This window comes from Flavobacteriaceae bacterium (assembly GCA_014075215.1).
Classification (GTDB): domain Bacteria; phylum Bacteroidota; class Bacteroidia; order Flavobacteriales; family Flavobacteriaceae; genus Polaribacter.
Window position 1 is genome coordinate 865070 of sequence record CP046177.1, and the last position, 57671, is coordinate 922740.

A 57671-nucleotide genomic window follows, 5' to 3' on the forward strand; every position below is an offset into this window, starting at 1 on the left:
AAAAAGTGGTCAAGTTGTGCATCCATTTGCAAATGAAAAATTAGGTATTCGAAAAGGAAAAGTTCATAAAAACGTTTCTTTATTTTATAAAGAGGATAAAGAAAATAACAAGATTTATTTGATTACTTTTTTTAATAATCGAATGAATCCTGAAGCATTAAGAAAATTATTAAAGTAAAAAGTGATATGAGGATATCGCTTTTTTGCTTAGGAAGTACAATCAAATTTATATTTTGAAACTAACTTGGGATGTCTAAAATTACATATTGAATCTGTACCAAATTTAAGGTTGGCATACTCAAAAAAAGAGATAAAGCCCTCAAAAAAGGTGGGGTGGTACTATCCTTTTGGACTTCTCCAAAAAGGATACAACAATGTAGATGTAGTAAGCTCCCGGCACACACTATTAAAACCACGACAAAAAGGTTCCAACATTGGAACTTTCCAATAATGACAAGGGTTTTAAGGAAATGACATAAGTTGAAAATTTATAAAGACATAGGAATATTTAATAGTGGATATTTCTATGTTCTTTCATGACTATAAAGTGAATTTTATATAATCGTAACCAGAGTTATCTAGGAAATGAGTTTATTTGAAGTATTTTAAGAATTACACCCTATAGGAATTACACAAGCATTAAATTCTTGATTGGTTCGTACTCTATTTTTTCTAGCATCCTGTATTTTTTCTCTGAAGAAATGTTTGTTGGGAATTTTGCCAAGGATGACTTCCATAGGAGCTAATCCATATAATTCTGTGGGAAATCTATGGTAATTATAATATTCAACAAAACGTTCTAAATCTTTAAGATGTGATTTTTCATTAAGAGAATATTTTCCATGTAGAAATTCAGTTTTATAAATACTGTGTGTACTCTCAGACATAGAATTCGAAAAAGGAAAGTCTTTGGTTTGTGCTGTTATTTTGGTAACTACTGGAGGTGCTTTTATGCTATCTATCCACGTTAAGAATTCTCCTTTATTCTCACTTCCACCATCAGATAAAATATTAATGGGTTTTACAGCATTGTATAAACCGTACTTTTCAAAAGTCTCTTGAAAAAGTTTTTTAATAAACTCGCTTCCAGCTTTTCCATTAGTAGATGCTTTGTGTAATATCGCTTTAGAAAAATTGTCTTTTACAAAAGCTACTTTTTGTATTCCGTCTTCTACTGTATTCACGTTAGTAATATCCACATGTAACCAGCACAAACCAAAGACTTTCCTTTTTCGAATTCTATGTCTGAGAGTACACACAGTATTTATAAAACTGAATTTCTACATGGAAAATATTCTCTTAATGAAAAATCACATCTTAAAGATTTAGAACGTTTTGTTGAATATTATAATTACCATAGATTTCCCACAGAATTATATGGATTAGCTCCTATGGAAGTCATCCTTGGCAAAATTCCCAACAAACATTTCTTCAGAGAAAAAATACAGGATGCTAGAAAAAATAGAGTACGAACCAATCAAGAATTTAATGCTTGTGTAATTCCTATAGGGTGTAATTCTTAAAATACTTCAAATAAACTCATTTCCTAGATAACTCTGGTTACGATTATATAAAATTCACTTTATAGTCATGAAAGAACATAGAAATATCCACTATTAAATATTCCTATGTCTTTATAAATTTTCAACTTATGTCATTTCCTTAAAACCCTTGTCATTATTGGAAAGTTCCAATGTTGGAACCTTTTTGTCGTGGTTTTAATAGTGTGTGCCTAGTAACGTTTCCAGTCTTGTTTTTGATAGTTGTGGAACAGTAATATTTGATTGGGTTTTAGGCTTAATTTTCTTCCTCTATTCTTGGTGTTTCCCTTAATATTTACTGTTCCATTTTCAAGGTTTATATCGCTTGTTTTTAGTTGTGAGATTTCCAGAACGGTCAGAGCTTGGTAGATTAAAAGGCTGATTATTATCTTATATCTTTGCTGATGTTCCCCATTTTTACTTTGCCAGTTGTCGTACAGCTCTTGTAGTATTTCTTTTGGGTAAAGGCTTTCTACTTGGATTTGTCTATTGATTTGGTCTTTTCGCTTTCCGGTGGCGACTAAATACCGGTAATATATTTTGATGGCAAACAGGTTGTTACGAAGTGATTTGGGATGTAAATTTTGTTCTCTTAATAATCCGATGTAATCCAAAACGTCCGTGTAACTTGCTTTTTCTGCTCGTTCTCCAACCGCCAATAAATACCGATTGATGATATTTTTATAACTGTTTACAGATGTTTGGCTGTATTCGTTTTGTAGATATTCCTCTAACTTCATCACATTAAATTGTCTAACTGTTTTCTGCTGATATGGGTATAAATTTGGGTGGTTTCTAATTGGCTGTGTCCTAAAAATAATCTCACTTGCTCTACTGGTATTCCTTGTTCTAAAAGATGTGTTGCGATTGAGTGCCTTAAATTGTGTATGGTTATTTCCTTATCTTTTATCTCTTGGTTTTCGGTTCTTTCTACCAATATTTTTAAATGCTTGTTGTACGTTCCTTTCTGCATTCTTCCACCTCTTGAGTGCAACATAAAAGCACTTTCCTTTGGATTGTAATCTCGTCCTTTGGTTAGGCTTTCCCTTTCATTGTAATAGTAATCCGCCAAGTCTTTAACTACTCCGTTTGATAGTGGTACAACTCTTCTTTTATTGCCTTTTCCTTTTGGGATGATGATTATTTTTTCTCGTAGTCTGATGTCCTCAATATTGCAGTTTACAAGCTCTCCAACTCGCAGACCACATCCGTATGCTAAACTTAAAATTGCTCGTTCCTGGGCGGTTTCTGATGCTTTGTAAAGTTGTTTGATTTCTTCCTGGTCTAATACGGTTCTTTCTTCTCTTGCTTTTGGGTATGGGAACTGCAAGGATTGGTTTTTACTTTGCCCTCATTCTGCAACATTATAAAAAGGTCTCGGATAATTCGCATATGGCTATGCGTTGTTTTTTGGCTTAATATTCCGCCTGTTGTCTTGTTGGGTCTTTCGCTGATGTACTGATAGTAATTTGTAATTTCTAAAGCTGTGATTTTGGTAATATTCAATAATCCTTTTTGCTCTAACCAGTTTAAGAACTCACATAAATAATTGTATCTTGATTTGCATCCTTTGGCATTGTAGCCCAATCTTAAAAGGTATCTGTAAAAGCTTTCTGCCAGTTTTTGGTAATCTTCGTTTATGACTATGATGTTTTTCGGTCTGCCCATACACACTTACTTTTTGGAACAAGGAACAATCCACCTAAAACACACCTTTACTTATTGATTAATAGTTATTTGTATTGTTCCATTATTGTTTCCTATTGTTCCCTTTTCCTTTATAGTTCATTTATTTGGTTGGTTAAATCATCCTTTATATTGGCTCTGATTTTTGCGTAATTATCCCAATAATCTACTTTGTAACTTACTCTCCTTAAATTATTTGAGTATTTACTCGTGATATATTCCATTGCTCTTAACCGTCCAATATTTCTACTGCATTGGGCTTTACTGATGTTTAGCTCCTGCCGTATTTCTCTTTGGGTAAAGTCTTGGTTTTGTTCTTTTAAATAGCTTTTTAATCGCTCAAAAAATTGCCTTAAACTTCCGTCCAGCTCGTCCACTTTTAAAACGATACTTTCAAAAAGGATATCACAAGCCGTTTGTAAATCTGCTTTTTCCGTTATTAACCTGCCTTGTTTGTCTCGCTTTCTTTGGTACTGGTTGAGTAATGTTATTTGCCGTACAAAACTTTGGTAGAGTTCGTTTAATCGTCTTATTTTATGTGCCGTTTCGGGTAGTTTTATTTTGGTGGCATACGGATTGACTACATCATACGGCTGTAATAATCGGATGCAATTTTGGGTAAATGCAACTATCTTTTTAGCTTCTTCTTTATCTATAATTCCCGATGCTTTTTGGTTTTGGTACTGGATTACTTTTAAGGTCTGTTCTCGGCTTTCATCTACTGCGATTAAAAAACTCCTGCTGATATTATCCTCATAGGTTTCGCCTTTGGTGGTACACGATAGCTAAGCTATTGGACCTCTTACAATACGTTCGCCTCCTGTAATGCTTCCGTTTTTATCTTTTAAACTGGTGGATGTCCTTAGTATTTCATTGCTCTGTAATTCCCTTACTGCCAGTTGTGCATCTTCTTTTAAGCCGTCTAAATCTTCAAAACATACGAGCTTGTTTACAAAAAAATATTCGTCTTGATTGTAAAAACTGTTGTCCGTTACTCTGGTGTATTTCTTTACATCTTCCGTTGGCATTAAATCGCTGATGATTTTGAGTAGTCGTGTCTTTCCACTTCCCGAACTGCCTTGTATTAAAGCGTGTAAGGTGTCAGGCATTTTGTAACTTGATACAATCACGAACAATAATATTCGGTTGTTTTCTTCTCCAACGATACCGCATTTCCCGATGAGCTTATTGAACTTTTGGATTAGGTTTTCAGATTTTAGGAACTCGATACATTTTGTTGCCGAAGCTGTGGGAACTTCTATTTTATTACTGCTATGGCTTTGCTTTTGGTGGATTTTCTTTTCTCGGTAAAACTCCAGTAATTCGGTAAGCTGTGATAAATCCTTTTCGATTAAGTCCTTTCTAAGCCCTAATTTTTCAGCTACTGTTTTGCAGGTTTTTTCCACTTGATTAAACTCGTACAAGTCTAGTTTTAAAGTTATTCGGTTCATTTCATTTCGATTTGTAGGGTTATCTTTAAGCTGTCCATTTGATTGATGTTAAAGCCTTTTATTTGGTACTTGGCTTCATTGCCTTGGTATTTCAAGTTGTAAGGGTTGTTGGTATCAAGCCCTGTTTGCTTTGGCTGTTTTCCTTGGCTTTCTTGAACCAGTCTTTTTACTGCTTGGTTTTGTTCTTCTTCAGTAGGGATAAATAATTTAGGTGTAGGATATTGCTCTTTTTTCTTTTCAATTGATTTTTCATTTGAAAATAAAAAATCGTATTCCTTTCGAGTGTTTACCAAGTGATTTAAAATATCTCCGCTATGTCCTTGCAATAGGCTGTTTACATCTTCATTTTCGGGAACTTGTACGTTTGATATGGTAATGCTTGGATAATCTGCTTTGAGCATTGGTGCATACTTTTCTACTGCTTTTGTTCCTGCTTGGTCGCCATTTAAAAAGAAGATGATTTCCTGTAATTCCTTTAGTTCTGCTATGGCTTTGGTGTGTTCCTCTCTTAGTCCGTTTGTGCCAAAAAGTGATAGTACTTCATAATGAGTTTTGATTTTATCCTGTTCTAAAAGCGTAGCGGTATCGATGATGCTTTCCGTTAAAATCAGTCGTCTTGTGGTGGGTTTTGGGTAGTTGGGATATAAACCTTGTCTTTCTCTTAAATAAAAGTGCCGTTGCTTTTTCTCGGATAGTGCACTTCTAAAATAGAGTGATACGATTTGATTTTGTTTGTTCTTTAATGCGAACACAATACCCCATTTTCCAAAAGGTTTGTAAGCTGGGTTTCCTGTTCTTCCTTTTGTTCCCAAGTCCAGTAATAAACCGTATTTGATACAGCTTTTTATCAGTGCTTCATCCTTTCTTGTGCCGTGATGGAACTGACCAGAGTTGTAACCAACTTCCGTTTTTGTAAAATCCAAACACCTACTTTCTATATATTCCCTTGCTGGTTTTGAGTTGTGTATCGCATTCTTGAAGTAGGTAAACATTTTCGTGAGTACTGTTATTCGGGTTAGTTCTGCCGTTGGTTGCTTATGGGTTTCTGTATTTCCACTAATTAAAGATTGAGCTTTTAGTATGGCTTCCCTTTTGGTTAGACTTTCTTTGTGCATTATAAAATCAATGACATCTAAACTTTTTCCGTGGGTTTTGCAGTTGCTACTAAAACAATACGCAGTATGCGTTTTGTAATACACTTGCAGGCTTGGGGTTTTGTCGTTATGGAACGGACAGTTTAAACGAAGCTGTTTATCGGGTTTTAAATGGTAGTAGTGCAGTACCGTTGCTAATGTGAGCTTGTTTTTGATTTCCGTTATTTCCATTGAGAAAAAAGTTTAAAAATAATTTTGACAACTGTTTAGGTGCAAAGATACCCTTTTAGTTTTATTTTACAAACTTTTCTGTTTTTGAATAACTGATTTAGTTTCTATATCTTTGTGTTTTAGTAATAGAATAGGTTTTAAACCCTTATACAGTTTCTTTTTATGGATTTTGGAAGTATAGTAGTAGAGCTTAGAAAAAAGCAAGGCATTTCTCAAACAGACTTAGCCAGTCAGTTGGGTATTCATAAAAATGTACTCGGAAGATACGAACGTAACGAAGTGTTGCCCTCTGTTGAGATTGCTCGTAAAATTGCGGATTTACTGGATGTAAGCCTTGATTATCTTACAGGAAAGGCAGACGTACAAATGGATAAAACCACTCGGGAACGCATTTTGGAAGTCTCTAAATTTACCGAGGATGATAAACTACATATTTTTTCTGTCATTGATGCGTTTATCGCTAAAAGGAAAATACAGAGTATTTTGTAAATGAAAAAAGCCACTCAATGAGTGACTTTTTAAATTATTTGAGCTTATAAAATCGGACTATATTATCATCTTCATTTATTAAGTAATCTCCAATAGCAGTTACATCTATTCTATCATTTTCATCCTTTGTTATGACCCCATCCGAATAGCTTAACTTTTGATGAAACGGAAGCCCGTAATATTCCAATAAACTTATGTCTTCAATTAGCTTTGACCTGTCATAATTTAAATTCCCTTCTGACTTATAAATTTCAAGTTCTTGGATGTCTCCGTTTGTGTCGTAAATAGCTTTGCTTCTCAATAAGTACTCCACATTCCCAAGTTTGAGAATTGACTCATCAGAATAATTGTAATCATCACTCTCGATTTCTATTCCAGTCAATATCTCCACAACTGTTGTTTTGTTTTGAACCTTACAGCTTGTAGAAATAAGTATTGCAACAAAAAAGAACAACACTTTAGTTAATTTTTTTGGTCGTTGGAAATTCATTGCCTTCTCTTTTTTCAATTACTACTCTTATATGTCCTGGATTCGTTTGACTCTTATTGGCTTGACCTTGGATAGTATTCAAAATATTATTTGAGTACGTATTAGACTGATTAGAGCTTGAGTTACCTGGGTTACAAACTCCAAAACAACCTTCCGAAGCTGCAACTCTATTCTTTCCATTTTTGTCATAATTTCCACCTACGTGTATCATAACACCAGCAGCTACATCTGCCTTATTTCTATACCCCATATTTACAGATGTTTGGTTTGGTTCTGCGTGAACCACCTCTGAACCGTATTGGGTAAGTTTTAAAGCTTCTGTTCCATTACCTTGTGGATATCCATTCGGCATCACTTTACCCGTGAAATGATTTACGTCTCCGTCTTTAGGTTCAAATGCTACATTAGAAGCTGTTGAATTTCCTTGCTCTACTGTCCAAGCATCCCTTGTAATTGAAAATTCCATCTTAAAATTAGCGTCTTCTGTGTCTGTAACTACAACTTTATATAAATCTGCCTGAGTTGTCGCTCCACCACTATAACCTAATACTCTTTGTTCTGCGGTTTGACCAGTTTTTTGTTTCGTTATGGTAACAATTGGGTAATCTAATGCCCCATCTGGGTCAATACGATTAATTGGGTTGTTCTGTACAAAATTATATGGTGATACCCAACTTCTCTCCTCCGCTAATGGGTCAACAACATTAAACCTTCCGATAGAAGCATCATAATGTCTCCATTTATATTCGTACATGTTATAACCTAAATCTTCTGTTAATTCTTGACCTTGGTATTTCCAATCATGTTCTGTTCCATTAACCACGTTATTATATCCTTTATGTTTCAATCCAAAGAGGAAATAACTACGTCTTTTTAAATCACTTTTCTTTGAGGTCAATGTTTTTTTATTCCAAACTAATTTTAGTTCAGTACTTTGATGATATTTTAATTTTAAACAGCCCAAATTTTTTATAAAAAAGTGAAGTTCAAAAATAAGTAAAGTATGGCTAATAATAATAAAAAATACTGTAAAATTAGTTTGGTTCTGCTACCCTTTAGGTTTTTAGTTCGCTAATTGATAAGATTATCGGTTTACGATATGTGTATAAATCTGCGTACTTTCTAGTGAAGAATGCCCCAAGAACTGTGCAATATTTTCAATACTAACACCATTTTGAAGTAGTTGTGTAGCGATACTATGGCGTAAAATATGAAAGGTTAATCTTTTGCTTTGTATGACTTTATTTGGCGTGATTTTCTGTAAATCTTTAAGACTGTTTGTAAGCCCACAAGAACTATGAATAAAGAGTTTTCGGTGTGTTATTTTTTGCAGGTTTCTAAAATTGTAAACGTAGTTTTCCAGTACTTTATAAACCCCTGTACTTAATGGGATGATGCGGTCTTTATAATTTTTTCCTTGTCTTATAAAAAGCGTTTTAGTATCAAAATTAATGTCCGTTACTTCAAGGTTCATCCCCTCGGTTCTGCGTATGCCACAACCATAAAACAAAGCAAAAATAAGTTTTAATTGTTCCTGCTTTTTCTCTCTTTTTTCAAAATGATATTTGGGGTATGTTTTTGAGATATTGTTTTGCAATTCCTTTATTTCTTCTTTGGTAAAAGGGTGTATATTGTTTACTCTTTCCTGCTTGTCCTGTTCAATTCTGTAATTTGTTGGGTTGGGTGCGGTGTGCATTCCTATTTGATGCATAAACTCCATCAGCTTGTCTATGGCATCAAAAGTTTTGTTGAGATGTGCAGTACTCAACCCGCCTTTTCTTCGCTTGTTTGGGCGTATTTGTAAGTAATTAAAATAAGTAGTAATGTGCTTTGCAGTCAGCTTGTTTATTTGGCTCACGCCCTGCGTGTCAAGCCAATTAAAAAAATCCCTTACACTAAAATTATAGTTGTAAACAATGGAATGTGAAAAGCCCAAAGTAGCCAACCACTCTTTATATTCTTGGTTAATAATTGTTAGGTTTTCGCTCAAAATGGATGATGTTTTGCAATGTCATCAGTTAGGCTTTCCAAATCGTTTACCTTATAACTTTCGGTGCTAGATATGTAGCGATGTCCTGCTAAATATTGTGCTTTTCGCAATCCCTCATTTTTTATCCAATTTGTAATAACCGAAGCTCGTAACTGCTTAAAATTTAAAAAATTACTGTCTATTTTCTTAACCTGTTTAGCAAGGTATTGCACCACTCCTCGAAAATCTTGAATATTGTTTTTTTCATTGGAAATAGGGTAAGACAAAAAAAGCTGTTCAGTTTCTTGATTATATAAGTTTGCTATTTTAGGTCTTATTTGCTGTGTATAATTGATTAAAACACCTATTTGTGTAGCATTTAAAACAATGGTTCTGCCATTACTTTTTTTTGCTTTTTGTATTTTTAAAGTGGCTTTGTTTAGGTCTAAATCGGTAAGTTTTATTTTTTTTAATTCTTTGGTTAGCAAACCTTGATACACAAGCATCCCCAACATACAATAGTTTCTTTCTCTGCATAAAAGAGAGCGTTCTCGGTCGTTTTCTCCTACGTATTTATTGTAGTTGAAATTCCTAATAAAGTTGTGGTAAAAATTATCGTTTAGCTGTTCCAGTTCTGCAAAAGAATAGATATTGTAAAGTGTTTTTTTTCTTGCTCCTCTTATTTTTAAAAAGTTAGTGGGGTTGGTCGCTATTAAATCATTTTGCTGTAAAAAAGTAAAATAATGCCTTAAAGCTGTTAAATCTCCTTTACGTCTGCTGTTGGTTTGGTGAAGATTTTTTTTAAGATAGGACAAGTACTCCAAAACATCTTTTTTAGTAGTATTAATGTCTTCCTTTGTAAACCATTTTAAAAAATCAGCTACGCTTTTGGTGTATTTTTTTTGCGTGATTTCTGCGTGGTTTTTGGTTTGTAAATAGTTAATAAAATCTTGCATTGTTCAAAAAATAAAATTTAGTGTCGTCTTACTTCTAAAGGCTTATGATTGTTGAGTTTTAGAGTTAGACACTTCCTTTTGACTAACTGGCTTACTGTTTTGCTTTTCGTGTTCTTTTTGATGCTCTTTTTTTATTTTTTCAAGTGTATATTTTAAGTCTTTTTCAATGCGGTTTTGTACATCTGTTTGATTGCCAAATTGTGTAATTTTGTAAACAAAACCCTCACGGTGTTTGTTTCCACCAACCACTTGAACATAAGCATACAATTTGAGTTCTTGCAGGTATCGGTTTAAAGTTCTTGGATGAATTGGTTTTGCTTTTCTAATATCCAAAGCTGTAAATTGAGTTGTTTTGGCTTCTGCCAAAAAATCAGTTAGCCAATGATAAAATCCTCTTGCTGTTGTGCTTAATTCATCCGCTCTACGGAACAAAGAATTTTTAAGATATTTAAAAGCTAATGCTATATCGTTTGGGTGGGTCTTTACAAAAATTTCTCCTGTTGTTTTATCAACTGTTTGCTCTCTTTGGAACTGAAAAAAATAGGTAATAACTTCAATAAAATTGAGCAATAACAATAATGATTTTCTTGGGTGATTTACGTCTTTTGGAAGTTCAATCAATGTAGCAAAAGGGTTTGTAATTGATACATTTTGAAGTGTTGCAATTACGTTTTTTAGTTTTGTTTGTGTGGTTTTGATTTCATCCGTTTTTATAAGTCCTGCTTTGCACTTTTTTTGATATTCCATAATAGCAATATCTTGGCTTTGGCTATGGTTTAAATGGAGCATCAAAAAAGGCAAACTCAAACTTTCATAATTTTTATCAGAATAAGCACAAGCCAGTAAACAAAGATTTCCAGTAACTTCAAAAGTAGTGCTGTGTAGCATTCCGTCTTTGTCTTTGGTGGCTCTAGTTTTTACTAATTTTCCTTGTGTTTGCAGAGTTGCCAAAGGCGATAACATTTGTGTAGTCCATTCTAAATCCTCAATTAAAAGGGCTTTGTTTTGAAGTTCGTAAGAGTTGAAATAATACAAGGCGTTTGCAGATATTTGTGTATGAAAACTAAAAGAATTATTGGGCATACATTCACTTAATTTTTGTAAAATATAGCTTTTACCAATACCACTTTTTGCCAAACACAAAACAGAAAATGGATTGCTATATTTATAGGAAGCCAAAGCAAGAAACAAAATAACGGCGTTTTCATCCTCGCCAATGATACCAGTTGTATTTAAACCTTTTATAAGTTGTGAAAGCAAGTTTTTACTTTTTAGTATTTTCAATGCTTCTTTTTTATCGTCTGCGGATACTTCAAAATTTTCTTTTGATTTTTTTCCTGTATATCGTAAAGAGTGCAATAGGTAATTCTCTAATTGTAGAATAAGGCTGTGTAAAGTTTTAGAAACCTCCAACATTTTAAGTTCCCATTTGTCGCAAAGTGTACGGATTAATTTATCGGTTTGGTGGTCGTTGTACAGGTCAAGTGTGCTTCTAAATGACGGATAATTTTTGTGGGTAATTCGCAAAGTGCAAACCATTCTTTCTACTTGTTGCAAATCTACGCCACCCAAAATATCAATGCTTAAAAAAGCATCATTAAAAGTGATAAAATTTGTGTTGTGTAGGGTTAAGTTTTCCATTGTAATAGGTTTAAATTTAAATTCAAATTTCTAAAGAAATTACGAAAAACAAAGGAATAGATATAAACAAAAATGAAAGAAGAAAAGCCCCATTCCGCCCTCATTTCAGGGGTTTTTGTGGGGCTTTTTTGTGTTTTTCGTTTGGGTTTTTAGGTTTTTTTGGTGGTGGTTTTTCTTGGGCTTTTTTTCGTTTCGTTTTTGGTCTTTTAAAACGTTTTTTATCTTAAATTTCATTTTTTTATTGCCGTAAGGCAAAAGGGCTTTTTTTTGACTGAAACAGTCATTTATTTGTTATTTTTTTGAGCCGATTATTCGGCTTCATCACGCCAAAGACAAACTGTTTTTTTGGGCTTTTTTTACCGCTTTGCGGTGGGGCTTTTTTTATTACTGCCGTAGGTAGTAAAGGATTTTTTATTTTTCTTTTTTTGCTCTGCTCCGCAGTGCAATTTTTGGGGCTTTTTTTTTGGGTTTTCAACCCATTTTTTTAGTTTTTAAACAAACTATTTTTGATATTTTGGCAAACTCAATACAAGTTTTAGGCGGTTCTTATTTGTTCACTTTTTTGTCAATTTAGTATTTGATTTTTAAAAGCAATTTTAAGCCTGTTTTTTGCTCTTTTTTAGCCGTTTTTCGGCTCTCAGATTTAGGGTTTTGTTTCTGTTCTTTTTTGTACTTTTTCTTCTCTTTTTTGCTTTGGTTTTGAGCTGTTTTTGGTTTCGTTTTTCTGTGTTTTTCGCCCCCACAAAAACCCCTGAAATGAGGGCGGAATGGGGCTTTTCTTCTTTCATTTTTGTTTATATCTATTCCTTTGTTTTTCGTAATTTCTTTAGAAATTTGAATTTAAATTTAAACCTATTACAATGGAAAACTTAACCCTACACAACACAAATTTTATCACTTTTAATGATGCTTTTTTAAGCATTGATATTTTGGGTGGCGTAGATTTGCAACAAGTAGAAAGAATGGTTTGCACTTTGCGAATTACCCACAAAAATTATCCGTCATTTAGAAGCACACTTGACCTGTACAACGACCACCAAACCGATAAATTAATCCGTACACTTTGCGACAAATGGGAACTTAAAATGTTGGAGGTTTCTAAAACTTTACACAGCCTTATTCTACAATTAGAGAATTACCGATTGCACTCTTTACGATATACAGGAAAAAAATCAAAAGAAAATTTTGAAGTATCCGCAGACGATAAAAAAGAAGCATTGAAAATACTAAAAAGTAAAAACTTGCTTTCACAACTTATAAAAGGTTTAAATACAACTGGTATCATTGGCGAGGATGAAAACGCCGTTATTTTGTTTCTTGCTTTGGCTTCCTATAAATATAGCAATCCATTTTCTGTTTTGTGTTTGGCAAAAAGTGGTATTGGTAAAAGCTATATTTTACAAAAATTAAGTGAATGTATGCCCAATAATTCTTTTAGTTTTCATACACAAATATCTGCAAACGCCTTGTATTATTTCAACTCTTACGAACTTCAAAACAAAGCCCTTTTAATTGAGGATTTAGAATGGACTACACAAATGTTATCGCCTTTGGCAACTCTGCAAACACAAGGAAAATTAGTAAAAACTAGAGCCACCAAAGACAAAGACGGAATGCTACACAGCACTACTTTTGAAGTTACTGGAAATCTTTGTTTACTGGCTTGTGCTTATTCTGATAAAAATTATGAAAGTTTGAGTTTGCCTTTTTTGATGCTCCATTTAAACCATAGCCAAAGCCAAGATATTGCTATTATGGAATATCAAAAAAAGTGCAAAGCAGGACTTATAAAAACGGATGAAATCAAAACCACACAAACAAAACTAAAAAACGTAATTGCAACACTTCAAAATGTATCAATTACAAACCCTTTTGCTACATTGATTGAACTTCCAAAAGACGTAAATCACCCAAGAAAATCATTATTGTTATTGCTCAATTTTATTGAAGTTATTACCTATTTTTTTCAGTTCCAAAGAGAGCAAACAGTTGATAAAACAACAGGAGAAATTTTTGTAAAGACCCACCCAAACGATATAGCATTAGCTTTTAAATATCTTAAAAATTCTTTGTTCCGTAGAGCGGATGAATTAAGCACAACAGCAAGAGGATTTTATCATTGGCTAACTGATTTTTTGGCAGAAGCCAAAACAACTCAATTTACAGCTTTGGATATTAGAAAAGCAAAACCAATTCATCCAAGAACTTTAAACCGATACCTGCAAGAACTCAAATTGTATGCTTATGTTCAAGTGGTTGGTGGAAACAAACACCGTGAGGGTTTTGTTTACAAAATTACACAATTTGGCAATCAAACAGATGTACAAAACCGCATTGAAAAAGACTTAAAATATACACTTGAAAAAATAAAAAAAGAGCATCAAAAAGAACACGAAAAGCAAAACAGTAAGCCAGTTAGTCAAAAGGAAGTGTCTAACTCTAAAACTCAACAATCATAAGCCTTTAGAAGTAAGACGACACTAAATTTTATTTTTTGAACAATGCAAGATTTTATTAACTATTTACAAACCAAAAACCACGCAGAAATCACGCAAAAAAAATACACCAAAAGCGTAGCTGATTTTTTAAAATGGTTTACAAAGGAAGACATTAATACTACTAAAAAAGATGTTTTGGAGTACTTGTCCTATCTTAAAAAAAATCTTCACCAAACCAACAGCAGACGTAAAGGAGATTTAACAGCTTTAAGGCATTATTTTACTTTTTTACAGCAAAATGATTTAATAGCGACCAACCCCACTAACTTTTTAAAAATAAGAGGAGCAAGAAAAAAAACACTTTACAATATCTATTCTTTTGCAGAACTGGAACAGCTAAACGATAATTTTTACCACAACTTTATTAGGAATTTCAACTACAATAAATACGTAGGAGAAAACGACCGAGAACGCTCTCTTTTATGCAGAGAAAGAAACTATTGTATGTTGGGGATGCTTGTGTATCAAGGTTTGCTAACCAAAGAATTAAAAAAAATAAAACTTACCGATTTAGACCTAAACAAAGCCACTTTAAAAATACAAAAAGCAAAAAAAAGTAATGGCAGAACCATTGTTTTAAATGCTACACAAATAGGTGTTTTAATCAATTATACACAGCAAATAAGACCTAAAATAGCAAACTTATATAATCAAGAAACTGAACAGCTTTTTTTGTCTTACCCTATTTCCAATGAAAAAAACAATATTCAAGATTTTCGAGGAGTGGTGCAATACCTTGCTAAACAGGTTAAGAAAATAGACAGTAATTTTTTAAATTTTAAGCAGTTACGAGCTTCGGTTATTACAAATTGGATAAAAAATGAGGGATTGCGAAAAGCACAATATTTAGCAGGACATCGCTACATATCTAGCACCGAAAGTTATAAGGTAAACGATTTGGAAAGCCTAACTGATGACATTGCAAAACATCATCCATTTTGAGCGAAAACCTAACAATTATTAACCAAGAATATAAAGAGTGGTTGGCTACTTTGGGCTTTTCACATTCCATTGTTTACAACTATAATTTTAGTGTAAGGGATTTTTTTAATTGGCTTGACACGCAGGGCGTGAGCCAAATAAACAAGCTGACTGCAAAGCACATTACTACTTATTTTAATTACTTACAAATACGCCCAAACAAGCGAAGAAAAGGCGGGTTGAGTACTGCACATCTCAACAAAACTTTTGATGCCATAGACAAGCTGATGGAGTTTATGCATCAAATAGGAATGCACACCGCACCCAACCCAACAAATTACAGAATTGAACAGGACAAGCAGGAAAGAGTAAACAATATACACCCTTTTACCAAAGAAGAAATAAAGGAATTGCAAAACAATATCTCAAAAACATACCCCAAATATCATTTTGAAAAAAGAGAGAAAAAGCAGGAACAATTAAAACTTATTTTTGCTTTGTTTTATGGTTGTGGCATACGCAGAACCGAGGGGATGAACCTTGAAGTAACGGACATTAATTTTGATACTAAAACGCTTTTTATAAGACAAGGAAAAAATTATAAAGACCGCATCATCCCATTAAGTACAGGGGTTTATAAAGTACTGGAAAACTACGTTTACAATTTTAGAAACCTGCAAAAAATAACACACCGAAAACTCTTTATTCATAGTTCTTGTGGGCTTACAAACAGTCTTAAAGATTTACAGAAAATCACGCCAAATAAAGTCATACAAAGCAAAAGATTAACCTTTCATATTTTACGCCATAGTATCGCTACACAACTACTTCAAAATGGTGTTAGTATTGAAAATATTGCACAGTTCTTGGGGCATTCTTCACTAGAAAGTACGCAGATTTATACACATATCGTAAACCGATAATCTTATCAATTAGCGAACTAAAAACCTAAAGGGTAGCAGAACCAAACTAATTTTACAGTATTTTTTATTATTATTAGCCATACTTTACTTATTTTTGAACTTCACTTTTTTATAAAAAATTTGGGCTGTTTAAAATTAAAATATCATCAAAGTACTGAACTAAAATTAGTTTGGAATAAAAAAACATTGACCTCAAAGAAAAGTGATTTAAAAAGACGTAGTTATTTCCTCTTCGGTCTCAGGCACAAAGGGTATAATGCTACGGTATCTGCTAGTGGAAATCATGTGGCACAGAAGTTTAAATATAATGGTGTCGAACTTGAAGAATCACTGGGATTGGATTTGTATGAAATGGAGGTAAGAATGTACGATCCTGCAATTGCCCGATTTACTTCTGTTGATCCTGTAATACATTTTGAATATTCTCCTTATCAAGCATTTGATAATAACCCAATATTTTGGGCTGACCCTAGCGGAGCAGATGCAATCTCGGATTTTTTTGATACGAATAAAGTAACCGAAGAAGATTATTGGAATAATTATTATACTCAACTTCACGAGGAAATAATAACTTTGTATGGAGGGACTACTGATAATTCTAATGGCAATAATGATGATGAAAATGATTCTGAAACAGAGGAAGACTGCTGCAATCAGCAAATAATGAGACCTGATAAAATAAGTCTTTCTAAGTCGAAAGAAGAAGTATTAGGTTCGTTTATTCAATGGTTTCACTTTATTGATAATACAACTGATTCAGATAGAGGAGTACTTATTCTTGATGATATAATAAACTATGAGCAATCTAAAAGAAAGAAAGGTATTGCAGAAAGATGGTTTGGAATGGGGTCAATGATAGGATATGTCGTCAAAAAATATTACAAAGACTCAGGGGGATCAATGATTATGAGTTTTGATGAAGGTTTGAAAGGAAAATCAAGTGAAATGTATCAAATATCGGTTGTTAGATCACAAAACTCAGGAGGTAATGGTAAAGGTGACTTTATTTATTATTATAGTGTTAAATTAAAAGGCGGTGGAAATGCTTTGACTATGAGAATTAATGGTAAAGATTTATTCAATAGAGTTTATAGAGCTGTTCAACAGGGAGGGTTTTTTGAAAAGAAAAATGCTAAAAACTAAAATTTAGAAAGATGTATAAGAAAAGTTTATTAATTGTCTTATTTGCACTAATGTTTATAGCTTGTAAGAAAGAAAAAAATGCAGAAATAAAAAGTAAAGATATAGACATTAAAGGAAATTGGTACCTATACTCTACTGACTCAAATATAGGTAATAATTCTACAACTGACACTTTTGATTATAATGAGGTTTTTTTTGATAGTAATACAATGTACCGTTTTTCAAACTTAGGAGGAGTGCTTGCTCCTTTATTTTATAAAGTTTCAAGAGATTCTTTGTTCTATTATGGAGAAGAAAACCAATTGGAATATATAGGGAGATTAAATTTAAAAAGTCAAGATAATTTGTTAATTATGTATCAAAATGACACTCTGATTCTTTACAAATTAATTAATGAAAATAAGCTAATGAGCGAATACCTAGATACTGATATAACCATTGGCGGAAAAACATTTAAAAAATTTGGTAAATCAAAGGAAGAAGAATTCTTAAATCACTTTCTTGATAGAATGGAAACATGTTTTGAAAAAATTAAATAATCTTGGTAGTGTAGTAAACTGGCCTCACTAGCGCAATGACATTGAGCGCTCGTTTTTAACGAGAGTTGGCTATAAATAATTAAACTAGAAACAAACATCAAAAAAAGTAGGCCATAGTTAGTAAAATAGCTGTGGCTTACTTGTAATAAAAGCCCATATTGTTATGAAAGAAAGAATATCATTAAATAAGTTATTGAAACTTACCAGAGCATACCCCACCAGATATATTGTTTTACATGGAGGTTGTGTGATCTACAATGGTTGTTTGTATAAAAATCGTAAGGCCTTGGTTAACTATTTTTTTAAGTGTAATACAAACTTCCGGGATATAGAGAATATTAAGGAGTTGAAAGTTGAAAAGCTATAAGGATTTAAAGTTACCTACAAAAACGCCTCTCTATTACCTGTTCTAAGGTTTGCTGTTTGTTTTTCGGCAATTTAGAGGCTCTTTTAGCGAGTTTTACCAATTGGGTATCCTCACTGCTTGTTATACCGTAGAAAACATCCATAGACACTCCCAAATGCCTGGCCATTTTTATGGCAATATCAAAATTGGGTTTTACTCGCCCCATCTCATATCGGGATATGTTGGTTACTTTAATACCACATTTTTTGGCAAGTGCCGCCTGAGACAGTCCGCTTTGTTTACGTAAGTGTTTAAAATGCGTGGGAAAATCCATATAAAAAAATGCTAAAAAACAATGATTTAAAAAAATATTTACCTAAAAAACACAGTAAAGATAAGGGTTTTACTTATATATACAAAAATGAGTATTGACATTATCTAACAAAAGTGTATATATTTGTAAAATAATATGAAAAGTTATTTATATACAAATATGTACCACAATGAAATTAAATACTCAAAATCCAAATAACTACGGATATAAAACCCAATACCTGGACATCCGGATTTTAGGAGGTTTAAAACTAGGAAAGCTCGAAAGCCTGCGGGTAACGCTAAGCATCCAAAAAATAGGGTCAATGAATATTTTACGGCATAGTATCGATCTGTATAATGACAACCAGGTAGAGAAATTTGTAAGAAGAATAGCAGAACGTTTGGAGATTGGGACTTCTGTAGTGAGGCAATGCCTCCGGGAGCTTACCCGGGAGTTGGAGAATTATCGATTTATTTTACTGGAGAGTGAAAAACAACAACAGTCCGGGCCTGAGATACCACCCCTAACGGGGAAAGCTACCCAAGAAGCTACCGCCTTTTTGAAAAAGGAGCATCTGTTAGCTAACACCAATGAGTACATCGGAAGGTCAGGTGTGATAGGAGAAGAAACCAGTCGCCTTCTGATGTACCTTTTGTTTACCAGTAGAAAGACCAATAATCCCTTGCATTGTATCTCTCTGGGAAGTAGTGGCGTTGGAAAAACACACTTACAATCAAAAGTAGCAGAGCTGATACCACAGGAAGACAAGGTAGAAATTACTGTCCTCTCTGCCAATGCCTTTTACTATTTTAATCGTACAGAACTTAAAAACAAACTCATTTTAATAGAAGATTTGGACGGAGCAGAATCGGTACTCTACCCGCTTCGGGAATTACAATCCAAAAAAAGAATCACTAAAACCGTAGTACATAAAGATAGCAAAGGGACTACCAAAACCATTCACCTGACCGTAGAAGGTCCGGTATCGGTGGCCGGGTGTACTACCAGAGAATCCGTTTATGAAGATAACAGCAACCGAAGCTTCTTACTCTATATGGATGAAAGTTCGGAGCAGGATAAGAAAATAATGGATTACCAACGTGCTATCTCTGCGGGGAAAGTCAATGAAGAAGAACAGTTGGCAGCTGTGGCCTTACTTAGAAATACTCAAAAAATATTGAAACCCGTAAAAGTCATCAACCCCTTTGCAGAGTTTTTGGAGCTGCCTCAATCTGTGTTCAAACCCAGACGTACCAACTCTCATTATCTGCAACTAATAGAGGCGATTACCTTTTATCATCAATACCAACGTGAGGAGCAGGTAAATGAAGCCACAGGAGAAGTCTATATAGAAACAACAATAGAAGACATACAAGAAGCTAACCATTTAATAACAGAAGTGCTACTTAGAAAATCAGATACCCTTAGCGGAGCGGCAAGAAATCACCTGGAAAAATTAAAGTTGTACTTACAAGAGAAAAAACAAACGCAGTTTACCAATGCCGAAATCAGAAGAAACTTACGTATCAAAGCCAGTACCTTAAAACGATACCATTTACAATTAATAGAGGAAGGGTATATCAAAAAGATAAGTGGAAAGAAAGGACAAATCTATCATTATCAGATTATAGATGTTAAAGAGTATCAGCACCTTAAAGAGCAGATAAGTAAGGCATTGGAAGATTGTTTGACCAAAATCAACCGGCCCACCGGCTCAGTAGTGGCTCACCAGCCAAATGGACCAGTTAATAAATAGAAAATCAATAACTTATAGCGACTAAACCATAAATGCTAAAAAAAGACATACCCAAGTAAAAAATAAATATGAAGAAACTACCCTTACAAAATGAAAATTTTAAGCATCTGTTAGAAGCTTACAAAGAGTGGTTGGATATCTTAGGCCATACGCCACGTAGTGTGTATGGTTATCCTATTTTTTTACAAGAGTTTTTTTATTACTTAGAGCGTCGCCATATTAATTCCATAGCAGATATTACAAGAACAATCGTTAGGGAGTATTATAAAGCTTTGCAAGAAAGACCCAATCAAAGAAGAGGGGGCGCACTGAGTAAAAATTATTTAAACCAACATCAGCAAGCTTTAAAAAAGTTTGGAGAATACCTGCTAAAACACGGTGCAAAACCTTTGGAGGTTCATTTAAAACCCGAGAAAACAGACCGTTTTGAAACCATTAACATTCTTACTCCGGCAGAAGCCAAACAACTCTTTAAAGCCACCGAATTTAGCAGTCCTCTTTGGCATGTACAACTACGAGATAAAGCCATGCTGGTATTGTTGTATGGTTTGGGATTGCGTAGAGACGAAGCGGTCCATGTCAATATTAAAGATATCCTGTTTGATAAAGAACTCATTCATGTTCGTAAAGGCAAGCATTACAAAGAACGCTTGATTCCTATCAATCCGTACAACTTAGCGATTTTAGAAGAGTATATCTACCGGGCACGTATCGAATTTTACCGGTACTCACAAAGTGAAGCTTTATTGATAGGCCAAAGCGGAACAAGATTAACAGGAGCGGCTATTGCAATTCATTTGCAACGTATCATAAAAGCAACCGATAACCGGGAGCTTATAGCTAAAAAAATATCTCCTCACAGATTGCGCCATTCTATTGCTACCCATTTACTCGAAGCAGGAATGCGACTGGAAGATATCAAACAATTTTTAGGACACTCCCACTTGGAGACCACACAGATTTATACGCATCTGGTTAAGAAATTATAGTAAGATAATAATAATAATGATGATGAGTTTTAAAGCCTATTTGGAAAAACAAAGACATCGTACAACTAGTATCAAGGCCTATCTGTGGAAATTAAAGGACTATAAAAATTGGTGTACACAAAAAGGCTATGATACACAACTGCTGGATTATAAAGCACTGATGCAATATGTAAAGTATCTGCAAGCTAAAAACTGGAGAGCCGAAAGTGTCAACAATCAAATACGATGTGTTCAATATTACTATGATTATTTAATAGAAAGCAACATAAGGGTAGATAACCCGGCAACAGGCTTAAAAGTAAAACGCTCCCGAACCAAAGTAATGGCTAATTTGTTAACGTATGAAGAATTGGAAGATTTATATTATTCTTTTGAAAGTGACCATGTCACAGATAAGTACTTTAAAGCCACCGCCAAGAGAAATAAAGTCATTACAGGGCTTATCGTCTATCAATGTTTAAACACTGCCACATTGGCAAAACTACAACTGGAAGATGTACAGTTACACAAAGGAAAAATAGACGTTCCGGGTACCACCAAAAGCAACCCGAGAACCTTACCCTTACAATCCTGGCAAATCATAGAGCTTATGGAATACATAGAGCGGTACAGACCAAAAATACAAAAGCGTATAAAGCTCTATAACGATACCTTATTCCCGTTAAATACCCCACAATTTAATATGATTCAAAGAAGTATTATAAAGAAGTTAAAAACAGTGAATCACAAAGTGGTAAGTCTGCAACAATTAAGAGCAAGTGTGATTACCTATTGGCTCGGTAAATACAATATCAGAGAAGTACAACAGATGTGTGGTCATAAATACATAGGTTCTACCGAAAGATATCAGCAAGATAATTTAGAGAATTTACACAAGGCCATCCAAAAGTTCCACCCGCTAGGTTAAATACAGCTCAAAATTCAAGGTGTTCAAGGTTCCAAAATCCGCACCTTTTATTATCAATTTTTCTTATAGTGGTATAAGAAAAATGGATAGTACAAAGCTTCTAGTGGGTGATTTAGCAATATCCAAAACTTGAAACTCCTCAAACTTGAAACAAACTATAGCGGAATCAAAGGTGTTCGCTACGCCCCTCTGTGCAGCACTTTTGTTTGGCCAAAAAGGGTCCCTGCGGGCGTTCCTTTTGGTCAAAAAAAAGCTGCTGCCTCCTTACTTCTGCTCCGCTCACCTGCAGCTCCTCTGTATTTTTGTTAACGGCTCATGGGTCGCCTACAAAAATCCACCGCTGCTTATCTGGCGCAGCCGCTGGTGCCAAAGCCTACTGCGCATTTTTTTTTAAAAGGAGTTTTTTATTTTTTAAATCAAGGAACAAAAAAATGCTTGTGGCGTGTCCACGCTGCTCACTTAATCGTTCACAGCCCCTGTGTCCACGTCGGCTTTGGCGCTGCGCTTTCGCTGCGCTGGTTTTGCGTACAACGCAGAACACTCAATCGGCGTTGGCCTCTACAAACAGTGCGGTACCAGTAAAAAAAGGGAAATACATAGTGGGCTATTATCCTACAAAAAGTTTACCGTTTTTTTAGTTAAATCCTAAAATAGATTTACAGTTCAAAATCAATCCTAAAATGAGTTTACAGTTTTTAAAATCAGTACGGAAAACAGTTTAGATATCAGAAGCTAAAGAACTTACAACAAACTATGTAGTTCCCCTGCTGAACGCGCTATCGCTTGTCTCATTTTAAAAAGCTGACGATTTATCTCCCCGGCTTCGGCCCCACTATAAATCCTCATCTTTTTAAAACGGAAGTTCCCCCCAATACTTAATACTCAATACTCACTACCAATTACCGATAACAAATCCACCAATGAACCAACAGGTATCCGGAATTTTTTTATATATTAGCAGTGGCTATGACAGCAAGCGAGCATACATATCAAAATTTTTTCTTCTCAGGGGAGATACCGTGCCAGAAAAAGGCAACCGGAGAAAAAAAATGCGTAAGCGTATTGGAGTATGTATATCAATACAAAGACCACTTAGGCAATGTTCGACTATCCTACGCAGATACCGATAACTCTGGGGATGTCTCACAAAATGAGATTATAGAGGAGTCAAATTATTACGCTTTTGGGCTTAAAATTCGTGGGGTAAATGTTACAGTGAATCCTAATGGGAATCATGTGGCGCGGAAATTTAAATACAATGGAATTGAGTATGAGGAAAGCTTAGGCTTGAATTTGTATGAAATGGAACTTAGGCAATATGACCCAACTATTGCAAGGTGGACAGCCATCGATCCGGTTACCCATTGGAGTATGTCAACATATACAGCCTTTGATAATAATCCGGTATTTTTTGCAGACCCTAGTGGTGCAGATGCTATTTATAATTCTCAAATAGGCGAATATGTAATCAATGGACAAATAGTTTCTTTTGAAGAAGCTCTTGCATATGCTCAGAATGGAGGAAATGCTGATGGAAGTAATAATAATACTCCGTGCCCACCTAATAGTTCTGATTGCAATAAAGGTGAAGATGGGAAAATAGAGAATAAGTACGAGATGGACGTTCATGTAGATGATGACCAGTTAAAGTCTATGGGTGCTATGGCGTTAACTGTTGCCGGTTCTGACGGCCCGCTTCCTTTTGCAGATGCTGCAGTTATTACTACTGCTATAAATATGACTATTGCTATTGGCTTAGCTTATGGTACCGTTGCAATAATAAATGCTGTTAATGAGGCTGTTCTTGAAGCTGCAGATGCTAACTGGACGTATGCTAAGCAGGAAAAAGAAATTCAGAGAATATTAGAAAAAGCTGGCGGGCCTCCGGGAATGACTTATATGCTGACCGTAAACAAACCAGGTACGTATCTGGATGTTAGAGGAAATCCTATAACACTAAAGGCGGGGGAAGTATGGAAATATGGAGAAACTACTAAAGGATTTGATAGATATAGTGATGAAACTCTACAAACTATGGTTCCAGGCGGGGTAACTATGAAGCCTATTTTCTTTGGAAATACGGTACAGATAAAAGTACAGGAAAAGATCATTATCTATGGTCATTTCTTGTCCACAGGAAGTTTACCTCCGGGAAATAAAATATTTAGATAATAAAATATTATAATTATGGAGTTTTATATAGGAGCTCAATTTTCCAGAGAGTTTACCCATGAAGAAAGTAGAATCACTCATAAGTTAGCTGATGAATTAAATTTGTTCTTTAAAGATAAAGATTATGGAGACAGGGTTAAACAAGTTACTATTGGTGTTATTTGTGTATCAAAAGGATTTGAACCCTTTTTCCCTATCCGGCCGTTAAAGGTTATGAAAAAAGAACCAACGATTACATATGAATTAAAACTAGATTTTGAAATTTTTAAATCTTCGGATGAAACAAAAAGAAAAGAAATTCTTTGTACGGAGTTTTTAAAAGCCACCAAAGAAGTTTTAGCCGGTAGAACCATTAACGGTTTTGATAAAGAAGCATTTATCAAAGATTTGGAAGACTATTTTAAAGAAACATAAATTTTCCTTTTCATAGGTAAGAGAGCTGCTCTGTCATGGAGTGGCTCTTTTATATTTTAGGAGTATGCTTTTTTGGTTTTAAAGTCTCTGATAGTTAGGTCAAGAAATTTAAGGACAATATTTTTATCATCTCCTGTCATTTCCTGAATTACTTCAAAACGTTTAAGAAGCCCCCGTATTCTATGATAAAAACAAGTAAAAGTTGAGATATTATTTTTACTAATTTATGCAGCAAATTTAAAAGTATCTACATAGGGTGTTTGTCGTTTGACAACGGCAAACACTCTTGCTATTAATTTGTTTCTAATAATGTTAACGGTACTCATTTTACTTTTGCCTTGTTTTATTCTTTTATGATAGTATAATTTCATTTCTGGGTTATGTTGTATAGCAGAAATAGCGCACATATTAATAATTGCTTTCAATTTTTTATTAGCCAAATGAGAGACTTTTGTACGTCCTTTAATACTAGTTCCAGATTGGTAAGGAAAAGGAGCAACACCACAATAAGAGGCAAACTTTCTCCAGTTTTCAAATTTTGAAAAATTGTCAGTAAACACAATCATCATTATAGCAGTTTGCATTCCTATACCTTTAACACTAGTAACAAGTTTATAGGTTTCTTTTAACATTATATTTTGGTCAATAATAGCTTGCATTTGAGTATTAATCTTGTGTATTTGTTTGGTTAGTTCTGCAATCATTTTTTGTTGAACGTCAAAGATTATTTTATACTCTTTTGCTTTATAAATTCTTTTTTGTTCTTTCAAAGTAACTTTAAAACCAGCTCTTTGTTTGTTAAGTTTTGTCCTTAAAGATAAGAGACTTTTTAGTTGTAATATACTTCTTTTAGGTAGCTTACTGGGTTTAAGTTCTTCTTTTAATCGATACCCATATAGAGCAATGCGTTTGGCATCAATTTGGTCATCCTTTCCACGAGCAATACCAATAGATCTTTTAATTTCTAAACCAGAAGCTATGAAAAAAGATAATTTTTGTTCAGTTAAAGACACAGATAATAAATGAGAGTACATTCCTGTATGTTCAAATACAAACATGGTTTCTTCTTTAGAGAAAGACGAATTTTTAAAACTCCACTTTAGCATTAATTTAAATCCAGATTTACTGTTCTCAAACTGTTGAACAATTTGTTTAGAATAGATACAAACATCAATTAATAATTTACTGACATCGATTCCGATAATTTCATTTGTTTTCATAATTTTGTAATTAGATATTAATAATAGTTACTTAAACTAAGACCTTTAATAAGGGCAGAAACTGAAATTCTATATGGTTCTAAGTAACTTTTAAAAAGAACGGAGACTAATACGGGGGATGGCTCTAAAAAGCTAGCTGGCCGCTAAAGTTCACTCCGTTCTTTTGTGTTTTTGGTTATCAACAAAATAAGAGTTATTAACAAAGAAAAAAAGAAGCAAAAAAAGAAATTTCATCATAACTATTATGTTTTTATTTTAAGTAATTATTTCTATTTGCTAATCTAAAGGCTGCCGCTAGAATGGGGCTCCCGCTAAGCTGTGCTTAGTGGCGTTAAGGCCAGGAATTAAAATACAAATAATAAAAAAGTATGCCATAGTTATTAGAGATAGCTGTGGCTTACTTGTAATAAAACTCATATTGTTATGAAAGAAAAGATATCCTTAAAAAAATTACGGAAACTTAGCAGAGCATACCCTACCCGGTATATTGTTTTAGAAGGAGGAACTGTTGTCTATAATGGTTGTTTGTATACAAACCGGCAGGCACTGGCCAACTATTTTTTTAAGTGTAATACAAACTTCCAGGATATAGAGAATATAAAGGAGTTGGAAGGTGAAAAGTTATAAAATTTGAAAGTAGTAAGATTTGCTATGTTGTAATGAGTTGTGGTTTTTTGTTTTTATAAGTTTATGTCACAATTTGTTGGATTTGTTTTTTAGCTACGAAAGCATCAATCAACTTTTTGACAATGTTTTTATCTTCTTCTTCTAGTTTTTCTATTTTCTTAAATTGGATTAATAAATCATTATCTTTTAATTGACTTTGAGCTTTTTCTAAAGTATCTCCGTTGATTAGAAAATCAATTGAAACTCCTAAGACTTCTCCTAATTTTTTCAAGACATTTGCAGGCGGTTGTACTTCTTTTGTTTCATATCTGACAAGTTGGGTCATAGAAATATTTAGTTTTTCAGCTAACTGCCCTTGTGTTAATTTCGCCTCTTTGCGTAATTTTTGCAATCTATCTCCTAATTTCATATATGTCTTTTTGGAAAATTATTAACACAAATTTACCTAAAAAGACTGTCTTTATCTATATTAAATTACCTTTTTGTTAATAACTATATTTTAATGGATTTGTAAAAATTGCCTTTTAAGTTTTAATTTGCACATATAAGGCAAATAATATTTTTATCAACAATGAACATCCAAGAGTTAAAAAGCAAGTTAGACATTGTAGAGATTGGCAGGGAGTTGGGATTACAGATCGGCAAAAACGGTTCCTGTCTGTGTCCGTTTCATAAAGACAAAAAACCCAGTTTATTTTTTTCAAAGGAAAAACAACTCGCTACGTGTTTTAGTGGAAATTGTGATGCCGGGAGTATGGATGTCATAGCTCTGGTACAAAAGTTCTATAGTTGGGAATTACCCAAAGTTCTGGAATGGTTACAGCCCTATGCCGGGATGGCCCAAACTCCAAAAACCAAAACAGCAGCTCCCATAAAATCAGTTATCAATTATCAGCAGCTCTTTAAAAAACTACAGCCCAAACTGGGTCAAAGCAGTAAGGCAAGAGATTACCTTACCGGCCGGCACCTGGATTATAAAACCCTGGAAGCTGCCTTTAATAATGGTAAAGACCACCCTTCTTTGAAATACTGTGTTATTTTTCCACTAAAAATAAAAGCGCACAGATCGTATCACTGTATGGCAGAAGCATTTACGGCGATGCCAAAAACAAACATTACTATACTAAAAACAGACAGGGACTATATCCGGGTTATCCCGGAGAAAACACCCAAAAAGTCATCCTTGTCGAAAGTGTGATTGATGCTGCTACACTACTGCAGCATTTTACACTTCCCAGAGCCACAGCCGTTATGGCTGCTTACGGCACTAACGGAATCACTGCAGCACACACCGAGGCTATCCGCCGGTTAAAAGATCTGCAGGAAATCATCTTGTGGTTAGATGCAGATGATGCCGGTAAAAAAGCTACGGAAGTCTACGGTAAAGCCTTTGCAGAGCAGTTTCCAAAAGTACAGCTCAGTAGTGTTCCCACCCTTGAGGGTGAAGATATCAACTCACTGCTCGATAGCCATACTGCAGATATTTTTGTGAATCTTTTTACAAGCAGAAAGCCTATAGAGACACAAACAAAACCTGCCAAAGCCTATACATTAGAAATCACCACTCATCAAAGTATCTACCATGACGAGCATCTAAAAATACAAGTACTGGGTAAAATGGACCTGAAGAACCTGGGTTCGCTTCGTGTTACTTTGGTAGTACATAGCAAAGACAACCCACATACCATTCCTGTAAGAAATACCCTCGATCTGTATCATGGCGAACGTATCGAGAAATTTACAAGAACCTGCGCGGAGAGTCTCCAAATGGGAACCAGTATCATCCGCAAAGCCCTGAACATCATTACCGGAGAGTTAGAAACCCATAGATTGCATCAGTTGGAAGTCATAGAAAACAAACAAGAAGAAATCCCACAACTTAGAATGCTATCGGAGAAAGAAAAACAAGCAGCTCTTTTATTTTTAAAGGATAAAAACCTCATTGATATTTTATCTGAAAAATTGCAGGAAACCGGCATTGTAGGAGAAGAGAAAAAAGCGGTGTTTTTGTTTACTATCCTGTTAAGTCATAAGATGCATAAAACCCTGCATGCTATGGTCCAGGGAAGCTCGGGAAGCGGCAAGAGCCACTTGATTAAAAAGGTGGCTGACTGTATGTACGGCCAATATAAAATCAAACGCTTTACCAGAGTCAGTGAAAAGAGTTTTTATAATTACGGAATGTATGACCTGCAGCACTGCGGTATTATCCTGGAAGATTACGACGGACTGGGGGAGGAAGCACAGCTTGCCTGGAGAGAGCTGCAAAGCAATGAGAAATTAAGTAGCAGTGTAAGTCTAAAAAATGAGCTCACCGGCGAGATTAAAAGTGGAGAAAAGTATGTCTATGGCCCTATCGCTTCTCTGGTAGCTACTACCAGGTTCCATATTTACGAGGATAACCAAAGCAGGGTATTTACAGTGGCTATTGATGAGAGCGAAGCACAGACAGAAAAAGTACTGGATTATATGGCAAAAAAAGCCTCCGGGATGATTACCGGCCAGAGTGAAGAAAAGGCAATCACAGAGCTTCAAAATATAGTTCACTTATTAGAACCCTATCCGGTACAAAATAGTTACCGTTTGCACTTACCTAAAAATACGCAAGGACGTAGACGTCTTACCCAAATGCTCCATGACTTTATTGCACAAATTACCATATTGCATCAGCATCAACGTAAAAGAGAGCAAGTATTAATCACAGCATTAGACGATGTAAAGACAGCAGTAGATTTGATGTTTGAAAGCATTGTCTTAAAGACCGATGAGCTCGATGGTATCCTGAGACAGTTCTATGAAAAGTTAAAGGAATATATCAAAAAGAAAGCAAAAAGAGAAAATACCAGTGACTGCGACACGCAGTTTACACAACGAGAAATACGACAGGAATTTAGCATTAGTAAAAGCCAGGCTCAACGGTATTTTAATGAACTGCAAGAGTTGGAATACCTCCAAAAAAGCCATACAAAAAGTAGAAACACCTTTGTCTATAAAATCGTCTACCTGGACAATCAACAGAAATTACGACAAGAAATCCGGGAATATCTCTATAATCAGATAGATACTTATAACAAAAACCAAAAAAACACCTAAAAACACTTCATGTTTGGGTCGCTTTGGGTCAGTTATGGGTCGGTTATGGGCCGGTCAAAAACCTGATAATCAGAAAACAAAGCAGTAGCGACCCATCGACCCGGAACAAGAATATATAGGGGTTTTTAAAAATTGCTATAAAAATCAATCACTTAAAACCATTAGCTGATGAACTCCAAAAAAAGACATACCCAGACAAAAAATAAATCGATATTATACCAGTTAGAAAGTTTAATAAAAACACTTTATCCTAAATATAAGACTATCAATCCCTATGAGCAGTATCTGAAAGGTTATTACAAAGAATTACCCATAGAGGACTTATTGTTGTTCAAAAGATTGCTAAGAAGTATTACACTGCTCAATCACAAAGAGCGTACCCAAGACAGGGGTAGTTACCTGAGCAGCTATGCAGATGTACTGACCACCATTGAGCTGATGAGCCAGTATACCATTAATGACAAACTACTAAAGAGCTATACCGAGCTGAAATACATTTTTCATGGCCGTCCCTTTACCAAACTACAGGCGGCCAGAGTGCTTAGAAAATCGATTCGTTATATAGAACGATTACTTCCTATGCTATATCATCTAAAACTAGCCGAAAAAACTCCTCTCAAACAAGGTAGCAAGCATACGTACAAATTACTGGATTATCAATCCTCAGTTTATGAACCGGAAATTGCTTTTGAGACCGTCAGTGCAGACTTTGAAAATGTAAAAGAATTTATAGACCTGGAATACAGAACGTAAAGAGGTTCAAAATTCAAGGTTCAAAGTTCCCAAAATCCGCATCTTCTATCATCAATTTTTTTTATAGCACCATAAGAAAAATTGATAATACAAGGCTTCTGGCCAGTGATTTAGCACTAAATCTTGAATTTTAAACCTGGAACTTTGAACTAACTATAGCGGAATCAAAGGAGTTCGCTTCGCCCCTCTGTGCAGCACTTTTGTTTGTCCAAAAAGGGTCCCTGCGGGCGTTCCTTTTGTCCAAAAAAAAGCTGCTGCCTCCCGGCTTCTGCTCCGCTCACCCGCAGCTACTCTGTATTTTTGTGAACGGCTCCTATGGGCCGCCTACAAAAATCCACCGCTGCTTCATGGGCGCAGCCGCTGGTGCCAAAGCCTACTGCGCATTTTTTTTAATCGATTGATTATTTTTATAATAAGGAGAAAAAAAATGCTTGTGGCGCGTCCACGCTGCTCACTTAATCGTTCGCTGCGCTTTCGCTGCGCTTTCGCTGCGCTTTCGCTGCGCTTTCGCTGCGCTTTCGCTGCGCTTTCGCTGCGCTTTCGCTGCGCTTTCGCTGCGCTTTCGCTGCGCTTTCGCTGCGCTTTCGCTGCGCTTTCGCTGCGCTTTCGCTGCGCTTTCGCTGCGCTTTCGCTGCGCTTTCGCTGCGCTTTCGCTGCGGTTTCGCTGCGCTTTCGCTGCGCTTTCGCTGCGCTTTCGCTGCGCTTTCGCTGCGCTTTCGCTGCGCTTTCGCTGCGCTTTCGCTGCGCTTTCGCTGCGCTTTCGCTGCGCTTTCGCTGCGCTTTCGCTGCGCTGCTTTCGCTGCGCTTTCGCTGCGCTTTCGCTGCGCTTTCGCTGCGCTTTCGCTGCGCTTTCGCTGCGCTTTCGCTGCGCTTTCGCTGCGCTTTCGCTGCGCTTTCGCTGCGCTTTCGCTGCGCTTTCGCTGCGCTTTCGCTGCGCTTTCGCTGCGCTTTCGCTGCGCTTTCGCTGCGCTGGTTTTGCGTACAACGCAGAGCACTCAATCGGCGTTGGCCTCTACAAACAGTACGGGTAAAATAAAAAAAGGGAAATATAGTAAACGTTTTTAGATGAAAAGCTAACGCACTATCGTTTGTTTTTAAAAGCAGTACGGAAAACACTTGAGATATCACAGGCCAGGTAACTTACAACAAACGATGTAGTTGTGAAGCTGAACGCGCTATCGCTTGTCTCATTTTAAAAAGCTGACGATTTATCTCCCTGCTATAGCCCTTTCTATAAATCCTCACCTTTTTAAAACGGAGTTAAACGTTTTAATACTTGGCGATTTTTTAGGGGTGGAAAAAAGGCAGGGAAAAATCGACGAGTATTAAAATGGAACAACCGAAGGGCGTTAGTCTTCATCCTGTTTTAAATCAAAGCTACTATCATCAATCCCGGTTCCGATGTGCGCTCAGGCAGCAAGGAGCTTGGGAGTATTTTGCATAGTTTACATTATAAATACGGCTTGGGTGTAGCCCTGATGTAGCGGCCGTTTTATAATGCAAATTATGTATAAATACGAGGATAAGGGAGCCCGCAAAAGACAGAGGATTTTTGGGTACAAAAAACTGGGTTTTGCGGGCGAGGAATTACCAATAACCAAAAACTATCCACCAAATAATAAGGTAACCGGAAAAAAAATTTTATATTAGCATCAGCTATGACAGCGACCGATAACACATATCAATTTTTTTATAGTTTGGGAGATATCCCTGAAAAAAAAGGTGCCCGGATCAAAAAAAAGTGCCTAAATGGAGACCACTTAGGCAATGTACGATTATCCTATGCAGATACCGATGAATCAGGGGATATATCGCAGGAGGAAATTATAGAGGAAAATGCGTATTACCCCTTTGATGGGAAACATAAAGGGTATAATAACGTAATTTCTAGTAATGGAAATTCCGTGGCGAACCGATTTGACTTTCAAGGAAAAGAAAATCAACAGGAACTTGGACTCAATTGACATGATTTCAGCTGGAGAAATTATGATGCTGGATTAGGAAGATGGATGAATGTAGATAATGCTGCAGATGAATATGTTAGATGGCCTCCATATTCATTCGGAATGAATAATCCTATTTTCTTTATTGATCCTGATGGACAAAGAATAAAAATTGGAGATCATTATTATTCTTATGAAAAAGATAGAGATTATGATGCTATCGAAGATGAATTTGAAAGAAACACATACAAAGCAATAGATCAACTCTATTCAAGTGACACAATGAATATAACTATTGGAGAAGGAGAAAATGCTGAAACAATCAACGTATTAGATGTTTTGATAAATGATAAAGATAATGATGTAACTATAGTTAAAGGTGAGAGTAATAAATATGACCCAAATACTGATACTGTTAAATTTAAAGATACTCATGGTGCATATTTTAGAAAAGATGCTGGTAAGGCTTATGGAAATGGAAACACGGGTAGAAACTCAGCTTCATCACTCTTGGCTCATGAATTAATTCATAATTATAATGATGTTCATGACAATAAGAACTACAGAAAAAGAAAAGCCGATAAATCAACCAAAAAAGAGGGGTTAAAAACTCCAAAAGGAGCAGACTTATCTTTCTCTAATGCTGAGGAAAAATATACTATAACTTTAACAAATCAAGTTAATGAGAAGTTAAAGCAAGATAAGAGAACAAATTATGGCAGGGGATATTATCCTACAGAATCTCCAACAACTACGGAACCTAAAAAGAAAAAACAATGACAAAAAAAATGGATCAGTCACAAAAGTTGTGTGTGAGTTCAGATGAAGATTAATTGTTAATTGAAGATTGAATGAAGTGTGTCTTTGCGAGTGAAACGAAGCAATTAGGGATCAGGGTCAAAAGTTTTGTGTGGATTGAATTAAAGTTTTGATCTTTGTAAAAAAAAAACAGAGATTGGAATTATCCTTAGACCTTTTAAAATTCATCTTACCTGAGATGCTCGTAGAACATTTTGATTTGGTAAGACACACTCATCGAAATGAGGAACTTCATTTGTATTTTGAAGAGCGTAATGTTGTTCCTAAAGAAGTCATAAATCCTAATGTAATTGCTCATGGTTTCCACAAAGAGATTACTATTGAAGACTTTCCTTTGCGTGGAAACACTGTGTATCTTCACGTAAGGCGACGTAGATGGTTAGATAAAGAGACTAGGCAAATCATTCAAAGAGATTGGAATCTAGTAGCTCAGGGAACTCGCATGACAGGTGAGTTTGCTGCTTTTTTAAAAGAGATTAGTCGATACTGAGAAGAGTGATTGCAAAACCATTGCAAGAATCTATGGCGTGAATGGGAAGAAGTTCCAAAGGCAGTATCGAGATTATTTGAGTGAGTTTAAACAGTGGAAGGAAAAGTCTCATGCCAAAGAGTGGTTGATCTTCCCTGAGAATATAGGAACTCGATTATCTATCGACGAAGTAGCCTTATCAAAAGGAGAACTCTACACCATCGTTACCAATAAAAAAGCTAAAGGAAAGAAAGGAAGTATTGTGGCGATCATAGCTACTACCAAAGCAGAACCTATTATCAAACACCTATTTAAAATCTCATCTGCGAAAAGAAACAAGGTCAGAGAAATTACCCTAGATATGGCGAACTCCATGAAGCTGATTGCCAAACGGTGTTTCCCCAAAGCCATACAAGTAACCGATAGATTCCATGTACAGAAACTAGCTCTAGAAGCACTTCAAGAAATTAGGATCAAACATCGATGGGAAGCCATAGATACAGAAAATGAACGGATCAAACTTGCCAAAACCAATAACAAAGAATATTACCCTGAAATATTAGAAAATGGAGATACCATAAAGCAACTCTTGGCTAGAAGCAGATACTTACTCTACAAAGCACCAAGTAATTGGACAGAAGATCAAAGAGTAAGAGCTAACATCCTCTTTAAAAGATATCCTGATATCAAAACAGCTTTTAAGCTCGTACAAGGACTTAGAAATATCTTCAACACAGCAAACTCAATACAAGTCGCTTATACAAAACTAGCGCATTGGTATAAAGATGTAGAACAAACAGCATACAAGGCTTTTAATACCATAGCAAACTCTATCAGGCTTAACTATAGATCAATATTGAATTACTTCATTAATAGAAGTACTAATGCAGCGGCAGAATCTTTCAATGCCAAAATCAAAGCCTTTAGATTACAATTTAGAGGGGTCAAAAACACAGAATTCTTCCTCTATAGATTAACTACAATTTTTGCATAAACACAACAATTAGTCTTGATCCAAAAAAATGAGCCCAATATATCTTTTAGTTATGTTTCTTCTTATTATTTCATGCTCGAATAATTCATTGCTACTGGTTTATCAAAACAATAGTCAAATTGATGGGGATGAGATATTTGGAAGTGAATTATATAGGTTTTTTGAACCATCAAATTACATTAAAAAGGTAAAAATAGAATATGACAAAGATATTTTGCATGAATTGGAGCAAATTAAACAGAAGCTAGAAGTAGCACCAAAGATTTCTAAATTAGAATTAAACGAAGCTTACTATTCGTATGCTTTTATTTTTAAGAAGGATACTTTATATGCTCATCCATCATTTTCTAGTTGGAAATTTAAGGATAAAATAATCGAGTACAACAAAAGAATTTATTTTGAAAAAGCAATATGTACCCATGGCAGTATTTTAGAGGCTTCCTTTTTTGCTTTACAAACAACTGCATTGTGATCGGCAAGATTTTCTTTCAGATCATTATAATTGTTAGCATCATCTGTTGTAGCCGATGACTTCCTGTCAATCGATTGGTCTACATGTTCATTGGTGGTTTGTTTAGTAAGATTGTCTAACAATTTCATTTTGATATATCCTACTGTTTTATTGGGTTTGTGTTTGTACTTTTCTGAGGCTTCTACTTCTTTAGATTCAACCATGACTAATAATGCTGCCTGTTTTTGACTTCCTTTACCTCGTTTGTATTTACCATCATTCTCTGCTAACTCTACAGCAATTCGCTCACGATCTTCTTTATTGGGGATAACAACTTTTTTACGGAATACCTGTAAAGAAGAATTCATCTTATCTTTCTTTGAAAAGAAAGGTCCAATAAAATTATTAATGTTTAAAGCGTTTATCTATATTTAGTTATTAAATTTAATATCAGTTGTTTAATTTACTAAAATTTCACTTTTTTTCTTAAATAAATCTTACCTTTTTTATATCGGAATCACGTTAAATACCTCTAGTAAGACAGTTTTATCAAGAATGTTAAAGATCAGTAATCAGATTCGAATTCCTTATTTCAACAAGCTCAGTTGTAAATTTGAAGTAGATAAAATGCTTATAAAGCTAGCCAATGGCAAATTACAAAACTGTTTGATCTATGCAATTGAGCAAAAAACTAAAAATGTTATAAGCTTTGTAATTGGTAACAGGTCAACAGAAAATTTGAAATGTATTATTGATAAATTGTTGGTACTTAATCCAAAAAGAATTTATAAAGACAGGCTGAATATTTATCCGAGTTTAATTCCAAGTGAAATTCACAAGCGCTTTCAATACTGTACTAACAGAATTGAACGAATGAATTTGAACTTACTAACTCATATCAAAAGGTTGAGTAGAAAAACGATTTGTTTTTCAAGAAACAAAATTTATCTTGAGGCTCATTTGAGGATTTACTTTTGGGGATAAAAACCTGAAACTTTAAAACTTTTTTCACAAGCGATTTATGAATACCTCCTCACGAAATTTTAGTATTTTTATCAAAATTTATCATATGATTTTGAGCTCTTATATCGTGTATTATTCTTTTTGGTATTATTTTATAATAAGAGTAATGAGTGCCATGATATGAAAGCGACTCATATTCCTTTTCGGAAAACTCATTTCTTTTCTAAAATGATCATAGATTATTTGGAAAAGAAAACAACCATTCGATCCTATTATAATCATTTTCCGGATATAAAAGGATTTGCCAAACAAATACAAGAAAAATCCATATCGTCTAAATACCCCGAACACAATCGAAAATCAAGAACTATTTTAGTTGAAGCGTTACAAAATCAGTATAAAAATATTGATGTCTCAGAACATACACATAAGAATATACTTTCATTGCAAAACGAAAATACATATACCCTCACTACCGGGCATCAATTAAATGTATTTACCGGACCTTTGTATTTCTTATATAAGATTATTTCTACCATTAATTTATGCGAAGAGTTGACGAAAAAGTTCCCTGAAAACAGTTTTGCCCCTATCTATTGGATGGCTACGGAAGATCATGATTTTGAAGAAATAAATCACTTTTATTTTCGAGGGAAAAAGATCCGATGGAACAGGCCCTCCGGCGGGCCTGTGGGGAGGTTCTCCACGGAAGGATTAACACAGGTTTTTGAAGTATTTTCAAGGCAATTAGGAGAGACAAAAAATGCAAACTATCTAAAAACACTCTTTAAAAAAGCATATACGACCCATAGTAATTTAGCATCGGCAACAAGGTATATTGTCAATGAATTATTTAAAGACTACGGATTGGTTATCATTAATGGAGATGATATGAATCTCAAAAAACAGTTCAGCCCGTTCATAAAAGATGAATTGTTACACAAAATTTCTTATAAAGCCGTTTCCGAGACTACTGCCGAACTGAAAAAAGATTATAAAATACAAGTAAAACCCAGAGAAATAAATCTGTTTTACATAAAAAATAATCTGAGAGAGCGTATTATAGAAAAAGAAGGGCGATATAGAATAGGCGATACCGAAATTGATTTTTCTAAAACGGACATTTTACAAGAACTGAAAAATCACCCGGAGCGATTTAGTCCGAATGTAATGATGCGTCCCTTATATCAGGAAGTTATTTTGCCGAATATAGCTTATATTGGAGGGGGAGGAGAACTGGCATATTGGTTAGAACTAAAGGCATATTTTAAAAAAGCCGGCGTTTCTTTTCCAATATTAATGTTAAGAAACTCGGTTCAGGTGATGGCTGCAAAACAGCAAAAAAAAATAGATAAGCTGGAGATTTCTTTTGAAGAACTATTTTTAAAACAAGAAGATTTATTGGCTAAAAAAGTGATAGCGCATTCTGATATTTCTGTTGATTTTGAACAAAAAAAAATAATGCTTAAACAACATTTTAATGAATTACGAATGCTCGCCAAACAAACAGACGGTTCTTTTATAGGAGCTGTAAATGCACAGGAGAGAAAACAAATGAAAGGCTTGGAAAATTTGAAAAAAAGATGGTTGCGAGCGGAAAAGAGAAGACAGCAAAATTTGGTTTTTAGAATTACGGAAATACAAAATCAATTATTGCCAAATCAAGGGTTGGAAGAACGTCAGCGAAACTTTTCCGAATATTATCTGGAGTACGGAACGGATTTTATAAAGGCGTTAAAAATTGCTTTAAAACCGTTACGGTTAGAATTTACTGTACTGGTATTGTAATTGAACTCGTTTAGACTTTTTGAATTTGCTAAAAAATTGCTGTTTCCCGCTCTGTTTTTGTCTTTTTCTCCTTCCGTAGAATGTGCTATGCAACTCAAAAAAGTCTTCAACAGAGCTAAAAACTTCTAATTTTCGCTTAAATCCAAAAAGTCTAAACGAGTTCATTAAAGATAAAAAGACTGTCTAATACGTTTTTAACTTTTATATTACTCAATAAAGTTGTATCTTGTTGGCATGGCAGCAGAGTAGCAATGAAATTATTTAAAGATGTAAAAACATTACAAGATAAAATTACAGAAATGGTAAACCATCTAACACCTGAAATTATAAAGTCAATCACAGGCTATGAATTCTATACTGAAGCTTTTTTGAGTAACTTCAAAGTCTAAATGATATAAAGCATTCATAAAACCGAAGTCAAAAACTTCGGTTTAAAGAACATACTCATTCTTCTTCTAACAAACTTCCCACCATTTAGCAACGATCTTATAAAAATGGTTAAAGTTTTGTTAATGACAAGAATGATGCCAAAGCACAAAAAAAGGATTTATTGAAAGTTTGAAAGTCGTAAGGTTTCAAGTTACAGAAACTTGAAACTTTCTAACTTTAAACTATAGTAGATATCTAAGCTGACAACCCGTCAAGAACTTTCTAATTGTAAATTGTAATTTCTGATTTAGCTATTCTGCATTACAAATGAATTACTTCATCATATGCATCAGCAACTGCCTCCATAACCGCTTCACTCATAGTAGGGTGCGGATGAATTGCTTTTAATACTTCATGCCCGGTAGTTTCTAACTTTCTGCCTAAAACCGCTTCGGCAATCATGTCTGTAACACCAGCTCCAATCATATGACAGCCCAACCATTCCCCGTATTTTGCATCAAAAATAACTTTTACAAAACCATCCGGGGTTCCGGCAGCTTTTGCTTTCCCGGAAGCAGAGAACGGAAACTTACCTATTTTTAAATCATATCCCTTTTCTTTTGCTTGTTCTTCTGTTAAACCTACAGAAGCAATTTCAGGGCTTGCATATGTACAACCGGGAATATTTCCATAGTCAATGGCTTCCGTATATATACCAGCTATTTTTTCTACACAAGTGATTCCTTCCGCAGAAGCAACATGCGCCAGAGCCGGGCCGGGAACTACATCTCCAATAGCATAATAACCGGGTATGTTTGTCTGATACCAATCGTTTACTAAGATTTTATCTCTGTCCGTAATAATGCCTACCTCTTCTAAACCTATATCTTCTATATTCGTTTTTATTCCTACTGCCGACAGTAGTATATCCGCGGTCAATACTTCTTCCCCTTTTTTTGTTTTTACGGTAGCTTTCACACCATCTCCGGAAGTGTCAATAGTTTCAACAGCAGCATTAGTCATTACTTTGATATTTGATTTCTTAAAAGAGCGTTCAAATTGTTTAGAGATGTCTTTGTCTTCCAAAGGAACTAAATTGGGCAAATACTCCACAATGGTTACTGCTGTTCCCATCGCATTATAAAAATGAGCAAATTCAACACCTATAGCACCGGAACCTACCACAATCATAGATTTTGGCTGATCGGGCAAACTCATCGCTTCTCTATATCCGATGACTTTTTTGCCGTCTTGAGGGATATTGGGTAATTCTCTGGAGCGTGCACCTGTTGCAATAATAATATGATCTGCACTGTATTCATCGGCTTTTCCGTCGGTAGTTGTTACCACTACTTTTTTACCTGCTTTTATTTTTCCGAAACCATTAATGACATCTATTTTATTCTTTTTCATTAAGAACTGAATACCTTTACTCATACCATCTGCAACACCACGACTTCTCTTTATAACGGCATTAAAATCTTTATCAATAGCTTCGGCTTTTAAACCATAAGCATCTACATGTTTTAAGTAGTCGTATACTTGTGCACTTTTTAATAGTGCTTTAGTCGGGATACACCCCCAGTTTAAACAGACTCCACCCAGATTTTCTTTTTCAATTACAACAGTTTTAAATCCTAGCTGCGAGGCTCTGATTGCAGTTACATAACCTCCGGGCCCACTTCCAATAATAATTACATCGTATTTCATTTGTCCTGTTTTATAGATAATTTTAATATAATCTGTTTTTTTTACATCCTTTCCGGAACCTGGATTCCTAACAATGAGAATGCAGATTTTATAGTGTCTGCTACTTTTTTAGATAGCTGAACACGAAATATTTTTCCAGTTTCATTTTCTTCACCTAATATAGGTACATTTTGGTAAAAAGAATTGAACTCTTTCACCAGGTCATAGGTGAAATTAGCGATAACTGCCGGCGAATAGCTTGCCGCAGCTTGTTGTATAATTTCAGGATATAACGCCAGTTGTTTAATCAATTCTTTTTCTTTTATATGCAAAGCTATTTTGATGTTGTTTAAGGTACCTTGATAATCAAATGTTGTTTTTCTCAATATGGATTGAATTCGGGCATAGGTGTATTGTATAAAGGGCCCTGTATTCCCTTGAAAATCTACAGACTCTTTCGGATTGAACAGAATTCGTTTTTTAGGGTCTACTTTTAAAAGAAAATATTTTAGAGCACCCATACCAATAATTTTATACAACTCCTCTTTTTCTTTTTCAGAATACCCTTCCAGTTTTCCCAACTCCTGCGCAATTGCTTTGGCTGTGTTATACATTGCTTCCATCAGGTCATCGGCATCGACAACGGTTCCCTCTCTGGATTTCATTTTCCCGGAAGGCAAATCCACCATACCGTAACTTAAATGATATAGCTGCTTCGCCCAGGGAAATCCTAATTTCTTTAGGATTAGAAATAATACTTTAAAATGGTATTCCTGTTCATTTCCGACAGTATATACCATCCCATTGATATCCGGAAAATCTTTCACCCGCTGTATAGCGGTTCCAATATCCTGTGTCATATATACTGCTGTTCCGTCCGAACGCAACACTAGTTTTTGATCCAAGCCTTCATCAGTGAGATCACACCAAACAGAACCGTCCTCTTTTTTAAAGAAAACTCCTTTAGTCAAACCTTCTGCTATGACATCTTTTCCTAATAAATACGTGTTACTTTCGTAATATAATGTATCAAAATCAACCCCCATGTTTTTATAAGTAACGGCAAACCCGTCATATACCCAACGATTCATCATATACCAAAGAGCAACCGTTTCCGAATCTCCGTTTTCCCATTTAATAAGCATGCCCTGAGCTGCTACCAAAGAAGGTGCTTGCTTTTTAGCATCTTCTTCGGACATACCGGAAGTTACTAATTCTGCAATTTCTTTTTTATATTTCTGGTCAAATTTCACATAGTAGTTTCCAACGAACGTATCTCCTTTTAAACCGGTACTTTGCGGGGTTTCTCCATTTCCATATTTTTCCCAGGCAAACATAGACTTACAAATATGAATGCCTCGGTCGTTGATAATTTGTGTTTTATAGACTTTCTTCCCCGAAGTTTTAATAATTTGTGCAACGGAATATCCTAACAAATTATTACGGACATGACCTAAATGCAGTGGTTTATTGGTATTAGGAGAGGAATATTCTACCATTATGGCTTCATCGTTTTCATGTATAAACCCGTATGAAGGATCGGCAAAAATAGTATTAAAAAAATCTAAGTAAACCGAATCGTCTATAACCAAATTTAAGAACCCTTTTACTACATTAAAAGCATTGACTTCTTTCATATGCGTAACCAGATAGTTGCCAATAGTTTCCCCAATTTGAACAGGGTTGGCTTTTATATGTCGCAATAATGGAAACACAACTAAGGTAATATCACCTTCAAAATCCTTACGTGTTGCCTGAAATTCCATACTTGGAACAGCTATATTATATATAGCTAAAAGACTTTCTTTTGCTTTACCTTCAATAAGGGTTTGAATATTCATGGAGCTTTTTAAAATCCGGCACAAAATTACATATTTTATTTCTTTTTAACAGGTCTCTTAATTCTTTTAAAACATCGGGAAAACAACATTATTTTTTTGAGAATACTAAAAATCAGTATTGTATTTTTATACCATGAAATATCCATTGGAGGAATTGCCTAAACTTGCTAAAGCAGCTTTGCCTGAAAATAGAAAGTATTTTGCAAAATTGAAAAACAAAACAACAAGAGATTGGGTGTTTTAATGCAGAAATTGCGCGAAGATGAATTTAAAAGAACAGATTGTTTAACTTGTGCAAATTGTTGTAAAACAACGAGTCCGATTTTTACGGAGAAAGACATTCAACGTATTTCTAAGTATTTGCGGATGAAAGAACGCGATTTTATAAATCAATATCTGAAAAGAGATTCGGATGATTTTATGGTGTTAAAAACCGCTCCGTGTGCTTTTTTAGATATAACTGATACTACCTGCCTTGTCTATAATGTAAGGCCAAAAGCCTGTGCTGACTATTCACATACTAATCGCAAAAAATTTATACAACTTACTGATATAACTCTTAAAAATACGGAAATATGTCCTGCGACCTTTCGTATTGTTGAAGCATTGAAAAAGCGAATTCCTTTGTGAATTTGAAACGTTGGAAATGTAGTGAGCATGTCTGAATAAGATTGCCTTTTTTCAGGTATGCTCAGTTCTCAAAGTTAGATTGTAGGCTGTTTTTTATACTTTTCAACTATATTTCTTTTGAATAAAATAGTTCATATGATATAATTTTATAGCATCTGCTTTTTATAAAAATTACAATTTTAACTGTATCGTAGCATAAAAACTACGCGGTAAAGCAGGAATAATTCCGGGGCCGGGATATCCTATGGCGCGCTGGGTAAAATACCGTGCGTTAAATACATTATTGATACCTGTTTCCAGCCTCCATTTTTTGTAACGATATGAAAAGGAAGCATCCCAAACCGAATACGAAGGAATAGTACCAATAATTCCACTCTGATTATCCGTTCTATCCTGAGGTGCATTAGATGCATCTGTAAATTGATTGCCTAAGTAGTTATATTGAATGCTTGCTAAAAAATTTTGATATCCTAATTTAATACCTGTACGCAAATTAAGTTCCGGAACAAATTCGACAGATTTGCCTTTTACACCGGGAATTTCCGATTCCAAATATTTGGATTGGGTAACTGCCAGATTGGTATAAAAATGTAACTTGTAACTTTTTGCTTTTTCAAAAAAAGAGGCTCTGATATTCCAATCTATCAAGCTTTCCAGACCATATATAAATGCACGACCTATATTTCCTCTGAAACGGACTGTACGCCCGGTTTCAATTGCCTGGCCACTTGCATTGATTCTGGTTTCGGCACGTAATACTTCCCCAATTCTGTCATTGTATAATAAACCGAATATATTAACGTCATACGACAGTAAGTTTTTATAATGCCCTCTCAGGCCCAGATCGGCAGTAAAACCTTTTTCATCATTAATAGCAGAGTCTACTTGAAATGTAGGATTGACCACTCGGATGTCCGTAAAGGTAACCGAACGATAGTTTTGGGAGATATTACCATAGGCTTCAACTGCTGGTATGGGTTTATAACTTAAGCCAATACCTAGCAATAAGCGCGTTCTTTCCAGGGTTCTGTTATCTTCAAAAGTGTTATCTCTGATGATGTTATTGGCAAGGTCGCGATCAACCGAGCGAAAAGTACCTCTGCTTGCTGTTTTGATATACTCAAAACGAAATCCTGGTGTAACAGACAACTGATTGCTGAGGTAAAAAATATTTTCACCAAAGAAAGCGAAATTCAAATTTGGAAAATCAAAATCGGATTGTCTTAAATCTACAGGTAAATTTTCGTCAGCATAATCTACAAAACTAAAATCGGCATCATTACCTGTAGTTCCGGGTCCTTGCCGCTCCGAATTATAGGCCTGGTAGTATTTTCCGCCTACAAGTAATGTAGATTTTTTATTGCTGAAAGTATAATTTGTGAGGTATCGTAATTCCGCTCCCCAATTTCTAAACCGTCCTTTTTGCAGGTCTCTGAGTTCATTTAAATCATCTTCCTGCGATACGCGATTCGTTCTAAAACCAATAGCATTTCTTGAAGAATTAAGACCGAATAGTGTTACATCCAACTGATTGTCAATACTGAACCTGTGGTTTAGTTTTAATGCCATCAGATTCCAGTTTACGCTAAACCAGTTACGTATGCGGTTGCTAAAATCCGGGTTTTCATAAAACTGAGTATCCGTAAGTCCGCCGGGCTGTTGGGCGGTATATCCCAAGTGTGTAAATTCGAAGCCTATTTTTGTGTTTTTCGTTACTTGATAATTAAGACGGGTATAGGCATTGAAAGCTTTTAAGCCCATATTAGATCTTGGCGCTTCATTTAGATTATTTTTATAGGCGACATAAGTATAGTAGCTAAATTTGCCATTTGTGCCACTTATACTATTGAACGTGGCATAACCGCAATTGGTGTCATAGGTTTGCCGTGCGACAAACGTTAATGGTTTTGTTGAAGGTTGTTTGAGTTTAAAATTCATTAACCCTCCAAACTGTGTGCCGTATTGCAATGAGGCTGCCCCACGTATAATTTGGATTTCTTTTAAGGCCTCTACGGGTGGTGTGTAATAACTTTCGGGATACCCCAGTACATCGGCACTAATATCATAGCCGTTTTGGCGGGTATTAAAATTTGCAGTCCTGTTAGGATCCAACCCTCGTCCGCCAACGGCTAATTGTAAACCGCAATTCGTACTTTCATAAATATTAAGCCCCGTAATCTGTGCATATACTTGACGTGCATTACCACCGGATTTGTTTCCCACAATTTGATCTACTATTATTACTTCATTCTTTTTGCCGGCATATATTGCTGTTCCTTCTACATCTTTCAGGTGTTTCAGATCGAACATTTCTTTTCGTTTTGCTTGGATCACAACTTCGGAAAGGTGATAACTTTTACTCATCGTAACGGAGATGTTCTTATCACCATCCATAAAAATTTGTTCTTCGTGCCAGGTATACGCATCATTATAAAATATCAGTAAGTGCTCTCCGGCTTTTAAATCCTGTATCTCAAAATAACCTTTCACATTGCTGATACTTTCTTTTCTTGAGGTTTTGTCAAATAATTTTACATAACGTACGGGTTGTTTGGTTTGCCGATCTATTATAGTTCCCGATAACTTGTATTGCGCCTGTAATATAATTGGCAAGAAAATGGCCAGTGCTGAAATTAGATTTTTAAAATCCATAAATACTATCGTTAAAAGGAAGAATCCAGTCTTTGTGTTTGAAAGATTCTTTAATTTTTGTCAAATCTATGTTTGGGTCAATATAAGGTTGGCTACGCCTTCCGTTTAGTGCCACATAACTCTCTACGTAAACTTCCGGATTTTTAATTCCTTGCTTTTTATAATGTGCCGCTAAGAAGTGTGCATACTGCAAGATAAAGTCGGGTTGAGTTTGCATTTGTTTTTCCTGAAAGCTATTGAGAAAATGGTGATTTCTTATGTAGAACTGTTTATTTGTTTCCGGGTTTACTACTTTAAATTGCGCATAACCTGCTTTTTCCATAAGCATGACACGCCAAGAAAAACGATACCCTTCTTCTGTCCAAAATAATTCACCGGGATACAATAAATATCGAAACGGAAACAACAATTGTACTGTAAAAAACAGGATAAAACTCGCTACCAATAATTTATTTTTGACAGTAGGAGCCCATCTAAGAATTTTCCCGATTTTTATTTGAGGAAGCCGAAACCGTCGTTTGAGTATTCCGATGATATTTTCATGAAAAGCAGGGCCAAAGAAAATAAGGGTAGCAAAAATCATTACAAATGGAAAAATACCAATAGGGAAAAGTACTCGGGTGAGGATATGAAAAATAACCACTAAAATAAAGGCAAATATACGGGTGCGCTTATAAAACAGTAAAAACGGAATCGTTAAATCATACAGCATTCCGCCCCAACTCATAAAATAATGCACCCATTCTTTTTGAAAAAGATCACCCAAAAGAGGGATGTCATACCTGGCCGGTAACCAGATTTTAAGAGGCATTGCTTCTAACAACCAATCAGAATTTATCTTGGCTAAGCCTGCATAAAAATAAACGATGGCAAGCATCCACTGTATAATAAGAATACAGTATCTTGGAATTTTATCAAAAGCAATATTTGTGTTTTTTTGAGCATCTATGGAAAAATACGAATTGGCCGGTAAAAAAATGAGTATAAAAGCCATCAAGCTCACAAAATAATAATGGTTGAGATAGGTGGTCTTATCCATTAACTCTATATAGGTAAAGATTAAAAAGAAGAGTATTGCTGATAACCTGTAACGATATCCTAACATCATCCCGATAGCGGATAAGAGCGCAATGACAAAAAGCCCGTAGGTATAGTTACCAATCGGTTTTACAAATTCAAAGCCATAATATTTAAAAAAGAATTTAGGGGCTATATAAAAATCACTTACCCAACCGTAGGATAAAAAACGTATGATGGCAAAAGTCATTAACAAACCAAATAAAATCCGAAAGACTGCCAAAGGGGCAGTCTTTACAGGTATTTTTAGATATGTTGCTGTTTTTTGGATCATATGCTAATCGCCATCTGCATCGACAAAATCAACATTAATGTCTAAGGCTTGTAGCATATCTACTTTTAACAAAACAACATTTGCTTGTAGTTGGTCATAGGTCGCAAGCATTTGAGTATTGTTATTTTGAACCTGATTGGCAAAATTAGTACTTAGATTTATGGCTGATGAACGAGTAGCATCAAACTGATTATTGATGAGTGTACTTAGGTCTTCGCCATTTTTGATGGTGTTTAAAAAGTCGAGATAGCTTTTAAGACTTGCTCCTGTGGTATTGCTATTAAAATGCTTCCCGTTAAAAAAATCTTGTACTGCATTTAGCGCTGTATTAAACAATTGCTTAGACAAATCGGCCTTGTAATACGCTTCTACATTACCGGGAAGTATATTGTTAGAGAATACGCCGGCCGGGATGCCTATTTTTCCCGCTCTTAGCGCTTTTTCGTAATAGAAAATATAATCATTTACAAAACGGTCTACCGTACTTGATGCAGACGATCCGCTATTGCTTACAAATGTATTTCTATAACTGCCTTGCCAGTCGGAAATAACCTGAGTTGTTAAGGTGTTCATTTTGGTTATCACATCATTTAGATATGCCTTATAACCAGCTGCGTTAGCGTTGGAAGTATAAAAGTTTACAATTTCCGAGTCAGAGACATCACTTAATCCGTTAATCAAATAATCTATCGCAGGAAACCCCTGCTCATCCTGGGTGGATACGCTAACAAGGCTATAAGTGCCGGAGGCAATACTATTTTCTATACTCGTGGCATCTGTAGGATAGATATTCATAAAACCCCGATATTGCATATCTTCCGCAGGCCCGATCTCAAACATAGAGACCGATTGCCAGGCAATATAGGCAGCTTGCCATTCTTGCCTAAGAATCAACAAATTAGCCTCAGTAGGAGTTTGTACAAAAATATCCGAAGCACTTTTAAGTGCAGTCATCTTTGTTTGAAAAGCCCGGTAAGCAGGAATGATAAGATGATCTGCCCAAATGACAAGCATTGCCTGGCGGTCAAAGTTGTTACTTGTTCCGCCTGAGTTGTCATCAGAACAGCAAGAGGCAATCAATAACACCAAAACAGGCATTATGGATAGGTACATTTTTAATCTGGCTTTTTTCATTATTTTAATTTAGTTTGAACTTCCTGCCTGACCTACCGTAAAGTTAAATTCAGCAGCAATGGCTTCGGCACTTGTTTGTAAAATTGCAGGGGTTACATCCCAAAATCCGTTGGCATTATTTGTATATATATCAGCCAAAATAGCCTGGACTTCTGTCCTCGACAAGTATGGTGAATTTGAGTTGGGTTTCCTCGTAAACTGTAAGCTGTAAATAAAACCAAAAGCTTCGGATAAATCGTGGAATGCAGCGGCATAATCGGGATTGCTGCTTGCCTCTAGAGTGGCTTTGGCCTGTTGTAAATAAAACACGGATCTGACACCGATAACTTCCGAGACTTTTTCCCGAATAATTTCAGCTTGTTGGTTGCGTACGGTATAGTTTTTGGCAACAATTGCGGCACGCCCTAATTTCAGGGCATTGTAAATGTCGTTTGCAATACCGTTGAAATCCGGATCGTCGTTTACCCTGTCAAGATACTTACTTAAAAACGAATCATCTCCGTTTTGCCCGGAAGCTGTGCCTATATTTGTTAAAGGATTTGCAGCATCGGGTGCAGTGCCGAAAAGATAACCGAACGCTTCATCCCAATCGTGTTCCATATCCGTATAATTTTTCCCGGTAACAAGTGTTCCGGCATCATTGGCTGCTTCAAAATTGCCTAACACATTAGAACTGATATAATTGTTTAGCATTTGGTCTACTATCATAGCCCCTATCAAACCTTTATTAAAAACTTGATTTAGTTCCAGACCTTTTGCATTGATATAGCGGGTAGATCCACCCCCGCCTTCTTGCAACCCTCCTGCAACGCCGGCAGCTGCGTTTTGGTTCCATACAGGATATACGCTGCTAACCTGCTCTGCAATCCAACCGTCAAAATCGGTAAGTACGCTACTGTTGGCACTTCCCGCAAAAAAGTCAAATGAAGCTGCGGTTTTGCTTCTCACTACTTTGTCAGATGCATTTAAGTTTGTGTTGGAAAAATTGTTAGCACCTTGAGTATGGTTGTACATCGCATCTATTTGTACTTCCGTAAAAACAGGGTTTTTTAAGGCATTTATAATTTCCTCTGCCATTAAAATACGAGTCGTCTGGCCACTAAAACTCACGCTGGTAGAACCGTTGCGTTCAAAAGTATATGTGGTCGGAGCTGTTACAGGATTGCCGGTATTCGTATCGTCATCGTTAGAGCAAGAGGTAAGGGATAATAGTATGACTGCGGTTAAGATGCCTGATGGCTTTGTTTTTACCAATATTTTATTTTTAATTATTCTAAATAAGGATACAAATATATAGAATGATTCTAAATAAAATATTTTTTTTGATTTTTTTTAATGAACTCCTTTAAACTTTTTCAACTGTGTTTTTTTGAGAAATGGTATTATTAATTGAGACCTTTGAAAAATTAACTCAAATTTTGGCTATTGATTTTATGAGTTTTTCTTTTTTCAATATTTGATTGATTTTACAATTTTGAGTTACTTTTTCTAGCTATTATTAGCTGGAAAAGAAATGCTTTTTACAGAGCCATTAAGCACACCAAATTCTGTCTTGGGGTAATTTTCTAATTTAATGTTTACGGTTTGACTATTTTAATTTTATCAGAATTTTGTGTAGGTGTTTTGAGTTTAGTTATGCATACATAGACCTTTACTAGAATCAAAAATTCCATGTTAAGTTTAACAGAAAATGACTGGGCAAAATATTACTTCTATAAATATTTGTTGAAAAATCAGTAATTTCAATATCTTCAAAATTATCTTCATTTAAAATATTTTTGGCTACTAAGCTCATCTCAAATATTTTATTTTTCATTTTATAGCGTAAATGACTATCTAAAAAGATATAATTGTTACTTGGTTGGCTTGTATTTGGCAAGTAATAATTTGAAGTGATTGATAGAAACCAATTTTTTGAAGGTCTAAAATAAATATTAAATAAATTATTTAAAGATCCATTAGAAAATGTTTCACTACCTTCTGATTTGGATTCTGATAAACTCCAAGTGAGATTATTTTCAAAATTAATTGAGGATTCGAATGAAGTTTTGATAGTAAAACTGTTTTGCAATGTATTGTTTAAATTATCTCTCAAATCAGAATCATTAACAATATTTCTATATTTGGATATTGAGTAATTGGATGATATTTTGACTGTAGAATCAATAAAATCCATAAATTTAGAGAAGTCAAGGCTTATAGAAAAATCTTCTGAATCTTCATCTAAAAAAAAATATTGTATTTGAGTCACTGTGTTATTAATTTCAGAATCGCTGAAAAAATTACCATCATTTCTTCGATAACTTAGAGTTCCGTTTAGCTGAAGTTGATTGTAAATATCATTATTATAATAACTAAGATTATAAGATTGCGATTTTTGGAGGTTTAGACTGGGTTGATTTGAGACAGTTAGCCTATTATTTGATAAAATTTCATTTGTAAATAAATAATTCTCTGCTTCACTTTGAACATTATAACCAAACCTTCCTCTTAGAAGGGAAGAACGATTTAATTTGTAAGTCAAATTAATGGCTGGTTCAAAAATAAAATTTGTAGTATGGTTAATAGAGTTCTCATCATTAAGTTTTTGAAATAATACCCTGAAAGAATAACTTGGTGAGATAACAAACTCTTTTAATTTAAAATCATAAGAGCCTCTATTGTAAATGATATTTTTTTGGAAATTAATTAAATTTAAAGAGTTAATAAGAATTTCGTTACCCTGTCTCCTATTATAAAAACGTGTATTTAAAGGATTTGTATCGTTTATGTAACCAATTGAGAAACTATATTTATTATCATCTTTATTTCCTAATAAAATACTATTAAATTCAAAATAATCTTTACGTTGATTAGACTCTTGGAAATCCGTACTAGTTTGGTTAGAATTAAAAACAGATGATGTTATTTTAAAATATTGAGGAATATTATTTGTTGAATAAGTAGCTGAAACTTGTAGAGCTTTTTTTGAAGATAATTTTTTTGTTAGAAGCAAATTTTGTTTGAAAAAGAAATCCTCTGACTTCAAATTTGATTCAAAGTTATTATTATTTGAAAAAGTAGTGTTATTAGTTTCTATAAGTTCATTACGAATTTTCAAATCATATTCTAATAGTGAATTTCTTGAAACATTGAAAGTTAATTTAATATCTCCTCTATATTGAATAGGTTTCTTTTCAAGAAAATTATCGTCAAAAGTACTGAACAATACATCATTTATAACATAATCATTGCTCAAAAATTGATTATTTCTTATTCTATCATTTATTAAATAAAGGTTAGTCCTAAGATTAAGACGTTTTCCAATGTTGAAAATAGCATTATAATTGGTAAAAAACTGATTATTTATATTTACTCTTTCTGTATCAAACGAACTTGGAATTCTAGATTCTGGTATATGTTTTTTTGAAAAGAATTTTTGTTCCCTAATTTGTTCAGCATTAAAATTAAAATCAAAATAATTAAAAGGCGAGTGGTTTATTCCAATATTATTATAGCTTAATGTAGCAAAAGATTTATAGCCTTTTTGTATTCCTAAAATATTTGAATTGGTATTAAAAACTGGTTTACCGTCATTGAATAAGCCACTAGCCAAATCAACATTTCCTGACAAATCAATATTCCCTTTTTTAAGTTTAAGGTTTAAGGCGACTTTATCTCCTCGTTCTATACCCTTTAACAAAGGATTTTCAGAATAGTTCTCTATGGCTTCAATTTGTTCAACCATATTAATATTGATATTCTTTGTGCCTAAAGAATAATTATACCCAAATAAATTATCACCTTCTAATAATACAGTCTCAACAGGTTTTCCCTTGTATTTTATTTGCCCAGAACTTTCATTGACTTCGACACCAGGTAACTTGTTGAGGACATCTTGTAATTTTCTTTCAGTACCATCTTTATATTCATTTATGTTGTAGATAAGCGTATCCTTTTTTACTTTAAACTTTTTCTTTTTAGACTTAATTATAATTTCTTCTAAAATTATGAATTCTGATTTTTTCATTTCAAAATTCAACTTATAAACCTTACCTTTAAGAAGTTCAGATATCTCAATAGAATTGTCAATATATCCATTTGATTTAATGACTAATTTAACAGAATCAATATACTCATCTTTTAACTGAATATTGAATTTTCCATCACGAATGGTAAAAAATTTTTTTTGTACATCTGATTGAAATAACGATAGTGTTGATAACCTAATTGGAATTCCATCTGAGTCTTTAATAGTTCCTTTAAGAGCTTGAGATTGAAGAGAAAATGAAGTTAATAAAAATATAAAAATTAAATATCTTGACAATTTGTTTGTTAATTTACATTTTATTTTACACAATCTACTCTTTCAATTATTCTTTACCTTACTTTAATATAAAATGCATTAAATGGAAACTTTGTCATATAAGCTTTACCAAATTTAGATTTTAGATAGGCATAAAGGACATTATTATTTTCCCTTACTTGCTTTAAGGAAAGAGGTTCAATCACACTGTAAACTGTAATTCCTACTCCATATTTATCTTTAAATTTTTTTTATTGATAGGTGAATTATTTATTCCAAAAGTAATAAAATTAGCTTTTTCATCTTTTATTGCTTTTTCTATATCTGAAATAGTATTAAGTTCAGATAGCACATAATTTAATTTGAAAGTATCATTTGACAACTTGTTGTTGTTTTCAGTTAGCTTTATAATAATTTCATTTTTTCTTTTTGTAATCTTATATGGGAAAATTATATATGGTTTAAAATTATCAGACGTAAATGAAAATTTATATTTCCCTTTCTTTGGAAGAAGAATAGTAGAATTTAGCTCATCTATTTTTATATTTTGATTTGTCTCCTTTATGTTTAATATACCAGATTCAAACTCATTAACAGTATTGTTTACTATTATTATTTTAACCTCTATCTCTTTGTTAATAGTATTTGTTAATAAGACTAAAGATATGAGGAGAGAAAATATGTATTTCATAACAATTAAATTTATTCAATTACTGTAAACCCAACATCTTCAATTAAGTCACTTAAAGTTATTCTAATGTCGCCATCGGGATCTTCAGCTTTAGCTTTTTTGACAATATTTTGTAATTTTTTTTTAAGTGTCTTTGTGAATTCAGTCCAAGTGATTGTTTCCTTTTGTATAAATGGGTTGTTGATTTTAATAGTTTCCTTTTTTGTCTGTATTGATGTAGCCTCAAACTTATGATTACCATCATTGGATTCTGCATAAAGCACAACACCAGGCAAACCATTAAATTTCCAAGGTCCACCATAAAATGATAATTCATCAGTGTAATAGATATCCCAACCAACTCCTCGAAACCTTGTTTTAGCTAATTTACATTTAAAATTAAGAAAAGTACTATCTTTTTCAGTAATATAAATCCAATTAAATTTATCTAGTTTTTCTTTAACATAAACAATTTTATTAAATATTGCTGTACTATATATCAAAGAATTTTTATAAATATCTTTATAAAAGACCTGTGGTTCTTCAGTGGTAACTTTCACATAGTCATCCGATATTTGTTCTCTAACAACACCATTCTTAACTATTTTTTCGTCTGATTCAACATATAATAATTTGTCATTTTTTAATTTATATAATGACTTTTCAGAATTTAAGATTAAACCAAATTCTTTTTTACTTGCTAGGATTGAATTTGTGGGTTGCTTATCTAAATAGTCATATTCAACCAATAAAGTTTGAGAGTATAGACTTGATGCAAAAAAATGCCATAGTATAAATTGGATTAATAGCTTACGTTTCATAATTGTTTAATAGGTTTGTAATAAAAACATCTTATTTGTTACCCTAATGGAATAACAAATAAGATGCCAAATAAAATTTTCTACAGAGGTTTTAAAACAACATATCTACAAGTTGGTGCATAAGCTTTCTTTGACATCTTCTTGAAGCTGATTCACAACTTGTCAAAAAATTTCCAGCCGAAGCTTCAAATGTAGTAGTTATTCCATACATAGTTACAGACATGGAGCAAGATACTCTGCACATAGATTTTTCAGCATTTTCAAAAAAATCAAGTTTTTTATCTACAACTAGATTTATATCATTAGGTTTTACTTCTTCTCTCAGTTCGACTTTTGCTTTTGGGTTAGTTTCCTTTACATTGTCATTACCATCGTTTGCGTAAACAAATCCTATAAAGAAGAATGCTGATAGTATTAATACTTTTTTTAACATAATCATTTGATTTATTTTAATTTAACTCATTGCATCACTAAGCTTTTCTTGACATCTTCTAGATGCTCTCTCACAGCTTGATAAAAAATTACCTGCACTTACAGTGATAGTGATAGTAACACCTCCAGTACTTATAGTTCCAGTACAAGATACTCTACATAAACTACTATCATTTGAAGTATTTGATTCAGAAGAGATAGTTACATCTTTTGATGTATCATTGGTGATTTTTGCATCATTTTCTTTTTCGTTTGATGCGAAAGTCGATAAACTAAACAGCATTAAAACTGCAAAAAATAAGTTTTTCATATTTATAATGTTTTAAACATTCTCTCAAAGATAAAATAATTTCTAAGAAATTAAAATTAAAAATCTATAATAATTTTATCATGTTCATCAGCTACTGTATTCTCAAAAGAATTGGGTAAGGTTTTAACTCTTAGATTAATGAATTTATTATGGCAGATACAGCTAAATAACTATCAGTTCGATAATTCACAAGGGGTCAAAAACAAGCTAACTTTTGAAAATCAAATATATTTGGTTCGATAGTACAGTGCTCAGGTGAGAACTATAAAGATAGAAAAAACTATCAGAAGTTGAAAGAGTATTATATGAAAAAGGTGGTACTCCAACTTATCACCAAAGAGGTGCTGTCATACCCACAATCGAACAAGAGAAGCCCACCCGAACGGTGAGCATTCTGCTTATAATTCTCGATTGTAAAAATTGACAGTTTTCTTTGGTCGAATTATAGTATCACGCTACATCTATTATATGTTATATCTTCTATTTTTAGGATACACACAAAGGTAGGAATTTCTTAAAGAAAAAATCCTTGATTAAAATACTAATAATCAAGGATTTAAAAATGTTTCAGTGGTACCTCCAGGAATCGAACCAGGGACACAAGGATTTTCAGTCCTTTGCTCTACCAACTGAGCTAAGGCACCAAGTGGCAGCAAATATAAAACGAGTTTTTTATATCTACCAAATAAATCTATAAAAATCTGTCGTACTTTTATACCTTTCAAATGTAAATGAGTTCTATATGAATCTGGTTATCGATGTTGGAAATACGAGAGTAAAAGCCGCTGTTTTCAAGGGTATTGCTATAGTATGGAGCATTTCTTTTGATCATCATGACATTGAAATTAAAATCAAGGAACTCAAAAAAAAATACCCTGTTTCCAGAGTAATGCTATCAAAAGTTACGACAAAAATAAGCACTGAAATTAAAAATATATTGGAAAGTGACTTCTTCATTGAACTATCTAATACAACTCCCGTTCCTTTTAAAAATGTATACAATTCTCCTAAAACTTTAGGAATAGATAGAATTGCGTTAGCGGCTGCTGCCGTAGAAAAATATCCCGATACGAATGTATTAATTATCGACGCGGGAACCTGTATTACTTTTGATTTTGTCAGTAGTAAGAAAGCATATACGGGCGGTGCTATTTCCCCCGGAGTACAAATGCGCTATAAAGCGTTGCATGAATATACGGATGCTTTGCCCAATCTCAAACCGGAGTACTCAGCAAATCTGACCGGTACTACTACCAAAGAAGCTATCCACATAGGTGTTTTAAGCGGAGTTGTTAAAGAAATAGAAGGTACTATACACGAGTATAAAATGAAGTATTCAGATTTAACAGTTGTTTTAACAGGCGGAGATACAAATTTCTTGGCTAAACAATTAAAAAGTAGCATATTTGCCAATCAAAATTTTCTCTTGGAAGGATTAAATTCAATATTGATTTTTAATACGAATACATGATCAAAAGAGGACTGGTTATTTTTACAATACTGATATCGATGTCCATACATGCGCAAAGAACGGTTTCTTCTCTGTATTCGTTCTTTGGAGTGGGAGAAGAGTTTAGCCCCAGGACTGTAGAGCAGATTAGCATGGGAGGCCTGGGAGCAGCATATAACAGCATATACCATTTAAACTTAACCAACCCTTCCGCTGTTGCATATTTAAGATATTCCACATATACATTTGGATTACTAAATAATGATTTGACCATAAAAGACAATTCGGAATCGCAGTCTACTACATCTACAAGTTTAAGTTACTTTTCCATCGGATTTCCAATTGGTAGAAAAGCAGGATTGCATCTTGGTGTGCAACCGGTATCTTCGGTAGGTTATTCGTTAGTTAACAGAGTAGTAGATGCAAGTAATGTTTTGACGGAGGTGACTGAGTTTTCCGGGAATGGGGGATTAAGCAGAATCCATGGGAGCTTTGGTATTTTTGCGGTTAAAAATTTTTCCGTTGGAATCGAGGGAAGTTTTGTTTTTGGAAATATAGAAAACTCGGTACTCAATCAAAGAGCCAATGTTCAGTTAGCAACTAAAAATAATGAACTTGCAGAAGTCAGAGGAGGTATTTTAAAACTGGGAGTTCAATATAAAAAAGAACTAAAAAATAAACTAATCGTAGATGTTGGCGCTACCTTTAAATTGAGTAATACATTTAACGCCAGTGGAAACGAATATCTGTACTCCCTTTCTCTGGGCCTTAATGGAGTGGAGATTCCAAGAGATACGGTATATAACAACACTATCAACGGGAAACTGTCCAATCCTTTGGAAACCATTTTAGGAGTAGGTCTGGGAAAAGAAAACAAGTGGTATATAGGTGCCGAATATGAAACACAGGGAGAGATCACTTCAGAAGGATATTTTAATGTAGTCAATCAAACATACAGATTCGGTAAGTCTAACAGAATTTCTTTAGGAGGGTTTTATATACCGAATATAAACGCTTTAAACGGATACTGGAGAAAGATAAGATATAGCGCGGGAATACGATATGAAGATACGGGTTTGTTAGTAAACGGTTCTCCGGGCACATCGAATACATTTACCAGTATTAAAGACTTTGGCATGTCATTTGGTTTAAGCTTTCCACTGGGAAGGAGTTTATCAAACGTAAACCTTGGATTTGAATACGGAAAAAGAGGAACAACAAACAATAATTTACTACAGGAGAGCTACTTCAATATTAGACTGGGCCTCTCTTTAAACGATTTATGGTTTATTAAAAGAAGAATAGATTAATTATATATAAAATAATAGAAGATGAAAAAAATGGCATATTTTTTAGTTAGCTTATTTTTATTATTAATAAAAGTAGATAGCCATGCGCAGGCTGATCAAAAATGTACTATTACGTACAATCTTTTTAAAGGAGACTATCAGTCAAAAAAATACGACGATGCATTTCCCAATTGGATATTTATGATGGACAGTTGCCCTAAGCTTTCTATTAATATTTATAAGTTAGGAGATATACTTGTTAAAGGCAGGTATAAAAAAGCATCAGACAAACAGGCAGCTTTTAAACTGGTAAAACGAGTATATGAGCAGCGGTTGCAGTACTATCCGGATAAAGACCCTGCAAAAGTACACAGTGATTATGCAACTTTTTTAATCAAAAATAAATTGGGTTCCGAAGAAGAAATTTTTACATTACTGGAAAAAGCATATGACATAGACCCTACCCGATTAGGAGTAAGAAATATATACCGGTATTTTAAGGGTGTTACGGATAAAAATAAAGATACAAACCCTCAAAGAGTGTTTGATACTTATGATGATGTGTTGGAGTCCGTAGCAGGAAAACTGACTTATTACGCCAAAAAAAGAAAACCATTGCAAGACAGGCTTGATACAGGCGAACAACTGGATAAAAAAGAGGTTAAAAGATTAAAAGCTTATACTAAAAATGCAGAAGCTTTAGGCCAGGTAGAAGCAGGGTTAGACAATATTATAATTACTTTATCTACTTGTGATAGGCTGATACCCTTATACAACAGAGATTTTGAAGCCTATAAATCGGATGCAAAATGGCTGAGAAGAGCAGTATCCAGAATGTTTAATAAAGGATGTACGGACGACCCGTTATTTGAAAAATTAGCAAAAGCCTATGCGGAGACCTCTCCTTCTGCCGATGCATACTCTTTTGTTGCCGGGGTTTTAGAAAAAAATGGCGATACCAAAGGAGCTGCCGATATGAGAGTAAAAGCCTTTCAACTGGAAACAGACCCGCTAAAAAAAGCAAATTATAAATTAAAATTTGCACAATCCGCAAGAAAGAAAGGGCAAAAATCCAGAGCTAGAAGACTGGCCAATGAAGCCTTGGGTTTCAATCCCAATTTTGGAAAAGCATATTTGTTTATTGCCACTTTATATG

56 protein-coding genes, 1 tRNA gene and 1 pseudogene (2 of these 58 running past the window's edge) are annotated in these 57671 nt (G+C 34.4%); 28 read left to right on the plus strand and 30 right to left on the minus strand.

The window, feature by feature from the left end:
* Positions 1 to 178, plus strand: partial view of a hypothetical protein gene (locus GKR88_04395; GenBank protein ID QMU63594.1) — the 3' portion only. It extends 128 nt beyond the left edge of the window; only the last 178 of its 306 coding nucleotides appear in the window; the start codon falls outside the window, past its left edge; its stop codon occupies positions 176 to 178.
* A gap of 427 nt (positions 179 to 605) precedes the next feature.
* Here the strand turns inward: GKR88_04395 and GKR88_04400 are convergent, their stop codons facing one another.
* Entirely contained in the window at positions 606 to 1199 is a 594-nt protein-coding gene (locus GKR88_04400) for a hypothetical protein (GenBank protein QMU63595.1), read from the minus strand.
* 42 nt (positions 1200 to 1241) lie between these two features.
* Between GKR88_04400 and GKR88_04405 the strand changes: the two genes are divergently transcribed.
* Positions 1242 to 1523, plus strand: a complete 282-nt coding sequence (locus GKR88_04405) for an IS3 family transposase (protein QMU63596.1) — start codon at positions 1242 to 1244, stop codon at positions 1521 to 1523.
* A gap of 209 nt (positions 1524 to 1732) precedes the next feature.
* Here the strand turns inward: GKR88_04405 and GKR88_04410 are convergent, their stop codons facing one another.
* From GKR88_04410 to GKR88_04435, 6 genes are all read right to left on the minus strand, one after another.
* Positions 1733 to 2281: a hypothetical protein gene (locus GKR88_04410; protein ID QMU63597.1), complete on the minus strand. Its 549-nt coding sequence runs from the start codon at positions 2279 to 2281 to the stop codon at positions 1733 to 1735.
* Positions 2281 to 2871 carry a tyrosine-type recombinase/integrase gene (locus GKR88_04415; GenBank protein QMU63598.1) on the minus strand — a complete coding sequence of 197 codons (591 nt, stop codon included), beginning with the start codon at positions 2869 to 2871 and terminating at the stop codon, positions 2281 to 2283. Before GKR88_04415 ends, GKR88_04410 begins: the two co-directional genes overlap by 1 nt.
* Positions 2826 to 3209 carry a hypothetical protein gene (locus tag GKR88_04420; protein ID QMU63599.1) on the minus strand — a complete coding sequence of 128 codons (384 nt, stop codon included), beginning with the start codon at positions 3207 to 3209 and terminating at the stop codon, positions 2826 to 2828. The genes GKR88_04415 and GKR88_04420 overlap by 46 nt, the downstream gene beginning before the upstream one ends.
* Before the next feature lie 110 nt (positions 3210 to 3319).
* Entirely contained in the window at positions 3320 to 3973 is a 654-nt protein-coding gene (locus tag GKR88_04425) for a winged helix-turn-helix transcriptional regulator (GenBank protein QMU63600.1), read from the minus strand.
* Positions 3974 to 4012: 39 nt separating this feature from the next.
* A complete protein-coding gene (locus GKR88_04430) occupies positions 4013 to 4678 on the minus strand; it encodes a hypothetical protein (protein QMU63601.1) in 666 nt (221 codons plus the stop codon).
* Complete coding sequence (locus GKR88_04435; protein QMU63602.1) at positions 4675 to 6003, minus strand: toprim domain-containing protein; 1329 nt, start codon at positions 6001 to 6003, stop codon at positions 4675 to 4677. Before GKR88_04435 ends, GKR88_04430 begins: the two co-directional genes overlap by 4 nt.
* A 162-nt stretch (positions 6004 to 6165) precedes the next feature.
* On the opposite strand from GKR88_04435, the gene GKR88_04440 reads away from it, so the two are divergent.
* Positions 6166 to 6492 (plus strand): helix-turn-helix domain-containing protein, encoded by a 327-nt coding sequence (locus tag GKR88_04440; GenBank protein QMU63603.1) that lies wholly within the window; start codon positions 6166 to 6168, stop codon positions 6490 to 6492.
* A gap of 34 nt (positions 6493 to 6526) precedes the next feature.
* Here the strand turns inward: GKR88_04440 and GKR88_04445 are convergent, their stop codons facing one another.
* The 6 genes from GKR88_04445 to GKR88_04470 form a co-directional block, all read right to left on the minus strand.
* Positions 6527 to 6982, minus strand: a complete 456-nt coding sequence (locus GKR88_04445) for a hypothetical protein (GenBank protein QMU63604.1) — start codon at positions 6980 to 6982, stop codon at positions 6527 to 6529.
* Positions 6951 to 8000, minus strand: coding sequence for a hypothetical protein (locus GKR88_04450; protein QMU63605.1), 1050 nt, complete (start codon positions 7998 to 8000; stop codon positions 6951 to 6953). Before GKR88_04450 ends, GKR88_04445 begins: the two co-directional genes overlap by 32 nt.
* 66 nt (positions 8001 to 8066) lie before the next feature.
* The gene (locus tag GKR88_04455) at positions 8067 to 8972 is read right to left on the minus strand and encodes a tyrosine-type recombinase/integrase (protein QMU63606.1); all 906 of its coding nucleotides are present in this window, start codon (positions 8970 to 8972) and stop codon (positions 8067 to 8069) included.
* Positions 8969 to 9907 carry a tyrosine-type recombinase/integrase gene (locus tag GKR88_04460; GenBank protein ID QMU63607.1) on the minus strand — a complete coding sequence of 313 codons (939 nt, stop codon included), beginning with the start codon at positions 9905 to 9907 and terminating at the stop codon, positions 8969 to 8971. Before GKR88_04460 ends, GKR88_04455 begins: the two co-directional genes overlap by 4 nt.
* Positions 9908 to 9949: 42 nt before the next feature.
* Positions 9950 to 11548, minus strand: a complete 1599-nt coding sequence (locus tag GKR88_04465; GenBank protein ID QMU63608.1) for a hypothetical protein — start codon at positions 11546 to 11548, stop codon at positions 9950 to 9952.
* A 280-nt stretch (positions 11549 to 11828) separates the two neighbouring features.
* A complete protein-coding gene (locus GKR88_04470) occupies positions 11829 to 12023 on the minus strand; it encodes a hypothetical protein (protein QMU63609.1) in 195 nt (64 codons plus the stop codon).
* Positions 12024 to 12408: 385 nt separating this feature from the next.
* Between GKR88_04470 and GKR88_04475 the strand changes: the two genes are divergently transcribed.
* The 5 genes from GKR88_04475 to GKR88_04495 all read left to right on the plus strand — a co-directional run bounded on the left by GKR88_04475 (position 12409) and on the right by GKR88_04495 (position 17572).
* Positions 12409 to 14007 carry a hypothetical protein gene (locus GKR88_04475; protein ID QMU63610.1) on the plus strand — a complete coding sequence of 533 codons (1599 nt, stop codon included), beginning with the start codon at positions 12409 to 12411 and terminating at the stop codon, positions 14005 to 14007.
* A gap of 42 nt (positions 14008 to 14049) precedes the next feature.
* Positions 14050 to 14988: a tyrosine-type recombinase/integrase gene (locus GKR88_04480; protein ID QMU63611.1), complete on the plus strand. Its 939-nt coding sequence runs from the start codon at positions 14050 to 14052 to the stop codon at positions 14986 to 14988.
* A complete protein-coding gene (locus GKR88_04485) occupies positions 14985 to 15890 on the plus strand; it encodes a tyrosine-type recombinase/integrase (protein ID QMU63612.1) in 906 nt (301 codons plus the stop codon). Before GKR88_04480 ends, GKR88_04485 begins: the two co-directional genes overlap by 4 nt.
* A 285-nt stretch (positions 15891 to 16175) precedes the next feature.
* A complete protein-coding gene (locus GKR88_04490) occupies positions 16176 to 17033 on the plus strand; it encodes a hypothetical protein (protein ID QMU66640.1) in 858 nt (285 codons plus the stop codon).
* A gap of 11 nt (positions 17034 to 17044) precedes the next feature.
* On the plus strand, positions 17045 to 17572 hold the full coding sequence (locus GKR88_04495; protein ID QMU63613.1) for a hypothetical protein: 528 nt from the start codon (positions 17045 to 17047) through the stop codon (positions 17570 to 17572).
* Between the two features lie 377 nt (positions 17573 to 17949).
* On the opposite strand, the gene GKR88_04500 is transcribed toward GKR88_04495, so the two are convergent.
* Positions 17950 to 18252 carry a helix-turn-helix domain-containing protein gene (locus tag GKR88_04500; GenBank protein QMU63614.1) on the minus strand — a complete coding sequence of 101 codons (303 nt, stop codon included), beginning with the start codon at positions 18250 to 18252 and terminating at the stop codon, positions 17950 to 17952.
* A 169-nt stretch (positions 18253 to 18421) separates the two neighbouring features.
* On the opposite strand from GKR88_04500, the gene GKR88_04505 reads away from it, so the two are divergent.
* From GKR88_04505 to GKR88_04530, 6 genes are all read left to right on the plus strand, one after another.
* Positions 18422 to 19990 carry a hypothetical protein gene (locus tag GKR88_04505; GenBank protein QMU63615.1) on the plus strand — a complete coding sequence of 523 codons (1569 nt, stop codon included), beginning with the start codon at positions 18422 to 18424 and terminating at the stop codon, positions 19988 to 19990.
* Between the two features lie 68 nt (positions 19991 to 20058).
* Positions 20059 to 20979, plus strand: coding sequence for a tyrosine-type recombinase/integrase (locus GKR88_04510; GenBank protein ID QMU63616.1), 921 nt, complete (start codon positions 20059 to 20061; stop codon positions 20977 to 20979).
* A 16-nt stretch (positions 20980 to 20995) separates the two neighbouring features.
* Positions 20996 to 21886 (plus strand): tyrosine-type recombinase/integrase, encoded by an 891-nt coding sequence (locus GKR88_04515; protein QMU63617.1) that lies wholly within the window; start codon positions 20996 to 20998, stop codon positions 21884 to 21886.
* Between the two features lie 302 nt (positions 21887 to 22188).
* Positions 22189 to 22524 (plus strand): hypothetical protein, encoded by a 336-nt coding sequence (locus tag GKR88_04520; GenBank protein ID QMU63618.1) that lies wholly within the window; start codon positions 22189 to 22191, stop codon positions 22522 to 22524.
* A 328-nt stretch (positions 22525 to 22852) separates the two neighbouring features.
* Positions 22853 to 24058: a hypothetical protein gene (locus GKR88_04525; GenBank protein ID QMU63619.1), complete on the plus strand. Its 1206-nt coding sequence runs from the start codon at positions 22853 to 22855 to the stop codon at positions 24056 to 24058.
* A 15-nt stretch (positions 24059 to 24073) separates the two neighbouring features.
* Entirely contained in the window at positions 24074 to 24472 is a 399-nt protein-coding gene (locus GKR88_04530; GenBank protein ID QMU63620.1) for a hypothetical protein, read from the plus strand.
* A gap of 224 nt (positions 24473 to 24696) precedes the next feature.
* Here the strand turns inward: GKR88_04530 and GKR88_04535 are convergent, their stop codons facing one another.
* Positions 24697 to 25692 (minus strand): transposase, encoded by a 996-nt coding sequence (locus tag GKR88_04535; protein QMU63621.1) that lies wholly within the window; start codon positions 25690 to 25692, stop codon positions 24697 to 24699.
* A 423-nt stretch (positions 25693 to 26115) separates the two neighbouring features.
* Here GKR88_04535 and GKR88_04540 point away from each other — a divergent pair, with 423 nt between their 5' ends.
* Positions 26116 to 26319 carry a hypothetical protein gene (locus tag GKR88_04540; protein QMU63622.1) on the plus strand — a complete coding sequence of 68 codons (204 nt, stop codon included), beginning with the start codon at positions 26116 to 26118 and terminating at the stop codon, positions 26317 to 26319.
* A 61-nt stretch (positions 26320 to 26380) separates the two neighbouring features.
* On the opposite strand, the gene GKR88_04545 is transcribed toward GKR88_04540, so the two are convergent.
* The gene (locus GKR88_04545; GenBank protein QMU63623.1) at positions 26381 to 26728 is read right to left on the minus strand and encodes a helix-turn-helix domain-containing protein; all 348 of its coding nucleotides are present in this window, start codon (positions 26726 to 26728) and stop codon (positions 26381 to 26383) included.
* A gap of 162 nt (positions 26729 to 26890) precedes the next feature.
* Here GKR88_04545 and GKR88_04550 point away from each other — a divergent pair, with 162 nt between their 5' ends.
* From GKR88_04550 to GKR88_04560, 3 genes are all read left to right on the plus strand, one after another.
* Positions 26891 to 27517, plus strand: a complete 627-nt coding sequence (locus GKR88_04550) for a hypothetical protein (protein ID QMU63624.1) — start codon at positions 26891 to 26893, stop codon at positions 27515 to 27517.
* Complete coding sequence (locus GKR88_04555; GenBank protein ID QMU63625.1) at positions 27346 to 29412, plus strand: toprim domain-containing protein; 2067 nt, start codon at positions 27346 to 27348, stop codon at positions 29410 to 29412. Before GKR88_04550 ends, GKR88_04555 begins: the two co-directional genes overlap by 172 nt.
* Positions 29413 to 29580: 168 nt before the next feature.
* On the plus strand, positions 29581 to 30165 hold the full coding sequence (locus GKR88_04560) for a hypothetical protein (protein QMU63626.1): 585 nt from the start codon (positions 29581 to 29583) through the stop codon (positions 30163 to 30165).
* A 345-nt stretch (positions 30166 to 30510) separates the two neighbouring features.
* On the opposite strand, the gene GKR88_04565 is transcribed toward GKR88_04560, so the two are convergent.
* A complete protein-coding gene (locus tag GKR88_04565) occupies positions 30511 to 31164 on the minus strand; it encodes a hypothetical protein (protein QMU63627.1) in 654 nt (217 codons plus the stop codon).
* Positions 31165 to 31823: 659 nt separating this feature from the next.
* Between GKR88_04565 and GKR88_04570 the strand changes: the two genes are divergently transcribed.
* The 4 genes from GKR88_04570 to GKR88_04585 all read left to right on the plus strand — a co-directional run bounded on the left by GKR88_04570 (position 31824) and on the right by GKR88_04585 (position 34390).
* Positions 31824 to 32129, plus strand: coding sequence for a hypothetical protein (locus tag GKR88_04570; GenBank protein ID QMU63628.1), 306 nt, complete (start codon positions 31824 to 31826; stop codon positions 32127 to 32129).
* 45 nt (positions 32130 to 32174) lie between these two features.
* The gene (locus GKR88_04575; GenBank protein QMU63629.1) at positions 32175 to 32888 is read left to right on the plus strand and encodes a hypothetical protein; all 714 of its coding nucleotides are present in this window, start codon (positions 32175 to 32177) and stop codon (positions 32886 to 32888) included.
* Positions 32889 to 33063: 175 nt separating this feature from the next.
* Positions 33064 to 33417 (plus strand): transposase, encoded by a 354-nt coding sequence (locus GKR88_04580; GenBank protein QMU63630.1) that lies wholly within the window; start codon positions 33064 to 33066, stop codon positions 33415 to 33417.
* Positions 33418 to 33436: 19 nt separating this feature from the next.
* Positions 33437 to 34390, plus strand: a complete 954-nt coding sequence (locus GKR88_04585) for a DDE transposase (GenBank protein ID QMU63631.1) — start codon at positions 33437 to 33439, stop codon at positions 34388 to 34390.
* Positions 34391 to 34783: 393 nt separating this feature from the next.
* On the opposite strand, the gene GKR88_04590 is transcribed toward GKR88_04585, so the two are convergent.
* Positions 34784 to 35209 carry a hypothetical protein gene (locus tag GKR88_04590; protein ID QMU63632.1) on the minus strand — a complete coding sequence of 142 codons (426 nt, stop codon included), beginning with the start codon at positions 35207 to 35209 and terminating at the stop codon, positions 34784 to 34786.
* A gap of 187 nt (positions 35210 to 35396) precedes the next feature.
* Between GKR88_04590 and GKR88_04595 the strand changes: the two genes are divergently transcribed.
* A complete protein-coding gene (locus GKR88_04595) occupies positions 35397 to 35825 on the plus strand; it encodes a hypothetical protein (GenBank protein ID QMU63633.1) in 429 nt (142 codons plus the stop codon).
* Positions 35826 to 35984: 159 nt separating this feature from the next.
* Positions 35985 to 37592 (plus strand): bacillithiol biosynthesis cysteine-adding enzyme BshC, encoded by a 1608-nt coding sequence (bshC, locus tag GKR88_04600; protein ID QMU63634.1) that lies wholly within the window; start codon positions 35985 to 35987, stop codon positions 37590 to 37592.
* A 690-nt stretch (positions 37593 to 38282) separates the two neighbouring features.
* Here the strand turns inward: bshC and lpdA are convergent.
* Together lpdA and GKR88_04610 are read right to left on the minus strand one after the other, a co-directional pair.
* A complete protein-coding gene (gene lpdA / locus GKR88_04605) occupies positions 38283 to 39671 on the minus strand; it encodes a dihydrolipoyl dehydrogenase (GenBank protein ID QMU63635.1) in 1389 nt (462 codons plus the stop codon).
* Positions 39672 to 39712: 41 nt separating this feature from the next.
* Positions 39713 to 41491, minus strand: a complete 1779-nt coding sequence (locus tag GKR88_04610; GenBank protein ID QMU63636.1) for an arginine--tRNA ligase — start codon at positions 41489 to 41491, stop codon at positions 39713 to 39715.
* A gap of 133 nt (positions 41492 to 41624) precedes the next feature.
* On the opposite strand from GKR88_04610, the pseudogene GKR88_04615 reads away from it, so the two are divergent.
* Positions 41625 to 42121: pseudogene (locus GKR88_04615) on the plus strand (YkgJ family cysteine cluster protein).
* A gap of 171 nt (positions 42122 to 42292) precedes the next feature.
* On the opposite strand, the gene GKR88_04620 reads toward GKR88_04615, so the two are convergent.
* The 10 genes from GKR88_04620 to GKR88_04665 form a co-directional block, all read right to left on the minus strand.
* Positions 42293 to 44773: a TonB-dependent receptor gene (locus GKR88_04620; GenBank protein ID QMU63637.1), complete on the minus strand. Its 2481-nt coding sequence runs from the start codon at positions 44771 to 44773 to the stop codon at positions 42293 to 42295.
* Positions 44763 to 46124, minus strand: coding sequence for an HTTM domain-containing protein (locus tag GKR88_04625; GenBank protein QMU63638.1), 1362 nt, complete (start codon positions 46122 to 46124; stop codon positions 44763 to 44765). Before GKR88_04625 ends, GKR88_04620 begins: the two co-directional genes overlap by 11 nt.
* Before the next feature lie 3 nt (positions 46125 to 46127).
* On the minus strand, positions 46128 to 47258 hold the full coding sequence (locus tag GKR88_04630) for a peptidase M75 superfamily protein (protein QMU63639.1): 1131 nt from the start codon (positions 47256 to 47258) through the stop codon (positions 46128 to 46130).
* A 9-nt stretch (positions 47259 to 47267) separates the two neighbouring features.
* Positions 47268 to 48488 (minus strand): DUF4856 domain-containing protein, encoded by a 1221-nt coding sequence (locus GKR88_04635; GenBank protein ID QMU66641.1) that lies wholly within the window; start codon positions 48486 to 48488, stop codon positions 47268 to 47270.
* Positions 48489 to 48918: 430 nt separating this feature from the next.
* Entirely contained in the window at positions 48919 to 51564 is a 2646-nt protein-coding gene (locus GKR88_04640; GenBank protein ID QMU63640.1) for a hypothetical protein, read from the minus strand.
* A 202-nt stretch (positions 51565 to 51766) separates the two neighbouring features.
* A complete protein-coding gene (locus tag GKR88_04645) occupies positions 51767 to 52234 on the minus strand; it encodes a hypothetical protein (protein ID QMU63641.1) in 468 nt (155 codons plus the stop codon).
* Between the two features lie 11 nt (positions 52235 to 52245).
* Complete coding sequence (locus GKR88_04650) at positions 52246 to 53034, minus strand: GLPGLI family protein (GenBank protein ID QMU63642.1); 789 nt, start codon at positions 53032 to 53034, stop codon at positions 52246 to 52248.
* A 91-nt stretch (positions 53035 to 53125) separates the two neighbouring features.
* On the minus strand, positions 53126 to 53467 hold the full coding sequence (locus tag GKR88_04655) for a hypothetical protein (protein QMU63643.1): 342 nt from the start codon (positions 53465 to 53467) through the stop codon (positions 53126 to 53128).
* A gap of 21 nt (positions 53468 to 53488) precedes the next feature.
* Positions 53489 to 53776, minus strand: coding sequence for a hypothetical protein (locus GKR88_04660; protein ID QMU63644.1), 288 nt, complete (start codon positions 53774 to 53776; stop codon positions 53489 to 53491).
* Positions 53777 to 54347: 571 nt separating this feature from the next.
* Positions 54348 to 54420, minus strand: a tRNA-Phe gene (locus GKR88_04665).
* Between the two features lie 98 nt (positions 54421 to 54518).
* Between GKR88_04665 and GKR88_04670 the strand changes: the two genes are divergently transcribed.
* The 3 genes in view from GKR88_04670 to GKR88_04680 are tightly spaced (at most 21 nt apart) and all read left to right on the plus strand, a layout consistent with a single transcriptional unit that may run on beyond the window.
* A complete protein-coding gene (locus GKR88_04670) occupies positions 54519 to 55247 on the plus strand; it encodes a type III pantothenate kinase (GenBank protein QMU63645.1) in 729 nt (242 codons plus the stop codon).
* Positions 55244 to 56536: a hypothetical protein gene (locus GKR88_04675; GenBank protein ID QMU63646.1), complete on the plus strand. Its 1293-nt coding sequence runs from the start codon at positions 55244 to 55246 to the stop codon at positions 56534 to 56536. The genes GKR88_04670 and GKR88_04675 overlap by 4 nt, the downstream gene beginning before the upstream one ends.
* A 21-nt stretch (positions 56537 to 56557) precedes the next feature.
* A protein-coding gene (locus tag GKR88_04680; GenBank protein ID QMU63647.1) for a hypothetical protein crosses the window boundary here: on the plus strand, positions 56558 to 57671 show its 5' portion. 251 nt of this gene lie beyond the right edge of the window; the window shows 1114 of its 1365 coding nt (coding positions 1-1114); it begins with the start codon at positions 56558 to 56560; its stop codon lies off the right edge, out of view.

Bases quoted from the DNA above. Each gene is read 5' to 3' on its own strand.
- GKR88_04405 (QMU63596.1), top strand. From the start codon at position 1,242: ATGTCTGAGAGTACACACAGTATTTATAAAACTGAATTTCTACATGGA.
- GKR88_04410 (QMU63597.1), bottom strand. From the start codon at position 2,281: ATGAAGTTAGAGGAATATCTACAAAACGAATACAGCCAAACATCTGTA.
- GKR88_04420 (QMU63599.1), bottom strand. From the start codon at position 3,209: ATGGGCAGACCGAAAAACATCATAGTCATAAACGAAGATTACCAAAAA.
- GKR88_04430 (QMU63601.1), bottom strand. From the start codon at position 4,678: ATGAACCGAATAACTTTAAAACTAGACTTGTACGAGTTTAATCAAGTG.
- GKR88_04435 (QMU63602.1), bottom strand. From the start codon at position 6,003: ATGGAAATAACGGAAATCAAAAACAAGCTCACATTAGCAACGGTACTG.
- GKR88_04440 (QMU63603.1), top strand. From the start codon at position 6,166: ATGGATTTTGGAAGTATAGTAGTAGAGCTTAGAAAAAAGCAAGGCATT.
- GKR88_04445 (QMU63604.1), bottom strand. From the start codon at position 6,982: ATGAATTTCCAACGACCAAAAAAATTAACTAAAGTGTTGTTCTTTTTT.
- GKR88_04460 (QMU63607.1), bottom strand. From the start codon at position 9,907: ATGCAAGATTTTATTAACTATTTACAAACCAAAAACCACGCAGAAATC.
- GKR88_04465 (QMU63608.1), bottom strand. From the start codon at position 11,548: ATGGAAAACTTAACCCTACACAACACAAATTTTATCACTTTTAATGAT.
- GKR88_04475 (QMU63610.1), top strand. From the start codon at position 12,409: ATGGAAAACTTAACCCTACACAACACAAATTTTATCACTTTTAATGAT.
- GKR88_04480 (QMU63611.1), top strand. From the start codon at position 14,050: ATGCAAGATTTTATTAACTATTTACAAACCAAAAACCACGCAGAAATC.
- GKR88_04495 (QMU63613.1), top strand. From the start codon at position 17,045: ATGTATAAGAAAAGTTTATTAATTGTCTTATTTGCACTAATGTTTATA.
- GKR88_04500 (QMU63614.1), bottom strand. From the start codon at position 18,252: ATGGATTTTCCCACGCATTTTAAACACTTACGTAAACAAAGCGGACTG.
- GKR88_04505 (QMU63615.1), top strand. From the start codon at position 18,422: ATGAAATTAAATACTCAAAATCCAAATAACTACGGATATAAAACCCAA.
- GKR88_04510 (QMU63616.1), top strand. From the start codon at position 20,059: ATGAAGAAACTACCCTTACAAAATGAAAATTTTAAGCATCTGTTAGAA.
- GKR88_04515 (QMU63617.1), top strand. From the start codon at position 20,996: ATGATGATGAGTTTTAAAGCCTATTTGGAAAAACAAAGACATCGTACA.
- GKR88_04525 (QMU63619.1), top strand. From the start codon at position 22,853: ATGACAGCAAGCGAGCATACATATCAAAATTTTTTCTTCTCAGGGGAG.
- GKR88_04530 (QMU63620.1), top strand. From the start codon at position 24,074: ATGGAGTTTTATATAGGAGCTCAATTTTCCAGAGAGTTTACCCATGAA.
- GKR88_04535 (QMU63621.1), bottom strand. From the start codon at position 25,692: ATGAAAACAAATGAAATTATCGGAATCGATGTCAGTAAATTATTAATT.
- GKR88_04540 (QMU63622.1), top strand. From the start codon at position 26,116: ATGAAAGAAAAGATATCCTTAAAAAAATTACGGAAACTTAGCAGAGCA.
- GKR88_04545 (QMU63623.1), bottom strand. From the start codon at position 26,728: ATGAAATTAGGAGATAGATTGCAAAAATTACGCAAAGAGGCGAAATTA.
- GKR88_04550 (QMU63624.1), top strand. From the start codon at position 26,891: ATGAACATCCAAGAGTTAAAAAGCAAGTTAGACATTGTAGAGATTGGC.
- GKR88_04560 (QMU63626.1), top strand. From the start codon at position 29,581: ATGAACTCCAAAAAAAGACATACCCAGACAAAAAATAAATCGATATTA.
- GKR88_04570 (QMU63628.1), top strand. From the start codon at position 31,824: ATGACAGCGACCGATAACACATATCAATTTTTTTATAGTTTGGGAGAT.
- GKR88_04575 (QMU63629.1), top strand. From the start codon at position 32,175: ATGAATGTAGATAATGCTGCAGATGAATATGTTAGATGGCCTCCATAT.
- GKR88_04590 (QMU63632.1), bottom strand. From the start codon at position 35,209: ATGAATTCTTCTTTACAGGTATTCCGTAAAAAAGTTGTTATCCCCAAT.
- GKR88_04595 (QMU63633.1), top strand. From the start codon at position 35,397: ATGTTAAAGATCAGTAATCAGATTCGAATTCCTTATTTCAACAAGCTC.
- bshC (QMU63634.1), top strand. From the start codon at position 35,985: ATGAAAGCGACTCATATTCCTTTTCGGAAAACTCATTTCTTTTCTAAA.
- lpdA (QMU63635.1), bottom strand. From the start codon at position 39,671: ATGAAATACGATGTAATTATTATTGGAAGTGGGCCCGGAGGTTATGTA.
- GKR88_04610 (QMU63636.1), bottom strand. From the start codon at position 41,491: ATGAATATTCAAACCCTTATTGAAGGTAAAGCAAAAGAAAGTCTTTTA.
- GKR88_04620 (QMU63637.1), bottom strand. From the start codon at position 44,773: ATGGATTTTAAAAATCTAATTTCAGCACTGGCCATTTTCTTGCCAATT.
- GKR88_04625 (QMU63638.1), bottom strand. From the start codon at position 46,124: ATGATCCAAAAAACAGCAACATATCTAAAAATACCTGTAAAGACTGCC.
- GKR88_04630 (QMU63639.1), bottom strand. From the start codon at position 47,258: ATGAAAAAAGCCAGATTAAAAATGTACCTATCCATAATGCCTGTTTTG.
- GKR88_04645 (QMU63641.1), bottom strand. From the start codon at position 52,234: ATGAAATACATATTTTCTCTCCTCATATCTTTAGTCTTATTAACAAAT.
- GKR88_04650 (QMU63642.1), bottom strand. From the start codon at position 53,034: ATGAAACGTAAGCTATTAATCCAATTTATACTATGGCATTTTTTTGCA.
- GKR88_04655 (QMU63643.1), bottom strand. From the start codon at position 53,467: ATGTTAAAAAAAGTATTAATACTATCAGCATTCTTCTTTATAGGATTT.
- GKR88_04660 (QMU63644.1), bottom strand. From the start codon at position 53,776: ATGAAAAACTTATTTTTTGCAGTTTTAATGCTGTTTAGTTTATCGACT.
- GKR88_04670 (QMU63645.1), top strand. From the start codon at position 54,519: ATGAATCTGGTTATCGATGTTGGAAATACGAGAGTAAAAGCCGCTGTT.
- GKR88_04675 (QMU63646.1), top strand. From the start codon at position 55,244: ATGATCAAAAGAGGACTGGTTATTTTTACAATACTGATATCGATGTCC.